33 protein-coding genes and 1 riboswitch (1 of these 34 running past the window's edge) are annotated in these 42,339 nt (G+C 47.4%); of the genes, 19 read left to right on the forward strand and 14 right to left on the reverse strand.

Annotated elements, in window-relative coordinates:
- The 3 genes in view from napA to napF are tightly spaced (each overlapping or abutting the next) and all read right to left on the reverse strand, a layout consistent with a single transcriptional unit that may run on beyond the window.
- Positions 1-1,872: the 5' portion of a nitrate reductase catalytic subunit NapA gene (gene napA / locus A1OO_RS18190; RefSeq protein ID WP_017003987.1), read on the reverse strand. 615 nt of this gene lie to the left of the window's left edge; only the first 1,872 of its 2,487 coding nucleotides appear in the window; the start codon lies at positions 1,870-1,872; the stop codon falls past the left edge of the window.
- Entirely contained in the window at positions 1,869-2,144 is a 276-nt protein-coding gene (locus A1OO_RS18195; protein ID WP_016958236.1) for a chaperone NapD, read from the reverse strand. The genes napA and A1OO_RS18195 overlap by 4 nt, the downstream gene beginning before the upstream one ends.
- Complete coding sequence (gene napF, locus A1OO_RS18200; RefSeq protein WP_016958237.1) at positions 2,141-2,620, reverse strand: ferredoxin-type protein NapF; 480 nt, start codon at positions 2,618-2,620, stop codon at positions 2,141-2,143. Before napF ends, A1OO_RS18195 begins: the two co-directional genes overlap by 4 nt.
- Positions 2,621-2,807: 187 nt before the next feature.
- Here napF and narQ point away from each other — a divergent pair, with 187 nt between their 5' ends.
- Together narQ and A1OO_RS18210 are read left to right on the forward strand one after the other, a co-directional pair.
- Positions 2,808-4,511, forward strand: coding sequence for a nitrate/nitrite two-component system sensor histidine kinase NarQ (gene narQ / locus A1OO_RS18205; protein WP_016958238.1), 1,704 nt, complete (start codon positions 2,808-2,810; stop codon positions 4,509-4,511).
- 12 nt (positions 4,512-4,523) lie between these two features.
- Positions 4,524-5,153 carry a response regulator gene (locus A1OO_RS18210; protein ID WP_016958239.1) on the forward strand — a complete coding sequence of 210 codons (630 nt, stop codon included), beginning with the start codon at positions 4,524-4,526 and terminating at the stop codon, positions 5,151-5,153.
- A gap of 128 nt (positions 5,154-5,281) precedes the next feature.
- Here the strand turns inward: A1OO_RS18210 and A1OO_RS18215 are convergent, their stop codons facing one another.
- The 7 genes from A1OO_RS18215 to A1OO_RS23355 form a co-directional block, all read right to left on the reverse strand.
- Positions 5,282-7,960, reverse strand: a complete 2,679-nt coding sequence (locus A1OO_RS18215) for a DUF4114 domain-containing protein (RefSeq protein WP_017003988.1) — start codon at positions 7,958-7,960, stop codon at positions 5,282-5,284.
- Between the two features lie 31 nt (positions 7,961-7,991).
- A riboswitch (cyclic di-GMP riboswitch) is annotated at positions 7,992-8,081 on the reverse strand.
- A gap of 368 nt (positions 8,082-8,449) precedes the next feature.
- Entirely contained in the window at positions 8,450-9,868 is a 1,419-nt protein-coding gene (locus A1OO_RS18220; RefSeq protein ID WP_016958241.1) for a peptide MFS transporter, read from the reverse strand.
- A 289-nt stretch (positions 9,869-10,157) separates the two neighbouring features.
- Entirely contained in the window at positions 10,158-11,360 is a 1,203-nt protein-coding gene (gene emrD / locus A1OO_RS18225; protein ID WP_026023942.1) for a multidrug efflux MFS transporter EmrD, read from the reverse strand.
- A gap of 372 nt (positions 11,361-11,732) precedes the next feature.
- A complete protein-coding gene (locus A1OO_RS18230; RefSeq protein ID WP_016958244.1) occupies positions 11,733-12,332 on the reverse strand; it encodes a GTP cyclohydrolase II in 600 nt (199 codons plus the stop codon).
- A gap of 145 nt (positions 12,333-12,477) precedes the next feature.
- Positions 12,478-13,035 carry a sugar O-acetyltransferase gene (locus tag A1OO_RS18235; protein ID WP_017003990.1) on the reverse strand — a complete coding sequence of 186 codons (558 nt, stop codon included), beginning with the start codon at positions 13,033-13,035 and terminating at the stop codon, positions 12,478-12,480.
- Positions 13,036-13,084: 49 nt separating this feature from the next.
- Positions 13,085-14,302, reverse strand: a complete 1,218-nt coding sequence (locus A1OO_RS18240) for a patatin-like phospholipase family protein (protein WP_016958246.1) — start codon at positions 14,300-14,302, stop codon at positions 13,085-13,087.
- 87 nt (positions 14,303-14,389) lie between these two features.
- Positions 14,390-14,482, reverse strand: a complete 93-nt coding sequence (locus A1OO_RS23355) for a YnhF family membrane protein (RefSeq protein WP_016958247.1) — start codon at positions 14,480-14,482, stop codon at positions 14,390-14,392.
- Between the two features lie 928 nt (positions 14,483-15,410).
- Between A1OO_RS23355 and A1OO_RS18245 the strand changes: the two genes are divergently transcribed.
- Positions 15,411-16,910 (forward strand): sodium-dependent transporter, encoded by a 1,500-nt coding sequence (locus A1OO_RS18245; RefSeq protein ID WP_016958248.1) that lies wholly within the window; start codon positions 15,411-15,413, stop codon positions 16,908-16,910.
- Entirely contained in the window at positions 16,907-17,005 is a 99-nt protein-coding gene (locus tag A1OO_RS23360) for a MetS family NSS transporter small subunit (RefSeq protein ID WP_016958249.1), read from the forward strand. Before A1OO_RS18245 ends, A1OO_RS23360 begins: the two co-directional genes overlap by 4 nt.
- Before the next feature lie 92 nt (positions 17,006-17,097).
- Here A1OO_RS23360 and A1OO_RS18250 read toward each other — a convergent pair whose 3' ends face one another.
- Positions 17,098-21,543: a calcium-binding protein gene (locus A1OO_RS18250; protein ID WP_017003991.1), complete on the reverse strand. Its 4,446-nt coding sequence runs from the start codon at positions 21,541-21,543 to the stop codon at positions 17,098-17,100.
- Positions 21,544-21,999: 456 nt separating this feature from the next.
- Between A1OO_RS18250 and A1OO_RS18255 the strand changes: the two genes are divergently transcribed.
- From A1OO_RS18255 to A1OO_RS18315, 13 genes are all read left to right on the forward strand, one after another.
- Positions 22,000-22,722, forward strand: coding sequence for a response regulator (locus tag A1OO_RS18255; RefSeq protein ID WP_016958251.1), 723 nt, complete (start codon positions 22,000-22,002; stop codon positions 22,720-22,722).
- Positions 22,712-24,154 (forward strand): ATP-binding protein, encoded by a 1,443-nt coding sequence (locus A1OO_RS18260; protein ID WP_016958252.1) that lies wholly within the window; start codon positions 22,712-22,714, stop codon positions 24,152-24,154. Before A1OO_RS18255 ends, A1OO_RS18260 begins: the two co-directional genes overlap by 11 nt.
- Complete coding sequence (locus tag A1OO_RS18265; RefSeq protein WP_017003992.1) at positions 24,151-25,452, forward strand: ABC transporter substrate-binding protein; 1,302 nt, start codon at positions 24,151-24,153, stop codon at positions 25,450-25,452. Before A1OO_RS18260 ends, A1OO_RS18265 begins: the two co-directional genes overlap by 4 nt.
- Before the next feature lie 263 nt (positions 25,453-25,715).
- On the forward strand, positions 25,716-26,252 hold the full coding sequence (locus tag A1OO_RS18270) for a hypothetical protein (RefSeq protein ID WP_016958254.1): 537 nt from the start codon (positions 25,716-25,718) through the stop codon (positions 26,250-26,252).
- A 158-nt stretch (positions 26,253-26,410) separates the two neighbouring features.
- A complete protein-coding gene (gene panP, locus A1OO_RS18275) occupies positions 26,411-28,054 on the forward strand; it encodes a pyridoxal-dependent aspartate 1-decarboxylase PanP (RefSeq protein ID WP_017003993.1) in 1,644 nt (547 codons plus the stop codon).
- 147 nt (positions 28,055-28,201) lie between these two features.
- On the forward strand, positions 28,202-29,209 hold the full coding sequence (locus tag A1OO_RS18280) for a LysR family transcriptional regulator (RefSeq protein WP_241819174.1): 1,008 nt from the start codon (positions 28,202-28,204) through the stop codon (positions 29,207-29,209).
- A 249-nt stretch (positions 29,210-29,458) separates the two neighbouring features.
- Entirely contained in the window at positions 29,459-30,829 is a 1,371-nt protein-coding gene (locus tag A1OO_RS18285) for a glutamine synthetase family protein (RefSeq protein WP_016958257.1), read from the forward strand.
- A 9-nt stretch (positions 30,830-30,838) separates the two neighbouring features.
- Positions 30,839-32,224, forward strand: coding sequence for an aldehyde dehydrogenase family protein (locus A1OO_RS18290; protein ID WP_017003995.1), 1,386 nt, complete (start codon positions 30,839-30,841; stop codon positions 32,222-32,224).
- A gap of 9 nt (positions 32,225-32,233) precedes the next feature.
- Positions 32,234-33,400 carry an iron-containing alcohol dehydrogenase gene (locus A1OO_RS18295; protein ID WP_017003996.1) on the forward strand — a complete coding sequence of 389 codons (1,167 nt, stop codon included), beginning with the start codon at positions 32,234-32,236 and terminating at the stop codon, positions 33,398-33,400.
- Positions 33,401-33,409: 9 nt separating this feature from the next.
- Positions 33,410-34,123 carry a GMP synthase gene (locus tag A1OO_RS18300; protein WP_017003997.1) on the forward strand — a complete coding sequence of 238 codons (714 nt, stop codon included), beginning with the start codon at positions 33,410-33,412 and terminating at the stop codon, positions 34,121-34,123.
- A gap of 35 nt (positions 34,124-34,158) precedes the next feature.
- Positions 34,159-34,746, forward strand: coding sequence for a TRAP transporter small permease subunit (locus tag A1OO_RS18305; RefSeq protein ID WP_017003998.1), 588 nt, complete (start codon positions 34,159-34,161; stop codon positions 34,744-34,746).
- Entirely contained in the window at positions 34,736-36,058 is a 1,323-nt protein-coding gene (locus tag A1OO_RS18310) for a TRAP transporter large permease (RefSeq protein ID WP_016958262.1), read from the forward strand. The genes A1OO_RS18305 and A1OO_RS18310 overlap by 11 nt, the downstream gene beginning before the upstream one ends.
- Positions 36,059-36,149: 91 nt before the next feature.
- Positions 36,150-37,202, forward strand: a complete 1,053-nt coding sequence (locus A1OO_RS18315; RefSeq protein WP_016958263.1) for a TRAP transporter substrate-binding protein — start codon at positions 36,150-36,152, stop codon at positions 37,200-37,202.
- A gap of 410 nt (positions 37,203-37,612) precedes the next feature.
- On the opposite strand, the gene A1OO_RS18320 is transcribed toward A1OO_RS18315, so the two are convergent.
- Positions 37,613-38,014, reverse strand: a complete 402-nt coding sequence (locus A1OO_RS18320; protein ID WP_016958265.1) for a hypothetical protein — start codon at positions 38,012-38,014, stop codon at positions 37,613-37,615.
- Between the two features lie 201 nt (positions 38,015-38,215).
- Between A1OO_RS18320 and A1OO_RS18325 the strand changes: the two genes are divergently transcribed.
- Positions 38,216-39,211, forward strand: a complete 996-nt coding sequence (locus tag A1OO_RS18325; RefSeq protein ID WP_016958266.1) for a 2-hydroxyacid dehydrogenase — start codon at positions 38,216-38,218, stop codon at positions 39,209-39,211.
- Positions 39,212-39,410: 199 nt separating this feature from the next.
- On the opposite strand, the gene A1OO_RS18330 is transcribed toward A1OO_RS18325, so the two are convergent.
- Positions 39,411-39,881 carry a DUF2947 domain-containing protein gene (locus A1OO_RS18330; protein WP_016958267.1) on the reverse strand — a complete coding sequence of 157 codons (471 nt, stop codon included), beginning with the start codon at positions 39,879-39,881 and terminating at the stop codon, positions 39,411-39,413.
- A gap of 24 nt (positions 39,882-39,905) precedes the next feature.
- Positions 39,906-40,619, reverse strand: a complete 714-nt coding sequence (gene torR / locus A1OO_RS18335; protein WP_026023943.1) for a two-component system response regulator TorR — start codon at positions 40,617-40,619, stop codon at positions 39,906-39,908.
- A 412-nt stretch (positions 40,620-41,031) separates the two neighbouring features.
- Between torR and torC the strand changes: the two genes are divergently transcribed.
- Positions 41,032-42,195 (forward strand): pentaheme c-type cytochrome TorC, encoded by a 1,164-nt coding sequence (gene torC, locus A1OO_RS18340; RefSeq protein ID WP_026023944.1) that lies wholly within the window; start codon positions 41,032-41,034, stop codon positions 42,193-42,195.
- The last annotated feature ends 144 nt before the right edge of the window (positions 42,196-42,339 follow it).

A 42,339-nucleotide genomic window follows, 5' to 3' on the forward strand; every position in this document is an offset into this window, starting at 1 on the left:
ATAGAATCCCGCATCGCGAGCGTCATCATTCAGGCGGTCTGCTGGAATTTCATCCAACCCATATTGGTTGACTTGCCCATTCGCAAACAAAATGTCGTACAAGGTTTTGTCTTGAAAATCAGGTTGTTTGGCAATCAAATCTGCAGGCCAAACATCAGCAACCTTGATGCGCTTAGAAAGCTCAACCAATTGCCACAAATCAGACTTTGCTTCGCCTGGCGCTTTCACTTGTTGATACCAAAACTGAGTACGGCGTTCGGCGTTACCGTAAGCGCCCTCTTTCTCTACCCACATCGCTGTTGGCAGAATCAAATCAGACGCCATGGCGGTGACGGTTGGATAAGGGTCAGACGTAATGATGAAATTGCGTGGGTCGCGATAACCCGGCAAACGCTCTTCATTGATATTTGGGCCTGCCTGCATGTTGTTGTTACACATCACCCAGTACACGTTGAGCTTGCCGTCTTTCAACATGCGATCTTGCAGCACGGCGTGATATCCGGGTTTTGGTGGGATCGTGCCTTCCGGCAGTTTCCATTTTGCTTCTGCAAATGCACGGTGCTTGGGATTATTCACTACCATGTCAGCAGGCAGACGGTGAGAGAACGTACCCACTTCACGCGCTGTTCCACACGCAGAAGGCTGGCCTGTCAGCGAGAATGGGCCACAACCTGGCTTAGAAATCTTACCCGTCAGAAGATGAATGTTGTAGCAAAGGTTGTTCGCCCACACGCCACGTGTGTGCTGGTTAAAGCCCATCGTCCAATAAGACACTACGTTTACTTTCGGGTCGGCATAAAGCTCTGCGAGTGCAATCAGTTGGTCTTCGGGCACACCTGACAGCTTGGACACAGATTCAACGTCGTAATCAGCGACAAATTTGGCAAACGCATCGAAGTCGATCGGATCTGACGCGCCACTGCCAGCATTTTTTGCGTTCTGTTCAAGCGGATTGGTCGGGCGAAGGCCATAACCAATATCTGTTGCACCTTGGCGGAAGTTAACGTGTTTCGCGACAAAGTCTTTATCGACTTTGTCGTTTTGAATGATGTAGTTGGCAATGTAGTTAAGAATGGCCAAGTCAGTTTGTGGTGTGAAAATCATGCCATTGTCAGCGAGCTCAAAGCTGCGGTGCTCATAGGTGGAGAGCACTGCAACTTTGACATGATTCGCGGATAAACGACGATCAGCTAAGCGAGACCAAAGGATTGGGTGCATCTCTGCCATGTTAGAGCCCCACAGCACAAACGCATCGGCTTGTTCTATGTCGTCATAACAACCCATTGGTTCATCCATACCGAAGGTACGCATGAAGCCAACAACCGCCGATGCCATACAGTGACGGGCATTCGGGTCAATGTTGTTTGTCAAGAAACCTGCTTTCATCAGTTTTGACGCTGCATAGCCTTCCCACACGGTCCACTGGCCAGAACCAAACATACCGACAGTTGTTGGGCCATTTGTCTGAATCGCTGTAGTGAATTTCTCAGCCATTAAATCCAGTGCTTCATCCCAACTGACTGGGGTGAACTCACCTTCTTTGTCATACACGCCGTTCTTTTTGCGTAATAAAGGTTGAGTGAGGCGATCTTTGCCGTACATTATTTTCGGCAAGAAGTACCCTTTCACGCAGCTTAGACCGCGGTTTACCGGCGCTTCTGGATCACCTTGTGAGGCGACGATGCGCCCGTTTTGGGTCCCCAAAAGAATGCCACAGCCTGTACCACAAAAGCGGCACGGTGCTTTATCCCATTTAACTTGCTCATCATTTCCCGCCGCATGGGCAACAGAAACGGGAATCGTGATGCCCGCGGCGGTAGCAGCAGCTGCGGCTGCGTTCGCTTTAAGAAATTTCCTGCGTGTCAGTGTCATTGCCCGACTCCTTCAATTTTGTTTTCAGTCGATTCATTCTCAACCTGATGAAAAACTAACGTTGCTGCAAGGACCCCCGGCAACGCTTTAATTTGTTCGAAAATGTCTAACAGTGCGCCGCGACTTTCCCCTTCCACCACCACGACCAATTTCCCAATCTCATTCATGGCAGGCACTTCAGTGCCCGGCAGTGCCTCAATGCGTACTTTTACTTGTTCTGTTTGATCTGCTGCTGCGTGCACAACAAGGCTAGTAACGTGATATTCATTCATGGGTGTTGCTCCATGGAGATGGCATTGACTGGACATGGCGCAATACATGCACCACACCCGCTACAGTCGCTAATTTGAATCTCGGGTTGTGCAACACTTCCCAATCGATGTTGAAAACGAATTGCTCGGGTATCACATGCATCGCTGCAACTGCGACATTCAATATTCTGTTTGGCTAAGCAGCTGTCTTTAATCGAGACGACTTGCTTCCAAGGGAGGTGTGTTTCAGGAAGAAATAACGGTTCGGGGCAATGCTGTGCACATTCATAACAAAACGTGCATTCTCCTTTATTGAAGTCTATCGAAGGGAAGCCACCATCACCGGCGACAATGATATTTTCTTCGCATGCGCGCTGGCATTCTCCACATCGCGTACAATGCTCGGTAAACAGCTCGCTGTCACTTATCCAAGGTAATGGCTGTTGCTGGGAACTCTGAGCGCTTCGTAAAAAGAAGCGACGACGTTGGTCTACCATTTTAACCTTCAACCTATAACACGTGTAATTTCAATATTTCACGTCTTTCTGATGTCACGTTAGAGATAATTAGGAATAGGTTATATACCCCTAAAGGGGTATATAGAGGGGTCTATTGCGCTAGATCAATTTTCGCTCATGGCACGCGTCACATTATTAAACCATCACGGTCAGACTCTGAAATTTTATGGCTAACGAAATAACGGAAATAACAGTTAAACAATCGGTTACTACCATCGTGGCACGATCTCTGATCGCCATGCTTTTGCTGGCGGTGATGATCACGGGTTTCTCCATTATCTCTCTTGCTTCGAGCCTCAATGACGCCGCGGCCATCAACACTTCTGGCTCACTGCGAATGCAAAGTTATCGCATTGCGTATGACATTGTCCGTGATTCCCCTCGCTTACCTGAACACATTGAATCCTTTGAACAATCAATACTTTCCCCTGAGCTTCAACTCATTGATAATATTGCGGTTCCTCAGGAAATACGAGATCGTTACAACGCATTAATTTCGCGCTGGCTACTTCTTCGACCTGAGCTTCAAGGCCCAGACCGAGCGTTTTACCTTGAGCAAGTAGGATTATTCGTCAACGACATTGATCAGTTCGTCTTTACGCTTCAGCAGCACTCTGAAAATAAGCTTCAAGTGTTGGCTCTGGTTGGCAGTATTGGGTTGGGCGTGATCTTAGCCTTGGTGCTGTTTTTAATTCAGTACACACAACGACGCATCGTCCAGCCATTGAACATGCTAGTAACGGCGAGCCAGCGAATTCAGAATGGAATTTTTGACGTCGCACTACCACCAACAAGAAACAATGAACTTGGTGTGCTATCAAAAAGTTTTGCCATCATGGCGAGTGAACTCAAAGAACTCTATGCCAATCTTGAATTCAGAATTGAGTCAAAAACTCACAAATTAACCAAAGCCAATCGTTCACTGAACGTACTTTATGATTGCTCAACCCAGCTTTCATCGAGTCTTTTGACACGACAAAGCTTCGAAAATATTCTCGATATCTCAATGCAAGCCGATGGCATCTCGGCATTGACACTTACCGTGACAAGCCCCAATCAATCAGAATGGCAAATACGTGCAGGAAAGGCAGACGACCAACATTGGCACTCCCTGCCTTTGCGTTTGGACGACGAAGCGCTTGGAACATTAATGTGGCAAGGTAAAGATGACGTTGTTGATTCGGTGCTTCTCGAGAATATTGCATCCATTCTCGCGCGCGGTGTGCATTACAATCATGCGCAAAAGCAAGCAATGCATTTGGCGGTGATGGAAGAGCGTGCGACATTGGCGCGCGAACTTCACGATTCCATTGCTCAATCGCTTTCTTACCTTAAAATTCAGACCAGTTTACTCAAGCGGCATTTACAACGATCCGATGCAAAAGAATGCGAATCCATTGCCGAAGAGATCGGCGAGCAACTGCGCATTGCTTATGATCAATTACGAGAACTACTCAATGCGTTTCGATTATCGTTGTCACACAGTGATTTTGGCTTAGCGCTAAACGAAATGGTGGTGGCGTTGAAAGGTCAAACAAGCGCGGAAATCACAATGTCATCGACATTGGACACACTTTCCATGGACGTGCAGCACCAAATGCACCTTCTGCAGATTATTCGCGAGGCTTGTATTAACGCAATTAAACATGCCGACGCCAGTACGATCTCGATTCGCTGTCATCAACACGACAACCATGCTTATGTCGAAATCAAGGATGATGGTATAGGCTTTTGCCCTACTGATGAAAAACCCAATCACTATGGTCTCAACATCATGCAAGAGCGCTCTAAAATGCTAGGGGGTAACATCCAAATCCTTTCGGCGACTTCACAAGGTTGCCGTGTTGTACTGACATTTGACTTCGCCTAGGAGATTGTTCTTATGAATACATGGAATGTACTGCTTGTTGATGACCACCCACTGATGCGAAAGGGTATATCACAACTGTTAAAGTTTGAGCCTGAGTTCAATACAGTGTCTGAAGCAAGCAATGGAACAGATGCCATCGCAGAAGTCTCTCGATCAAAGCCCGACTTAATTGTTCTCGACCTCAACATGAAAGGCCTGTCTGGATTGGATACTCTGAAAGCCCTCCGGTATGAAGGCTGCACAGCAACCATCGTAATACTGACAGTATCTGATAGCCCTAATGATATTCATGCCATTATCCAAGCTGGGGCTGATGGATATTTGCTGAAAGACAGCGAACCGGAAGAATTGATTGAAAAACTGAAAGTTGCCATGACGGGGAAAAAAGCGTTCAGCAAGGAGGTAGAAGCCAACCTCGCTAATAACGAAAAAAACGCTTCCCCGCTCACCCATCTGACTGAGCGAGAGTTACAAATACTGCAACAAGTCGCCAAAGGGCTTCGTAACAAACAGATCGCTGAGAGCCTATACATTTCAGAGGCAACAGTAAAAGTTCACCTCAAAAACCTACTAAAAAAACTCAACGTTGATTCTCGTGTTGCCGCCACCGTGCTGTATTTGGAAAACGAGACAATGGATTGAGTCGCTGCTCAGATATAAACAGCGTTGATACACAGCACCGTGTTGCGCGATCAAAAAAAGGGAGGAACACTTTGTTCCTCCCTTTTTATTATGTCGCTTGTTGACAAGCAGTCTTCTCAGTTAAACAGCTAGAAAATATCAACACCATTTAGCGTCACATCTTCTGCGTCAGTCCAAACTGTGATGGTGCGATCAAGATTATCGTGTGTGAAGACATACGCATTCAACTCTCCAACCTGTGCATTACTCAACCCTAGAATGCTGATCATCTCGGCTGAGATTGGCGCATTCACTGTACCACTCGCGTCATAGCTCCAAGGCGTACCATTGAGGTTAAAGCTGTCATCACCGGCACCAAGGTGCGCGATGAAACCATCCCAATCGTCTGGTGTACCCAAGTCTTCACCAAATGGTGCGTCAGATTGAGACCAGATTTCATTTGGGTTGATAGTGATAACTTGATCACCTTCGTCACCAATGACTGCTTCAATTTGTGCCATCACGTTACCCGTGATCGACGAGTCAGACTGGTAGGAAACACCGGTAAAATCGACATTTGCATCGCCATTAACCAGCATTTGGTCAAAACCATTGTCCGCGTTGTACATGGATTTGTTAACGACTCTGCCTGCAGAATTCGTGACACTCAGGCCAACAAAGTCATCTTCACCGAAGATAAAGACATCGTCACCCGCACTACCACGGTATTCATCAACACCTGTACCACCATCAATTTTCACATCGCTGCCAGGGCCGCCATCCAAGTAATCGTCGCCTGCACCGCCATAAAGTTCATCTTTACCAACACCACCAAAGATTCGGTCGTTACCTTCACCACCTTCGATGATATCGTCGCCTTTTTGGCCAAACAGAACATCGTCACCCACACCCCCCATGATGTGGTCATTGTCATCGCCACCATAAATGGTGTCGTTGCCTTCTTCACCATAAATCGTATCAGCATCACTTTCTTCAACGACCTGCGTTGCGTTCACTTTCATCACAACGTCGTTAAAGTCTTTGTCGCCAAGGCACCACAGATCTTCCCAGCAAGAGTTTTCACCAGAATTGATTTCATGATCTAGGCGGTCACCGTTTTTACCGGTTTCAGACACATAACCACCTGCGGTCAGGCCACCTTGACCAAACACAGGGCTACCGCTGGCAAAGCTCAGCGTAATTTCACCCTCGTTGAAGCCTTTTGTGTCGCCATCTGGAATGATGAATAGGCCGATTTTCGCCGCGCCTTCAACATCGATAACTGCTTGCGCCGCACTATCCAACTTGGCGTTGTCAGCCATGACGTATGCCGCCAGCACATTGCCATTTTCGTCCAATACGTAGTAACCAACACTGTTACTGTAAGACGCGCTTGAAGTGATATTAGACAGATCTAACGTAACAGCATCGCCATTACTTACATCCCAATAGCCATCAGCGCCACGGTCGAGATCAAGTGTTTGACGACCAATTTGACCGCCATAGATGACATCATCGCCGGTGCCGCCATGGATCTCATCATCGCCCCACTGACCATAGATGGTGTCATTGCCTGCACCGCCATCTATGAAATCTTCATCGTTAGATATTTGGGTCGTTTCTTCAGAAATGGATGAATAATCAATCTCATTGATATTGCAGTATGAGTTGGGTACCAAAGACAACTGGGTCGACGCTGTGATTTCAGGGCCTTCAAGTTGAAGAAGAAGGTTACCGTTTTCATTAAGGTTGCTGTAGTGATGACCATTGCCATCTAGATCAACGTCGATGATTGCAAACTTGTAGACATTACCTTCGGTATCGCAGTATTTCAGCGTGTAATCGAGGTTAACGGAATACGTATTGCCGTCGATGGTCACTGTTTGCGTCTTGTCGTCGGAATATTCGTTACAGTAGTTGTCGCCATTTAGCTTTCCATCATCATCTTGGAAAGTCACTTTGGTTGAACTACCATCAAACGCGAGTTTGTCTGGGAAACAGAAGGTATGGAACTCACCACCTGAAGGCTTGGTGAAGTCATTACCCATCTGGAATACATTTACACACGGGTCGGCGTTAAAGTTTGGAGACGCAGTATTGCCGTAGATAACATCGTCGCCTTCCCCGCCATACAGCGAATCTTGACCGTTGTCGCCTTCAATGTAGTCATCTCCGCCCTGACCATAGACAGTGTCATCTCCATCACCAGCAGTGATCACATCATCACCACCAACTGTTGGGTCAACTGGCTCAGGTTCAGTGATTGACGAGTAATCTAAGCTACTAATGTTGTGGTAAGAGTTTGGAACAAGAGATAACTGCGTGCTGCCCGTAATTTCTGGGCCATCGACTTGGATCAGCATCTTACCGCTTTCACCAGTTTCTCCCCAATGGTTGCCAGAACCATTGGTATCAACATCAACCACTGCAAAGGTGTAAATGTTGCCAGATGCATCGCAGTATTTCAGGCCGAAATCAACGTTGACGCCATACTCTTGACCGCCAATTTCAACAGTCTGAGATTTGTCATCTGAGTACTCATTGCACGCATCATCGCCATTCAGCTGGGCATCGTCATCGTTGAACGTAGCAGTGGTCGTCGAACCGGTGAAATTAAGCGTTGGGGGGAAGTTTGAGAAATAGTAGAAATCACCACTTGCAGCACTAAAATCGTCACCCAAGATGAACACTGCGCCCGTTGAACCGTTTCCTGAAGAAGATCCTACATCACCATAAATGACATCATCCCCTGCACGGCCTTCAATATAATCATCATCGAGGGTGCCATTAAGTTGATCAACACCGCCTGTACCTATGATATTCGCCATTATTTGTTCCTCTTATTTGCTAACCAAAGCAAGAGGCAGCACAGCCATCTCTTTATCATCAACATCAAAGAGATCCGCAACTTTCCGTCCCTGCTTCACAACAGGTTTGGCCTTTTTCTCCGAATAGTTGTCCTATTGATAGTTTCACGTATGTGAGTATTTAGGTGGGCGCCTACAACATCTCTAACACAAATTCTTAATGCACTTTCTCGATTGCGCCTCAGATACTTCCATGACAGATTGGTTGATCGATTAGATCGGAGCAAGGCTGGAGGCCGCATTTAATGGGAATATAAGGCCTAGATGTGGCGAAAAATTAACCTGCAAGCAGGAAAGGCTGAGGCAGTATGAGAAACGCATGGCAGTCCAATCAGTACTGATGACTGATTTCTGTATGGATAACTCGCCATTTGTGACCTTGCCCATTTAATGTATGGGGAGGTCGACATATAGGCCATCTGGCGATGGCCTATATAATTAATAATAAGGTTACGCTACAACCGCAGGTTTTTCTGTTAACGTTTTGTCTGCTTCTGTCATGGTTTCGTCAATTAGTGCTGACGCACCTTCCGCACCGTGCATCCAACTAACAAGCTTGTTCGAGCACAGAATCAGTAAAACACCGGCCACGGCTGACGTGATCGCAATACCACTGAAAATGGCCAAAGGACCCGCATCTCCAACATGGCTTCCAACAAACCCCGCCACATAGTTCGCCACAGCATTCGCGCAGAACCATGTGCCCATCATAACTGACATCAGTCTCAATGGTGCCAGCTTAGTGATCAAAGACAGCCCTATCGGCGACAAACACAGCTCGCCAAGTGTATGGAAGAAGTAGGCTCCGACTAACCACCACATTGACGCTTTAATGGACATGTCAGCACCTTGTTGAAGGGCAGCACCGATCATGCACACAAATCCCAACGACAAGAAGCCCATCGCCATGGCGAATTTAATCGGTGAACTCGGTTCACTCGCACCCAGTCGACGCCAAAATAACGCCAGAAGTGGTGCAAAAACAATGATGAACATAGGGTTCAGAGATTGGAACCAAGCCGCAGGCACTTCAAAACTACCCAGCATTCGGTTGGTGTAGTCTTGAGAATAAATATTCATCAAACCACCCGCTTGTTCAAATCCCGCCCAGAAAATGATCACAAACAAGCTCATTACTAGGATGACTTTAAGGCGATCACGTTCCACTTTTGTCAGCGGTTGCTTTTGTGTTGAACCAGACTGGCGGCGCTGTTCCACTGCCGCAGGTTCAACGCCAATCTTGCCCAATAAACGATTGGCAAACAGCAATTGAACAACTAGAGAGAGCAGCATACCTACGCCTGCGCATAGAAAACCTGCTTTCCATCCGTAATGGATTGATGCTGTTCCCGCAATGATCCCGGCCAGCAACGAACCCAAGTTGATACCCATGTAGAAGATAGTGAACGCGCCGTCTCGACGGTTATCTCCTTCCCCATACAGTTGACCAACCATGGTTGAAATATTGGGTTTAAATAAACCGTTCCCGACAATCAAGAAGCCCAAACCCACATAAAAGGCTTGCAGTTCAAATGGGTCAATAACGCTATTTGGCAAGGCCAGTGTGAACTGCCCGATGGCCATCAGTGCACCACCAATGATGATCGAGCGGCGCTGACCGAGGAAGTTATCCGCCAGCCATCCACCCAACACAGGGGTCAGGTAAACTAAACCGGTATAGATACCATAGAGATTCAGCGCGTCTTGTGTCGTCCATCCGAGACCGCCGTTGATTGTTTTATCAGTGAGGTAAAGCACCAAAATGGCGCGCATGGCGTAGAAAGAGAAACGTTCCCACAATTCTGTGCCGCACAGAAGGAACAAGCCGCGAGGGTGACCCAGCCAATCTGACTGTCTGTTTGAATTCATTGCGTGTTTACCGCCTATCTGATTAACTCAGCGGGAGTGAATATGGACCTCCTTTTCCTCTCAGACTCCGCTACAGGGCGTACAGACTGCCCGAATTTGATTTCCGTCGCAATTATTTCATGCAAAAAAATCATCTTCGTTTGTGTGGTTACTTTTACGCAACGCTCGCGAAAAACAAAAAAATCTGGAATCCCATAGGGATACCCTGCTTTTTAGTGTTTTAGCCTGAGCCGTTTGTACTCACGAGCACGAACTGAATTGCACGTAAATTTGACGAGGCAGCAGGCCGTTAAGCAGTGACAGGCAAATCTGGCACCATTTTTTGACGGCGGCACAGTAGCAGCCCAAGGCCAGATAGCACTGCCATGGTCAGCAAAATTGCGCCCAGTGAAAACTGGTCGTTGACGTTCATTTTTGCCGCCAACAGTGTGAAGAAGCCTGCCGCCATATTTTGCACGCCACCTAACACCGCTCCAGCTGTGCCGGCATGTCTAGGGAACGGCGACACAGCACCCGTGGTCGCTGCGGGAAACAAGATACCTGCGCCCATGAAGTACACAAACGCACCACCGATCAAGGTTTCAATCGTAATAACACCGTTAACACCGGGTACAAATACAATCAACGCACCAAGTAGCAGTATGACTGAACCCAGTAAAAGAGATTTCGATGCCGACCAGCGGCTTTCAATCACGGTCGAAAACCAAGAACCCAACATAAAGCCAGGCAAAGGAAGGACAAACAACAGACTCACTGTGGTTGCACTCAGCGCTAGCGTACTGCCAAGTATCACACCGGCTGCCGCTTCAAATACCGAGATACCCGAAAACACTGCGATCAGACAAATTAGATACCCCTGAAACTGACGATTACTCATGACATGGTGATAGCTTTTGATCACTGAATCACGACGACGAGCTTCAGGCGGCAAAGTCTCTTGAAAGTAAACGGACATGATCAGATACACCACTGCCGCCAAGACAAACAGGAACACATAACTTGCTTGCCACTGGAAGTGTTCACTCAAGAAGCCACCCAACACAGGAGCAATCAGTGGGGAGAAAATCAACCCGACACTGACCAAGCTATTTGCGCGATGTAAACGGCTGCCTTCGAAGCAATCTCGGGTTAACGTGCGCGCCATGGCTCCGCCGCTGCCAATACCCGCTCCTTGGATCACACTGCCCAAAAGGAACATGTCAAACGACGACGCTGCCAATGTAATAACGGTACCAACCAGATAAATGACAAGACCTGTCAAGATAATAGGTTTTCGACCAAAACGATCAGACAACGGCCCATAAACAAACTGAGATAGGCCATAGGGAATCAAGTAACACGCCATTACCGCTTGAAGCATGGCAGGCGAAACTTGAAAGTCGTCTGCCATCAAGGCCATTGATGGAATGTACATGGTTTGTGTCATCTGTCCGACCGCAGCCAAAATGATGATCATGAGTAGAATTCTAGATATAGGCGTTGTCGCAGACATCACCAGCGCTCCCCGTGACAAGCAAAAATTAACAAGTTTCTTTAATGCGATTCGGCGATTCGAGAAGTGATATTGCGATACCCAAGTGACTTTTGGATTCAGAAAATACAGTTGCCGACGCTTATTTTTGGCAGATAGTAGTGGTGAGAGCGGAATCAAACAACATAAAATACGTGTTTCATACACGATAAGAAATCATAGAAAGGATTAGTTTTTCTAATGCGTTTGTTTTATCAGCGATGGGCAATATAGCGTTGGGTAGAATCCAATCAAACTCTGTACATAAAAAAAGCAGCGCCATGCGCTGCTCATTCAAACGAATTCATATACCCGCTCTATCAATACACTATTCGGTCATTGTCATTGAGTTGCTTAATCAATGGACAACTTGTGGTGACCGTGTGAAATTTTCGCTTTGAGGTATTTTTTATTGCCATCTTTTATATGGGCTTGCGTGCCAACAACCGCTTCGAGATTGATACCGTATTCTTGTATCTCTTTTATCTTTTTCGGGTTGTTAGTGATCAGACGCACTGTGGTGGTATCCAATGCTTTAAGCATGTCAGCGGCATCTTCAAAGCTTCTAAGATCATCCGGAAAACCAAGATGATTATTGGCTTCGTAAGTATTCATTCCTTGGCTTTGTAGCTCATACGCATCCAGTTTATTGTAAAGCCCAATGCCACGACCTTCTTGGCGGAGATACAGCAAAATACCGCCCTGCTCGCCCATTTTCTGGATGGTTTCTTCAAGTTGTTCGCCACAATCGCAGCGTGAAGAATGAAAGACATCGCCGGTGAGACACTCGGAATGCATTCTGACCAGAGGTGCGATCTGCTGCTGATCAGCACTACTGAAGATTATCGCGACGTGCTCTTGATCCGAGTTCAGACCGTCAAATGACAGGATTTCTGCTGGAATATTGCTCCCAATACCAACATTCAACGGGACTCGTGCTCTAATTTTTGCCATCGACTGTAATTCTCTGTTTTTTTCGGTGTTAGCCGAATATGTACTGCCCTATACTGCAACACCATCATCCTAGAATTGTTATAATGTAACACTTCAAATGGTGTGGCGAGCAATCGTAACAGAAGTGTCAAGCACTGCCAACATCTCAGCGTAAGCGCCGAATAACGGCGGCTGGATTGCCAGCGACTACGGCAAAAGGCTCAATATCGCCATCAACCACGGAACCCGCCTCAACCACGACCCCTTCACCGATCGAGACACCCGCTTTGATAACACTGTTACCACCAATCACTACGTTGTTACCAATAATTATAGGCAATGAAATTTCATGCTCTCCATTTTGAACATCAAGCGGGAGTAAACTTTGTGTAATGGAGTAAATCCCGACTCCGGGACCAATCAATACGTTATTGCCTATTTCAATATGACCACTATCAATCAGGGTACAGTTTGGCCCAATGGCGACGTTGTTTCCGATGTGGATATTCATGCCGTAGGTACATGTAAAAGGCGCTTCAACAGCAAGTCCTTTACCGCGGATGGCAAACAATTTAGTGACGACCATGTCTTGCGCATCGGCATCGGCGGGATCAATGTTATTCAGTTGCTGGCAAAGCCTGCGTGAGGCATATCGAAATTGGGTGAGCTCTGTATCAGCAGGGCTATAAGGTTTGCCCTGCTGCATTTTTTCAAATTCGGTCAACGTATCTTCCTTGATATCCGCACAACAATTTTTTGTTTATCTTTCTACTTTAGCGTGTGACCGTGGAAACATCATTAAGGGTTAACGCATATTCATCAATAAAACGACGCCCCGCAACTAACCCATCTTGATAGTCATGCTCTAGTTGAAAAGGCTTGCTTAACAAGGCACTACTCGCAAGCGGTGTGCTCGGACAGATCTGAATCAATTCGGCACGATGTGGAGGATTAGACATAAAATGAATGGCATCTTGATAGCTATGAAAGTGCTTGGTCATCATTTCCAACATATCGCTATTCACTTTCTGCCCGGACATGGCGTGTAACCGATAGATGGCATCACCGCCGTAAAGCCACCTTCCTCCGTTTTTGTGCGCACTCTTCGGCATCATTTCTTTTAGTTTCGCCCAAAGTGGCTCATGTGAATGTTCTTTGTAGCGCAGCTTGACCTCTTCCAAACGCAAAGACAGTTGCTGATGAAATTCAGATAACCGCTCAAACCGATCATCCATGCTGAGACGAGTCAGATACTCAGGCAATCGAGTCTCCACTCGGCTTCGAATGTTTTCAATGAAAGTAGAACTGATGTGGGTTCTATCTTGAGCAACGGGTTCCGTTCTGATCACCACGATGACATCTGCACCGCGGTTAAACGCTTCTCTCGCCGGAATGGCCCCGCTGACCCCGCCATCAACATAATATTGATCACTGATTTGAACACTAGACGGGTAAAGCATCGGGATAGCACAAGTGGCTTTTAATACGCTTATCCAATCATCTTCAAAAAGATGAAAGTAATCAGGCTCCAACGTTTTGGTGTTCGTGACACAAGCATAGGCATAGCGATTTGCTAACACGGCCTTCGCTTTCTCGAACGCTAAACCACTGGGGTGTGTTGGCCCCATGATTTCGAGCGCCCAATCTAAATCCATGAACTGTTGTCTTCGCACATATTTAAGTAGATTGAAGAAACGATCTTGCGTGGTGTACTCGGTGATGAAACGATGGCCAAAGCCACGCTGTCGTGTGAGATAAGAAGAGATGTTCAAAGCACCGGCGGACGTACCGATATAGATTTCAAAAGGGTCAAAGCCAGCATCGAGAAAGCTATCGAGAACACCCGCCGTATAGACGCCACGCTGACCCCCACCTTGAGCAACAAGGGCTATGCGTTTTTTTCGGCCAGTTGTCGACGTTGAGGGCGTACGAATGTAGTCCAATGAAGACGGGAAAGACGTTTGTGGATCACTGTCTTGGGAGCTCTGCACAATCACCTCTAACAAGAAGGTTTAATCAGGTACTCACATTGTACCTAGGGCTACTCGCACAGAGCCATCAATTTATGGAACGAAACGCTATGAAAACACGATTGCTACCGAAGCAAAAGTGAGAATACCGCCAAGTGCAACGAAGACGGTGGCGAGTGCGATTTTCAAGTTAATATCCATTCTGCTTCTCCTTGCCAAAAATAACTGATAACACACAATTTACACCTTCATAATGTAAGCAGTTTAACAGCGCAAGCCAGAATATTCACAACCCCATCTCAGATCGTCCTTCTCTTGCATCATTTGTTTCAATTTGTGACGCAAAGCAAACCCCTTAATATCCTAGCCTAATCAGTATAATTCGCTTTATGCCAGCCATCTTAATGAAACGTTTTGAAATACTCGCCGGGATGCATAATTACGTTGTATTTATGACTAAATTCAACAAAAAAGCGCACTATGAGCACATATAGAATGAGTATAAACACCTCCATTAATGCAACATTTCATTAACCACGCATAGTGTTAACAATTTTGAATAATTACAATTTTTCACGCTATTATTTAGACGGTTATGATGATTAAATTTTAACCATAAATTTTTATCCTCTGGATAAAACCAGAGAAATAACGATGATAAGCTTACTATTTAAGCGCTAAGCAACAATTTCGACCCAAACCTCAAATTTTGGTTAAAATAAGACCAATCAAATCGCTTTACCAAATAACAACTTTCCACTAACACCCATCACAACTTCAGTGTAATAAACTACTAATGGTTTATTTACATCGGCAATCAACCTACCCTACCCCGACAAATCGGAATTATTAGGACGATAACAGCACAAACATAAAAGATATGCGCTATTGATTTACCTATTACCAATGCTTAGTCTGCTAATAACCTCACCAATAGATGATTATTTTGTCTTGAGTGATGGGAATAGATGACAAACACAAGATCGTTGATACACACCTGCTTTTGGTGCCTCTGGAAAATAATCACCAAAAACCACAATGGCATCATGAAGCAAAACACCTCCCACTTGCGTTAACAAACAACTGCATGGGGAAAAAGGACTGGTGTTCTCAACAACAAGGAGACGTTATGAAAAGAGAACAATGGGGTTCACGCGCAGGCTTTATTCTTGCGGCAGTGGGCTCTGCAATTGGATTGGGAAATATTTGGCGTTTCCCGTATATGGCTTATGAAAACGGCGGTGGCGCATTCTTTGTTCCTTACCTTTTTGCGATGCTGACTGCTGGTATTCCCTTTATGATCATGGAGTTTGGTCTTGGCCATAAACTTCGCGGTTCTGCACCTGTCGTATTTTCAAAGCTAAACACCAAGTTTGAATGGTTAGGTTGGTTCCAAGTCGGTATTGCCGCCACCATCGCGGTGTATTATGTAGCGGTTATCGGTTGGGCAATGTCTTACGTTGGCTTTGCATTCGATCAGAGCTGGGGCACTGATACCAATGCCTTCTTCTTCAGTGAGTATCTGAAGCTAGGTGATAACTCACCAAGTAACTTAGGTAACTGGCAGTTGCACATTGCCTTGCCAATGGCACTGGCTTGGGCGATCACCTTTGCGGCTGTATTCACAGGCGTGAAAGGCGGTATCGAACGTGCTAGCAAGATCATGATGCCTTTACTGTTTGTTATGGTTCTGCTGCTTGTACTGCGCGTTGCTTTCCTACCGGGTGCTGTTGATGGCTTAAATTACTTGTTTACGCCTGATTTCAGCAAACTGACTGACACTAAGGTATGGTCAGCAGCATACGGCCAGATCTTCTTCACACTGTCTGTTGGTTTCGCCATCATGTTGGCGTACTCAAGCTACCTGCCGAAGAAGTCTGACGTCACAAACAATGCGTTCATGACTGTTCTGATCAACTGTGGTTTCTCCATCCTTGCGGGTGTACTTATCTTCTCTATTCTTGGCTACATGGCCTTGGAACAAGGGAAAGCAGTAACCGAAGTCGTCAGCGGTGGTGTTGGTTTGGCGTTCGTGACATTGCCACAAGCGATTAACCTGTTACCGGCTCCTTACATCCTTGGCCCTGTGTTCTTCCTGGCGCTGGTTGTAGCGGGTCTTAGCTCGCACATCTCTATCATTGAGGCGGTGACCTCTGCCATCATCGATAAGCTAAATGTTAGTCGTAAAGTCGCAGCCTCTTCGGTATGTGGTATCGGTGCGGTTATTTCCATGGCGTTTGCAACCAACGGCGGTCTATTGCTGCTGGATCTGGTCGATTACTTCATGAATAACGTGGCGTTGTTGGCGAGCTGCTTGATTGAGCTGGTGATTATCGGCTGGTTGGTGAAAGTCTCCGACATCCGCGCTTACGTTAATAAGGTATCTGAGTTCTCTGTTGGCGCATGGCTAGAAGTGTGTGTTCGCTTTGTTAGCCCACTGATGCTGGCTTGGATCGTTGGTACAAACCTTGTGAACACGTTCAACGAAGGTTACGGCGGTTACGCACAAAGCGACCTACTGATGTTGGGTTGGGGATTAACGGCGGCACTGATTGCTGTTGGTGTCATCATCAATATCGTTTCTTCGCCTGCTAAAAATTCAGCAGAAGCACAGGAGGCTAACGCATGACAACAGGTGCAATCATTATGATGCTAATAGGTTTTGGCATCACTTGGGGTGGCGCTGCATGGTGCATTCGTATCGCCATGAAAGCGGACAAATAATCCCCACTTAGAAAAACAAACCCCGGCGACATCGCCGGGGTTTTTATTTGTGTCACTATCTCGCTGAACACTTTATTGTTCAGCAGACACATCTAGAAGCTGTTAATGAGGATCTTATTCTCTTCCAGCATATTACTGATCACATCTTGTCCTGTTGAATTCACTGGCATGTCGAACGCATCAGCCAAATCAGCTACCGACAAATTGCTGAAGGTGATTTGTTGGTCAACATCTTCACCGTTCGATGCGAGAGACAATGTTGCTTCGTTTTCCTCGTTGTTTTCCAAAGCAACAAGGTAACTGCTGAGGTCTTCGCTTTCGATGGTATCGAGTAAGTCACTGAAATCGAGCAGGTCGAGAGACGGCGAATAATCCTGGATGACATCAACAGTCCCCTCACCTCCATCTTGTTTGAGGAAGACGAAGGTATCTGATCCTTCACCACCATACATGCTGTCAGATCCCGCTCCGCCCGAAATCAGGTCGTTGCCCAGGCCACCATCAATTATATCGTTACCTGCAAAACCATTAATCTCATTGTCATCGCTGTTACCCACCAGTAAGTTGTTGCCAGCCGTACCGTCGATGACAGCGTCAAATGCGAGGTCATTGAGGACATCGTCTGCGTCTTCTCCCGCCACGATATCGAAGGTCGCGTCTGTCATATCACCAATATCGTTTTCCAGTTTCAGATCGAAGTGCTCCAGCGCTTCTTCTGCTACGGCACTAGAATTGAGATGGTAGGCGTATTCACCTTCAATGTGACGAGGGTCGTCTTTACCAAACACAGTCAACTCACCATGCTCAGTTTGAATCACGACCGTTGAATCTGACACTTCATAAACGGTGCTATCAAGTTGTATGGATTTAATATGCCAGTGGCCAATCGTATTGTCTTCACTCAGCAGACTACCTGTTGCAAGGAAACTGCCGTCAAGCTGAGCGACAACAGCTTGCTCTTCAACTGCAAGCACACTGTCGACACTGAGCATCTCAGCAAAGTCTTCATCGCTGACAAACTCGATATTACTTTCAGTGATGTCTTCCACATCGACGTTTTCCAGTCGAAGCGAATAATCACCAATGGTAAGCACGGTATCCGCCCCATCTTGAGCCAAGCCAAGCGCTGCAAGTGACAGCATGCCAATTGAACGAGGTATAACGATTTTGTCATCTCTCGCACTGAAATCGACAACCGTATCATTACCCTTGCCGTCATAGGCGACGACGTTATTGCCGCTGCCTAACTGAATGGCGTTGTTTCCTTCACCACCATAAGCAATATCACTGCCGCTGCTGCCAGACAGAACGTCATTGCCGTCACCACCTAGCATCAAGTCGTCACCGCTACCGCCATTAATATCGTCATTACCGCGACCACCGACCAGTGTGTCATTGTCATTAGCGCCAGACAATTTATCGTTGCCATCACCACCAAAGACAACATCGTCACCTTCACTGCCTGACAAGGTATCATCGCCTTTGCCACCTTTGACGATGTCGTTGCCAACACCACCGTAAGCAATGTCGTTACCCTCTCCACCGGAGATATTGTCGTTTCCTTCAGCGCCGTAGAGCTTGTCAGCACCAAGGCCGCCTTTCAGTGTATCGTTTCCTTCACCGCCTTGGAGTTCATCGTTACCACGACCACCCAACAAGACATCGTTGCCTTCATCACCGTGAATAACGTCATTGCCTCGACCGCCGTTTAACGTGTCATTGCCTTCGCCGCCGTCCAATTCATCTGCGCCTTTGCCGCCAACAAGCATATCGTCGCCGGATTCGCCAATCAGTAGATCATTACCTAAACCGCCATAGAGTGCATCGTCGCCTGTACCACCTTTCAATTCATCGTTGCCACGACCACCGTTTAACACATCATCGCCAGCATCGCCTTTCAGGTAATCACTGCCTTTACCGCCATTAATGGCATCATCGTCAGCCCCACCAAAGATCCGGTCAGCGCCGAGGCCACCGTATAGCTGGTCATTGCCGCTACCGCCGTAAACCTCATCGTTGCCCTGTCCTCCACGGGCAATGTCATCGCCATTACCGCTTTGGAGCACATCTTTACCTTTGCCACCATTCAAGGTGTCTTCACCATCGCCGCCATAAAGGGCATCAGCGCCTAAGCCGCCGTTCAGCACATCACTACCGATCCCGCCCTGCAATTCATCATTGCCAAGACCACCATTTAGCGTGTCGTTACCGTCTTCACCGCGAAGCACATCTTTACCAGCACCGCCGTAAAGCGCATCGTTACCCGTGCCGCCTTTAAGTTCATCGTTGCCTCGGCCGCCGTTTAAGGTATCGTCACCCGCATCGCCTTTTAGGTAATCGCTGCCTTTACCGCCATAAATAGCATCATCGTCAGCACCACCAAAGAGCCGGTCAGCGCCGAGGCCGCCATAGAGTTGGTCATTACCGCTGCCACCATAAACCTCATCGTTGCCCTGTCCTCCACGGGCAATGTCACCGCCATTTCCGCCTTGGAGCACATCCTGGCCTTTGCCACCGTTTAACGTATCGTCACCGTCGCCGCCATAAAGCGCGTCAGCACCTAGACCGCCCTTCAGAACATCATTACCGAGGCCACCTTGCAATTCATCGTTACCACGACCACCGGCAAGCACATCATCCCCAATGCCACCATTCAGGTAATCCGCACCGCGACCGCCATTTAAAGTGTCATTACCCGTTTCGCCGAAAATACGGTCATTGCCATTACCACCATTGATAACATCCGCATTGCCAGTGAACTCATAAACAATGCCATCGACCTGGACGGTTTCGTATATTTCAGTAATCGAAATACCGTCGATAAGAGCGCCATAGCCGTCCGATTTTCCTTCACCTTGCAGCGTAACGGTAATGTTCTCTGTGCCAACTGGCACGACAAATAAGGCGTCGTAAGACACAAAGCTCGCATTTGACTGCGTATTATCAAAATATTGGTTATAGATGACATTGCCACCTTGATCGGTGATCGTCACAGAAAAAGGACTCGTTTCGGTATCACTGCCTTTGTGGCGATTAGCGTAATCGAAACTCAGCTCAAGAGGGATTTCATCATTTTGAGCAAAGGATTCAACATTGATCGTCTGCTGCACCGTCGCGTTCTTATTGGTATCTAACTCCATCACCGTGTTGGTGTTGTCATTAGATGGCCCACCGCCGAAACCGCCTTGTTGCAGTTCCATTTTAACGTTATCTGGCGTACTCCAACCTGCAACGTCTTCATCATTGAACAAGCCCCATTTCGCACCGGCATCGTCACCCCACGCTTCAAAGTCACCGTTGAAGAGCAAGTTATCGCCTCGGGTAGCATTGTCAGCATTGTCGCCATAAAGAACGTCACTGCCTCTGCCACCGTTCAGCGTGTCGTTGCCGTCGCCACCTTTCATTTCATCTGTGCCATTACCACCGAACAACGCATCATCGCCAGCATCACCTTTGATGTAGTCATTGCCGTTTCCGCCTCTTACGGTGTCATTGTCGTCACCGCCAAACAGGCGATCTGCGCCATTGCCACCATTCAGAATATCGTCGCCTTGAGCGCCATAAATCTCATCTTGCCCTTTACCACCTGACAAGGTGTCATCACCATTGCCGCCTTGAAGTAAATCGTTACCTCGACCGCCATTTAAGGTGTCATTACCGTCACCACCAAAAAGGCTATCCGCGCCACGTCCACCGAAGAGTTGATCGTCACCCGTGCCGCCTTGTAATTCGTCACTTCCCCGTCCGCCCTTGAGAACGTCATCACCTGAACCGCCGTTCAGGAGATCATCACCACGTTGTCCAAGCAGCGTATCATCGCCTTCTTCGCCATAAACAACGTCATCACCCTCGCCAGCGTTTATGGTGTCGTTGTCCGTGCTAACAACCGTTTGGATAGCGGAAACATCAAACAGAACATCATCATAATCGCGGTCGCCTAAGCCCCATAAGTCTTCCCAGCCCGATGTTTCACCATCAAATCGCTCGTGGTCTCCACCGTCGCCATTAAGTTCTGAATTGGATACAAAGACATTGGCGCTAACGCCATCTTGAATAACTTGAGGGGGGCTAGAAACAAGATCGAGTTCGACCGATCCGTTGTCAAAACCAACGTTGTAACCATTGGGAACGAGAAACATACCAACAGCATCAGCGTTTAAAGCAGGTGTGATTGTCACCGAAGCGCCAGATACTTCTTTGACATTATCTGCCAAGATATGTGCTTCAAGTACGAGCCCATTTTCGTCGATCACGTAGTACCCTAAGCTACTTTTGAAACCCGCCGAGCTAGCAATACTGCTTAACTCAAGCTTGATGGGCCCATCGCCTTGGATGTTGAATAAGCTGCTGTCATCCGCATGTGATAGCTGAACGTCAGATGAGGAAGGCGCAGTGTCACTGCCGTTACCCATCAGGACATCGTCACCACCACCAGCAATGATCACGTCATCACCCAAGCCACCATAGATCTTATCGTTGAGCGCAGAGCCTGCAATCGCGTCGTCAGCTTGCGTTCCGTAAACAATCTCATCTGCCATTCAAACCACCCAGAGTCATTAATCTTTTTTTCCTTGGTTAGAACTTAGACGTGATAGACCGATGTGCCAAATATGCAATATGAGTCTCATTTGTGGAATGACTTGGCAATATGAGACCCATTAAAATAGGCGTTCTAATTGATTGAAATATCACCAGTAATTTTGAGCAATCTGATGCATATTGCGAGTAGGCCGAATATGACCAGAAATAAAAAATGTTAAAAATATTTTCACGTCGGTTAAAAAATGGGCAAAAGCTGATTTTTGCTAGACATCAAGCCATTAAATCTGCCCGTAAAGTCTGCGTTTTTTTCACAGCCCATCACCGTTCAGTCCTTCATCAAGCCTAATTTGTTTCGTCACTAACTCCTTAATTTGCGTGTTTCGCGCTAGCACTCCCCCTTATTCTCTAAGATAATACGTGGCTTACGAAGAAGAATAAGAGGTACACCTTCAATGGTTAATCAGAAGCGGATCCTAGTGGTGGATGACGATTTAGAAATCCGCGAACTGCTTCAGGAATACTTGTCAAAATCCGGCTATAGCGTCACAACGGCGCAAAACGGACAAGAAATGAAAGCCAAGCTTGCTGTGCAGTACCCCGACCTTATTCTTCTCGATGTCATGCTACCGGGTGATGACGGCTTTACGCTGTGTAAATACGTTCGTCAAGATTCCAGTGTCCCGATCATTATGCTCACCGCGGTATCCGATGAAATGGATCAGATCATTGGGCTAGAACTCGGGGCGGACGATTACATTGCCAAGCCGTTTAGTCCTAGACAACTTATCGCGCGAATTCGCGCCTTGCTTCGCCGCACACAGCAGCTACAAGAAACAACAATGTCGAAGCCAAAAGCAATTCGCTTTGCGCAATGGCGACTTGACCCTGTTACTCAACGTCTCAACCATCAGGTCACAGGCCAAGATGTTGAAATGACATCTGCCGATTTTGCACTGCTGATGCTGTTTATCGAAAACCCGCACACTATGTTGGATCGCAATGCGATTTCTAACGCAACGCGAGGCCGAGAAGCGCAACCACAAGAGCGAGGAATTGATGTGCAAGTCAGTCGTCTTCGCCAGCGTCTGAAAGACAACGGCCGTCAATCCACGATCATAAAAACGGTGCGCGGCAACGGATACATTTTCGTTGCAGATATCACGTATGAATCTTAAACAATACTTCTGGCCGCGTTCGCTGCTCTCACGAACGCTGATCTTAACGGTGCTGTCCGTCATCCTCGCGCAGAGTATTGCCAGTTTTTACTGGTATACCCAATCGAAGCAACGCGAAGTCGACGGCTTAAAATCCGCGTCAGAAAGCATGGCGCAGATGTTTGCCTCCACGACAACATTCTTTCAATCTCTGCCGGTTGAATACCGCCATATTGCTCTCGACCAGCTGCGAAATATGGGGGGGGCGCGTTTCTTCGTCTCATTTAACACGGAAGAAATCCACATCGTGCCTGTCGAAGAAAGTTTTGCTAAACGCGAAGCGGTGAAAACAATTGAAGAGGTGCTGCGAAAAGAGCTACCAAAGGTCGATGCCATTCATGTTGAATTCTCTCGTCCTGAAACGCTCCGCGTACTAAATAACAGCTTACTGCTTTCCGATCTTCCTAAATCATGGGCCCACCATACCCTAAGCTTGGAGCCACTGAATCCGCCAATTTTGGTGGTACAAATCGAGCTAACCAAAGACCAGTGGGTCTACATTGCCGCAGTGTTGCCAGCGCCATATATCACGTTAGGAAATGACTTAGTCAACGCCGACCAAATTGTATTCTTGTTTGCAATTACCACCCTACTATTGGTGTTTACTTTTACTTTAATCCGCAACCAGACCCGTCCTCTTAAACGTTTGGCGCAAGCCGCCAACCGCTTAAGCACAGACATAGAACAACCTGAGCTGGTAGAAGAAGGCGCCAGTGAGATCACCACAGTGACTCGCGCCTTTAACCTGATGCAAAAGCGCATGCAACGCTACATGCATGACAGGGAGAAATTATTTGGCGCGATTTCACACGATTTAAAAACGCCAATTACCCGACTTCGCCTGCGCGCTGAACTGATAGATGACGAAGTGCAAGCCGCCAAAATCAATAAAGATTTGGATGAACTCGAAATCATGGTGAAAGGTGCGTTGCAAACGGTAAAAGACACCGACATCCATGAAAATGTCTCCCAAATCGATGTGTTGAAAATCATCACCAGTATCGCTGAAATCCATAATCAACAACGCCAACGCGTCATTATTCGTGGCGAACAGAAGCTGCCTTTCAGTTGCAAACCGCTCGCATTTAAGCGCTGTTTAACTAACCTTATCGACAACGGGGTGAAATATGGCGACGAAGTCATCGTCTACGTGCATGACAATGACAAGTCACTTGATATCACCTTGCTCGACAATGGCCCTGGTATTCCCGAGGAGTTTCTCAAAAAGGTGTTTGACCCGTATTTCCGGCTGCATACAGACCTTCATGGAACAGGCCTTGGCTTGGGCATTGCTAAAAATATCATTCGTGCGCATGGCGGAGAGCTTATCTTATCCAACCGCGCCACTGGCGGCCTTCAAATTGATATCGCGTTCCCGAAGGTAGACCAATGAGATTCTTGCCTTTAATTCTCGCACTGAGCCTCGCTTTCCCTGTCGCCTCAGACACTCATGAAGATATCAATAAAACCCCAGATATAAGCGGTCTACCCTCCAAGACGAATAACGAAGTGGAAGTGCTGCACTGGTGGACAAGTGGTGGCGAAGCGCTGGCGGTCAACGCGCTAAAAGATATGATGAAAGAAAAAGGCCATAAGTGGAAAGATTTCGCCGTCGCAGGTCGTGCGGGAGAAAGCGCCATCAATACACTTCGCACTCGGGCGTTATCAGGCAACCCACCGGATGTGGCACAAATTAAAGGCCCCGAAATTCAAGAATGGGGAGAGCTAGGCTTTCTCGTTAACATTGATGATGTGGCCGAAGAACAGCGTTGGAATGAACTGGTGCCCGCTCGCGTCTCTGACTACCTGAAAGTCGATGGTCATTATGTTGCTGCCCCTTTCAATATTCATCGCGTCAATTGGCTTTGGGCGAATCCTGACGTGTTTGCACAAGCAGGCGCTGAATTACCACAATCAATGGATGAATTTTTTATTGCCGCTGAAAAAATCAAAGCAGCAGGCTTCATTCCACTCGCGCTAGGAAGCGAAGCCTGGCAAGAAACCACCTTATTTGAATCCATTGCCTTGGCCATAATGGGTACTGATGATTTCCGCAAAGCATTTAGTGAACACAATTCGGACTTGCTCACGGGTGAAAAAATGCGCGAGACATTGCTGACGCTGCGTCGAATGAAGCAATATACCGACGCTGATAGCCCCGGAAGAAATTGGAGTGATACCACGTCACTGGTCATCGAAGGGAAAGCTGCCATGCAGATGATGGGCGACTGGGCCAAAGGAGAGTTCCTCGCCGCCAACAAAGTCTCAGGTAAAGACTTTGTGTGTATACCCGCGCCCGGAACTGCCAATCAGTTTTCTTTTAACATCGACAGCTTTGTGTTTTTCAAAAGCAGTGACCCACAACAAACAGCGTCTCAGAAAGAGTTGGCAAAGCTTATCCTAGAACCCGACTTTCAAGAGGAATTTAACCTAAGTAAAGGTTCAATCCCTGTGCGTGTTGATATCAACATGACCCGTTTCGACCCCTGTGCACAAGATGCCATGCAAGCATTTTTGCGTGCAGCAGCGACCGATAATTTGGTCGCCAGTTTGTCACACAACATGGCAATAGGCCGAGCCTCTCAAGTCGCCCTTTTTGATGTTATTTCACGCTATTACAATGACGATGAAGTTAATATCGACGAAACTATGCGTCATATTCGCGCGGCAGTGTTAGCAGACAAACTTTAAGCATCCTACCTGGTGTTACAAACGCGAACACAGTGCCATTGCTACTCCCACTACTACCCACTCAGCGGGTAAGAAAACGCATGGCGACAGTGTACGGGGATAATATTATTTAAAATGTCACCCAAGTCGCTCAATGAGTGTGCCCTGAAATTTTCTCGATGAAACATGCACCTTGAGGAAGTTTGGGTATACCATTACCATGACAATTATAAAAATAAGCCGTTCTTCACGGCTATTACCTTCGACTAAAAAGGATTTGCGATATGAGTCGTTCAGCCCTGCTTCTTTTAGCTACTCTTCTTCCAGGAATTGCTGTCGCCAAGGACATCAATCAGATTGATCCTCTATGCGCTACTCAGAAATATCATAACTATGTAAACGCTTCGATTTCATGGTACGAGAGTCTGGTTGATCTGACGATCAAGAAAGATCCCAAGCTAGACGATGTTGCAAACTGGTTCCTCGAAGGCCGCCGAAACCACTTCATGTTAAATGATGAAGCCTTTGATTATTATGTAGAGAATGATCCAAGCAAGCTTAACTTTGATGCACCTGTGGAATCTTGGTTGAACTTGACCCAAGAAGACATCAAAACATTGAGCAATTCATCCGGTGTGCTGGCAGACGCTGCGAAAAAAGTGTTCGAATTCCGTCAAGGACAAGCTCACCAAGGTAACTATGACCTTCGTTCTGCATTGGCGGACTTGCTCAGCCAACCGAAAGAAATCAAAGTACCGCTTGAACGCTACAACAATGAGATGAAGAATCTGGCGGAAACCCAATGTGATAAGCAGTCTTAATCACGTACCACAGAAAAGGCAGTTCAATGTGAACTCCCTTTTCTGTGTAATGACACCAGAATATACAACGCCATACTCATAATATGTTTCGCCGTGTTTTCGCAGTCATGTAGTATCGCGCAACCCAAGTAGATCAATTTTTAAGTAAGCATCCCAAAATGGTAAATGAGAAAAAGAAGGCAGAAGCGTCACTCAAGAGCCTTCACCGCATTTTCACTGTGCCGGAAGCCCCCCATTCAACCTTGGGCACTATCGAGCAAGCAATCTCGCAAAATCTTAACCGTTTCTTGCAAGATCATATTATTGCTACCGATTACTCACTGACTGAAATAGAAAAAGACTTCAGTGATGCCAATGTGCCTGAACAACCTTCATTCGTGTCAGACCACACCGAGTTTTTGCTGGAAAAACTGGTTGCGCAATCAGTCCATACGTCTTCTCCTCGCTTTATTGGACATATGACATCAGCACTCCCTTACTTCCTGATGCCGCTCTCCAAGATCATGATTGCGCTCAATCAGAACACGGTGAAAATTGAAACGTCAAAGGCATTTACCCCGTTAGAGCGCCAAGTTCTAGGCATGCTGCATAATCTTATTTATCAGCTTGACAAGCCTTTCTATGACAATTGGATGCACAGCGCCGAACACTCGTTAGGCGCATTTTGTTCAGGCGGTACAATCGCCAACATCACGGCACTTTGGGTAGCCCGAAACGAAGCCCTAAAAGCAAACGCTGATTTCAAAGGTGTCGCGGAAGAAGGTCTTTTCCGTGCAATGAAGCACTATGGTTATGACGATCTGGCCATTATCGTGTCAGAACGCGGCCATTACTCCCTGAAAAAATCTGCAGATGTGTTGGGTATCGGTCGCGAATCACTGATCGCAGTGCCAACAGACGAGCACAACCGCATTCGTATCGACAAATTGGAAGAAACCGTTGAAACGCTGAAAGCGAAGAATATTAAACCTTTCGCGCTGGTTGGCGTGGCAGGCACAACCGAAACAGGCAACATCGACCCATTAAATGCCATGGCAGATATTGCCGAGCGTGAAGGTATGCACTTTCATGTTGATGCGGCTTGGGGTGGTGCGAGCTTGCTGTCCAACAATCAACGCCCTAAGTTAAACGGCATTGAACGCGCAGACTCCGTCACCATTGATGCACACAAACAAATGTACGTGCCCATGGGCGCGGGCATGGTGATATTCAAAGACCCTTCACTGGTGTCAGCCATTGAACACCATGCTGATTACATTTTGCGCAAAGGCTCAAAAGATTTAGGCAGCCATACGCTAGAAGGGTCGCGTGGCGGAATGGCCATGCTACTATTTGCCAGCCTCAATATTATTGGCCGACAAGGTTATGAATTGTTGATCGACCAAAGTGTTGAGAAAGCGAACTACTTTGCCAACCTGATTGCGGAGCAGCCTGACTTTGAGCTGATCAGTGAACCCGAACTGTGTTTGCTGACTTATCGCTATGTACCAGAAGATGTTCGCCGCGCTTTCGCTATTGCGACACCCGATCAAAAAGATGCCATTCATAAACGACTTAACGATCTGACGGTTTTCATTCAAAAACGACAACGCGAAGCGGGACAGAATTTTGTGTCGCGCACCACCTTGACACCAAACTACCTTGATAGACGTTCTACGCATGTATTTCGCGTGGTACTGGCTAACCCGCTCACAACAAAAGCGATCTTACAAGATGTACTCGATGAGCAGCGCGATATCGCCAAACAAAGCACGCTTGCCCACCCAGAACTGATGGCGATGACGCGACGTATTCTTGGCTAATATTGTCGTCGTTTTCAAACACTGATAAATGACCAATCGACATTGCCGCCTTGCGCGGCTTTTTCATTTTTGCGATAGCTAACTCACTGAAAAAACACCTCGCTTTCGCCTTGATTGCTACGCTTATATCCAGCAGCACGACAAGGAATGAGTCACGCAGGAGAAGTGAAGATGCAGCCACTGGGATTTGAACTAAAAGCACTGGATGTGTTTGTCACTACGGCAAAAAGCGGCAACATGACGGCAACGGCGTCTCAACTCAACATGTCACAATCGGCGGTATCACAGATATTGGCCAACCTAGAAACCAACCTTGGGGTAAAATTACTTGATCGCAGTGTGCGCCCTATAGAGCTTACTGTCGCGGGTCGTTACTTTTATGATCAGTCCGTGCATCTTTTAGAGCAAGCTTACAAAACGCAGCATGAAGTCACCAAAGGCAGTTTCGACAGCTTACATTTGGTCAGAATCGCCATGGTTGATTCACTCGCGGCGACCGTCGGACAACCGCTGATTGAGGTCATTAAAAAGCACACTGAAAACTGGACCATGATGACGGGTTACTCCCATCTCCACCAGCAAGGGCTACTGAGTCGCAGTATTGATATTATCATTTCTGATGATGTGCTCGAAAAACAAGATAACCTCAGACGTTGCCAAATTCTCAAAGAACCCTTCGTTTTAGTCATACCTCGACAGTTTCACGAAAGATTCCCCGATTTATGTACTTCATTACCCGCCATGAGCAAACATTTAGACATGGTTCGCTATAGCGAACAAAGCCTTATTGGTCAATCGATTGAAACCTACCTACATCAACAGGGGTTAGACGCTCCCGACCGTATGCAACTAGACAATACTTATGCGGTTTTATCCGCCGTAGCGCAAGGTCTTGGTTGGGCGCTCACTACCCCATTGTGTTTGATGCAAGGCGAGCTATTCCGACAGCAAATCACGTGCTTACCATTACCTGAAAAAGACACATTTTTTAGATACCTGACTTTAATCGCGCGTAGAAACGAATTGGGTAATCTTCCAGAAACATTGGCGAATGACAGCTGCAAAATACTTCGCCAGCACTACTTAACCAAAATTCGACAAGATCACCCATGGCTGGATGGGAAAATCCGCATTGGTCGATACTCAACCGTCTAACGCCACGACCTACTATTAGTATTGCTTATAGTGCTGCCTTACTTAACGTGATTGTTGTGGCAGTTTCTTTGCATCCTCTCCTACCTTAATTTCATTAGTCCGTTACCGAACGCCAGACTCTGAAGGTAAAGCCCGTGGTTCTGGCCGCGTCTACTATCGTTGATCAGTAAGCCATAAGTTGGATTCAGTAACGAAACAGCGTTTATCGAGCCGTTCGGCAGCATGATATTGGCAAAAATAGGAGCGGGAATGGAAGCGCGCGAAGTAAAAACAATCGCTGACGCAAAGCACATCGTCGAAGAGAGAAAACTCACTCATGTCAAAGTGGGACTTTTCGATAACGATGGCGTCATGCGCGGTAAGTACATGTCGAAAGAGAAATTCTTCTCATCTTTAGACGGCGGCTTTGCTTTTTGTGATGTGGTTTTAGGCTGGGATGTTAAAGACCAGCTTTATGACAACGTGAAATTCACAGGCTGGCACACAGGCTATCCTGATGCCCCTGCACGGATCTTGCCTGAAACCTGCCGTGAAGTGCTCGATGAAGACGGCATGGTGTTGTTTATCGCAGAATTTTCAGGCGCGGCTGAAGCCGTGTGCCCACGAGCAACCCTCAGACGCGTACTCGATAAAGCCGAAGCAATGGGCTTTGACGCCTACGCTGCGCTCGAATACGAATTCTTTATCTTCGATGAAACGCCTCAGTCAGTGCGTGAGAAAGGTTTCCGAAACCTCAAAACCATCACGCCCGATTGGTTCGGCTATTCAATGATTCGTAATTCAACCTATTCCGGTTTGTATAAAGCCATTCTCGCCATGAGTGAATCCATGGATTTCCCCATTGAAGGCATTCACTCAGAAACAGGCCCTGGCGTGATCGAAGCGGCGCTCGCCTATGACTCCGCACTCAATGCAGCCGACAAAGCGGCGTTGTTCAAAACCTACATGAAGGTGCTCGCGCAGAAAAACGACATGATGGCGACCTTTATGGCGAAGTGGAGTAACGATTACCCCGGTCAAAGCGGTCACATTCACATTTCGCTGCGAGACAAAACCAGTGGGAAAAACGCGTTCTATGCGCCAGATGCTGAACTGAACATGAGTGATATCCAGCGCCACTTTTTGGCAGGACAGCAGCGCCTCATGCCACAGTTTTTGTGCATGATTGCACCTTCGATTAACAGCTATTCACGCATGATCCCCGGCTTTTGGGCACCGACCGATGCAACCTGGGGCGTTGAAAACCGCACCACGTCACTACGTGTTATTCCTGGTTCTGAAAAATCTCAGCGCATTGAATATCGTCTAGGCGCAGCAGACGCGAACCCTTACCTCGCACTCGCTGCAGCGCTGGCCTCCGGTCTGTATGGCATTGAACACAAACTCGAACCTTATGACCGCATCATCGGTAATGCGTATGAAATGACGCATCCACAGGAACTTCAGCTCCCTCGTACGCTTTGGGAAGCAGCGCAGTCATTCAAACACTCAGATGCCGCCAAATCCATGCTAGGAGAAGCCTTTGTTGAACACTTTGCTGCCTCACGAGAATGGGAAGAAAGAGAGTTCCGCAAACACGTGACAGATTGGGAATTAGACCGTTATTTCGAAATTATCTAGGTGCTAAACATGGAACGTTTTCAAACAATCACACCGGTTGATGGCAGTGTATATGTCGAACGCCCTTACGCGAATTCGGCGCAGATCAACGATACTTTAGACAAAGCGCAAACGGCGCAAACGCACTGGCAATCATTACCACTAGAAGCAAGACAAGCCATTTGTCAAAAAGCCGTGGCGTGCTTTGTGGCTAACCAAGATGCGATTGCAGAAGAAGTGAGCTGGATGATGGGACGTCCCATTGCCTACACCAAGGGCGAAGTGGCCGGCTTTGAAGAACGCGCCACACACATGATCAAGATTGCGCCAGAAGCGCTTGCACCGATCATGCTCCCAGAAAAACAAGGGTTTCGTCGCTACATCAAGCGCGTTCCACTTGGCACCGTCTTCGTGATTGCGCCTTGGAATTATCCCTATCTCACCGCGGTGAATGCAATTGTACCTGCGTTGCTAGCGGGCAATACCGTTGTTCTCAAGCATTCTGCACAAACACCACTGTGCGCAGAACGTATGGTCGCCGCGTTTATAGAAGCAGGCATTCCCGAAGGTGTCTTCCAATATTTGCATCTCTCCCACGCAGATACCGAAACCGTTATGCAACAAGAAAGCATTCGACACATTGCATTTACTGGCTCAGTGCCGGGCGGCAAGGTAGTTGAGCGTGCGGTTGCCGGTCGATTTATCAGTACTGGCCTAGAGTTGGGTGGCAAAGACCCTGCATATATTCGTCACGACGCCGATATCAAAAATGCGGTAGACACCGTGATTGATGGCGCTTTCTTTAATTCAGGCCAATCATGCTGTGGCATGGAGCGCTTGTACGTTCATGAAAGTGTTTATGACGATGTCGTCAGCCAATCCATTGATCTGGTCAAACAATACCAACTTGGTCGTCCCGATGACCCGAAAACCAACTTAGGTCCACTCGTCAGAACAGCATCCGCAGATTTTGTGCGCGGACAAACAGCCGAAGCCATTGCCCAAGGCGCGAAAGGACTGATTGATGCAGCCGACTTCCCTGCTGACCAATTGGGTACGCCCTATCTTGCGCCTCAGTTGTTAATCAACGTTGATCATTCCATGCGTGTCATGACTGAAGAAACCTTCGGCCCCGTGCTTGGTATACAGAAAGTTAAAACCGACGACGAAGCAATTCGCTTAATGAATGACAGTGAATTTGGCTTAACGGCGGCAATTTTTACCCAAGACGAAGCGCAAGGCGAGCAATGGGCAGATCGCGTTGATGCTGGCACCGTATTTTTAAATCGCTGTGATTACCTTGACCCCGCATTGGCTTGGGTTGGCGTAAAAAACAGCGGACGTGGCTGCACACTCTCGCAAATAGGCTTCGAGCAACTGACTCGGCCAAAATCTTTTCACTTCAAGCGCGTTTAGGAGCAAACCATGAGCATTTCATCTTGGAATTACCCAACCGCCATGGTGGTTGGTGAAGGCGCGTTAGAAAATCTGCCGGACGCCTGTCAGAAGGCGGGAATGCGCAGACCACTGCTGGTCACCGATCCCGGTATTGCCGCTCTACCCATGACAAAACAAGTGATGACGCTTTGTCAGCAATCAGGCTTTGAGGCCACATTGTTTAGCGACATTCAAGGCAACCCAACCGGCCAAAATGTTGAAGATGGAAATCGCGCATTCATTGCAGGAAATCATGACGGCGTGATCGCCTTTGGTGGTGGTTCCGCACTCGATTGCGCTAAAGCTATTGCGCTGTCTGCGCAGCAATCACGCTCATTGTGGGATTTTGAAGACGTGGGCGATAACTGGATGCTCGCTAACGAAGAAAGAATTGCGCCAGTGGTCGCAATTCCTACCACTGCAGGCACTGGCTCAGAAGTCGGCCGCGCGTCCGTAATCACCAATGAGCAGGAGAAGAGAAAAATCATCATTTTCCATCCCGCCATGGTGCCACAACAGGTGATTCTGGATCCAACACTGACGGTTGGTTTGCCTGCACATATTACTGCAGCTACTGGAATGGACGCCCTCTCTCACAATCTTGAAGGCTTGTGCTCGCCGTTCTATCACCCAATGGCAGAAGGGATTGCGATTGAAGGCATTCGCTTGGTCAAAAACTTTTTGCCGATAGCCGTCGAAAATGGCGCAGATATAGAAGCCCGTACCCAAATGTTAGTGGCATCAAGCATGGGAGCGACGGCCTTTCAAAAAGGTCTGGGTGCGATGCACGCCATCGCCCACAGCCTTGGCGCGCTATATAACAGTCACCATGGTTTGCTGAACGCCATTTTGATGCCATATGTACTCAATGCCAACCGCGAACAAATCGAAGAAAAAATGACACGACTGGCTCGCTACCTTGATCTCGACATACAAGAATCCGGCACAGACACTGTGCTGAATTGGGTACTGGCATTGAGAAAATCTGTGGGTATTCCTCACACATTGGCAGAGATTGGCCTCTCAGATGAAGACGCCGAGTTGGTCGGAAGCATGGCATTGCATGATCCTTCAGCGGGCGGCAACCCCATTTCATTTACCGCCACGCAATACAGCCAGTTGTTCTCAGATGCTGTGAACGGAAATGGCGTATAGCGAGGATTTATGCAGGTTGGCATTTTACTCTGTGACGATGTAAAGGCTGAACTTCAGCCAGTACATAACAATTATCCCGATATGTTTGCCGCCATTTTGCTGCGTGCGGACCCGAGTTTATCGCTGCAATTTTATCGCGTCATCGATGGAAATTATCCGAAAAACATTGATGACTGCGATGGCTACATTATTTCCGGCAGTCGCTATAGCGTTTATGACGACTTACCGTGGATCAAAACCTTTGAGGCCTTTGTTCGCACCCTTTTTACGCAAGGAAAGCCAACGGTGGGCATTTGTTTTGGTCATCAAATGATGGCCAGAGCATTGGGCGGCGAAGTCGCACGTTCTGAACGGGGTTGGGGCGTCGGTATTGCCACCAGTCAACTCAATACAAAACAAGATTGGATTGATTCAGACGGCAACGATTTTTCCTTGGTGGTCAGCCATCAAGACCAGGTCGTCACTCTGCCAGACAAAGGTAAAAACCTAGCAGGAAGTGAATTTTGTCCCATCGGTATGTTCACCGTGGACAACCACTTTCTTGCCATTCAAGGACACCCTGAATTCAGCCGTGCCTACTCCTTCGATTTAATGGAAGCAAGGCGCGATCGCATTCCCGAAGCTGTCATCGATAACGGTCAAGCATCACTGACCCAAACGTCGGACAGCGAAAACGTCACCCGATGGCTATTGAATTTTTTGCATCAAGCAGCAAAAAACTAACCCAGTAGCGAGTGATAATCATAAGGACATGATTCATGGACTCTACCCGCGAAGAAGCCGATGACACACTGGCGTACCTTCCCTCACCATTGGCGGCTTATGTGAGATTTGTAGAATCGATTAACTACTATGTCGGTCGATTCGCCATGTATCTCATTTTTCTGATGCTCGGCATTCTCGTGTATTCGTCTGTCACCAAAACCTTCTTTTTCCCATCTCTGTGGACACTCGAAATGGCACAGTTTGTCATGGTGGCTTACTACATGCTGGGTGGCCCTTACTCCATGCAGCTCAATAGCCATGTTCGTATGGATTTACTCTATGGAAGCTGGTCGCCTCGCACTAAAACCTTGGTGGATTGTGTCACCGTGTTTTTCCTTCTCTTCTATCTTGGCGTATTACTCTACGGGGGCATTTCCAGCACCTCGTATGCGTTGGAATATAGCGAACGCAGCTACTCTGCATGGCGTCCTTATATGTCCCCCATCAAAATCACTATGTGCGTGAGTATCTTCCTTATGATCTTGCAGGCCACCGCCGTCATGCTCAAAGACATCGCCAAACTGCGCGCCCCTCTCGATCCGCCCGTAGATCCGCAGAAGGAGACGCGCAATGAGCTATGAATTAATCGCACTGCTGATGTTTTCTTCCATGATGCTGATGCTGCTAACAGGTCAACGCGTGTTTGCCGCCATCGGCTCTGTCGCGGTAATCGCCGCATTATTTCTGTGGGGAGATGGCGGGTCTGAAATCGCTTTTGGCGCCGCAATGAAACTGATGAAGTGGTATCCGCTGCTCACATTGCCGCTATTTATCTATATGGGCTACATGCTGTCCGAGTCTGGTATCGCAGAAGATTTGTACAAAATGTTCCATGTTTGGATGGGCCCCATCCATGGTGGGCTAGCTATCGGCACCATTTTGTTGATGGTCGCCATTTCCGCCATGAATGGCCTAAGTGTGGCGGGCATGGCCATCGGTGCCAGTATCGCCCTTCCCGAGCTGCTTCGGCGAGGCTATGACAAGATCATGGTCACAGGGGTTATTCAAGCTGGTAGCTCTCTTGGGATACTCGTTCCCCCAAGCGTGGTACTCGTGCTATATGGCATGATCGCGCGACAACCTGTTGGGCAGCTTTGGCTGGCAGGCGTGTTCCCAGGTTTACTCATGGCCGCCATGTTCGTGTTGTACATCGTTATCCGCTGCAAGCTTCAACCCCAACTTGGTCCTGCGCTTTCAGAAGAAGAACGCAATGTACCCATGGCAGAGAAACTTAAATTACTGCGCGCAGGTGTGTTGCCGCTGGCTATTTTCTTCTCCATGACTGGCCTCTTTCTCATGGGCGTCACCAGCTTGGTGGAAAGCTCTGCGGTTGGTGCGTTATCGGCGACGGTCGCGGCCATTATCAAGCGTCGCATGACGAAAGAAGTGATAGAAAATACCCTGCGCAAAACCCTCGCCATTAGCTGCATGTTCATGTGGATTATTCTCGCCGCGCTGTGTTTTGGTGCCGTGTTTGATGGCCTTGGTGCAGTCAAAGCAATAGAAGGTTTGTTCGTTGAGAGACTGGGTTTAACGCCTTGGGAAATTCTTATCTTGATGCAACTTTCTTATCTCATCATGGGTACATTCCTTGATGACACCGCCATGCTGGTGATTGTCGCGCCGCTATACGTGCCTCTGGTGAAACTACTCGGCTTCGATTTGATTTGGTATGGCGTGCTTTACACCATCACTTGTCAGATTGCCTACATGACGCCGCCATTTGGCTACAACCTCTTCCTGATGCGAGCAATGGCGCCTCCAGAGGTGTCGCTCACTGATATTTATCGCTCCATCATTCCCTTTGTCATCATCATGATGTGCGCGTTAGCCATTGTGATGATTTTCCCTCAGGTCGCATTGTGGCTTCCTGAATGGCATTACAGCCGATAATTGAAACCAGTTCTAAACTCAAAAGTGAGACAAGCAAGAATGTAAGACCTAAAAACGCAACATCTAACTTAGACGTGAAAAGGACACCGCTATGAGCAATAGACGCGATTTTTTGAAGAAAGCAGGGATAGTTAGTGCGGGCAGTGCAACGGCAATATTGGGCGCACCTGCCGTAGTTTCCGCCAAAGAACCTATTCGTTGGCGTTTGCAAACCTATGCTGGGCCAGCACTAGCAGAACACGTAATCAAACCCGCTGTTGATGCCTTTAACCTTGCAGCCAATGGCGAGATGGTGATCGAGTTGTATTTCGCCGACCAGCTTGTCCCAACGGGTGAGTTGTTCCGCGCAATGCAAAGAGGAACCATCGACGCTGTACAAAGTGACGATGACTCAATCGCTGCACCCGTGGACATTGCCGTGTTTGGTGGGTATTTCCCCTTCGCAACAAGATACAGCCTCGATGTGCCTGTGCTTTTTGAAGAGTACGGTTTAAAGGAGATCTGGAAAGAAGCTTATGACGAAGTGAAAGGTGTCACGTGGCTAAGTGCCGGCTCTTGGGACCCCTGCCACTTTGCCACTGTTGAACCCATTAACAGTCTGGCGGATTTGAAAGGTAAACGTATTTTCACCTTCCCAACCGCAGGCCGATTCCTGTCACGCTTCGGTGTTATTCCCGTCACTCTGCCATGGGAAGACGTAGAAGTTGCCGTACAAACAGGCGAACTGGACGGCATTGCATGGTCAGGCATTACAGAAGATTACACCGTCGGCTGGGCAGATGTGACTAACTACTTCTTAACCAACAATATTTCTGGGGCATGGTGCGGCTCGTTCTTTGCCAACTCGGAGCGTTGGGACGCCCTGCCAGAACACCTGAAAGTATTATTCAATATGATGATGGATACATCCCACTACTATCGTCAGCATTGGTACTGGGGCGGCGAAGCCAAGCTTAGAACCCAAGGCACTAAAATGCAGCTAACCACCATTCCAGATGAAGAGTGGCGCCAAGTGGAAGTTGAAGCTTACAAGTTCTGGGACGAAGTTGCAGAAACCAGCCCACGTAACAAACGCGTGGTCGAGATCTTCAAAGAGTATGCGGGTGTGATGGAAAAAGCAGGTAAGCCCTATCGCAATTCGTAATCGGATAATCTGAGCAAAAAAGCGGCTGATCATTGCCGCTTTTTCTTTGGCTTCAGCTTCGGAAAATCACAAACGGCAGAAATGAAAAAAACCAGCGTCAATAGGCCAATACCGACACTGGTTTTCCTCGTGTTTTTACTGGCGGATTTAGAGTTCCGCCCTCTCATTTATTTCCTTCAGTTTATACAACCAAACCAGAAAGAAATGAAAGTCGTTGTGGTTGAAAATCAGTCTATAAGTGGCGGCCAGCATTACTGACTGATTTTGAACGCAGGACTAATTTAGTACTTGATGAATAAGAAAACTGTGAGGTAATTAATAAAGTTCCTTTATCTATTAGTGAGATGCATTAAAAATGCGATCCACATTAAAGGGTGGAAACAAGATCACAGATAAATGAGATCTTGGTATCAGCCCGATGTCACAAAATTGGTCGCGCATTCGGCTTGCCCAAGTACATAAACGCGCTTTTCACGAATATATCGTCGCGTTTCATTCCAGTTTTGAATAACAACAGCACGATCCTCGCCACGCCCTACCGAGTTAAACAAATAACGGTCGACAGTATGGTTGAAAGCTTCTAAATCCATTTTTTCTTGATACACCACACCCATGAACTCAAATGCCCGCGCTTTTTCTTTCGAACTGCCCACCACGGTAAATCGCTGCAACGTATCGAGTGCCGTTTCGTATTGGCAGTCAACAATTTGTTGCTCTGTCGATAACAACTTTCCGTGCACGCCATATGTTGGCACGTAAGAGCAACCACTCAACACCAACAATATCGTTACGACCCCAAGTACCCTCTTCATGCTAAGTCCCTTTTCTTATTCGTTTTTAGCCTGTGGCAATGTCAAAAACAATTGCAAGTTTCACGCCAAAAGGCAATTTAAATGTGAAAGACAAACTGGGCACTAATTGAGTGAAATCCCATTATCGGGCATTGAACGAATGTCGCGAGTCAGCCATGGTTTTTAAATAGCACATCACAATAGCAAAGAGAGAGTCCAACCATGAGGGTGGCCGTTTTTAGCACCAAATCTTACGACAAGCAGTCTTTCGACACATGGAACGAAAACTTCCATCACGAGATCAGTTATTTTGATTTCAGGTTGACCACTCAAACAGCACAACTTCTCGCGGGGTTTGAGGCCATTTGCGCATTCGTCAACGACGACTTAAACGCGGAGATATTGGAGGAACTGGTTAAACATGGCGTGAAAGTGATTGCGATGCGGTGTGCAGGTTTTGATAAAGTCGACCTTACAGCAGCTAAAGCGCTCGGCTTACAAGTTGTCCGTGTACCCGCGTATTCCCCAGAATCTATCGCCGAGCATACGGTGGGGCTGATGTTAAGCCTTAATCGGCATATTCATCGCGCCTATCAACGCACACGTGATGCTAACTTTAACCTTGAAGGGCTCACTGGCTTCAACTTTCACAACCGTACCGTTGGCGTAATAGGCACAGGAAAAATCGGCATAGCGACATTGCGCATTCTCAGAGGACTGGGCATGAAACTCTTGGTTCATGATCCCTTTGAAAACCCAAAAGCTATCGCTCTGGGTGCAGAATACGTGTCATTGGATGAACTCTATAACGCAGCAGATGTGATTACCTTGCACTGCCCGTTAACCGATGAAAACTATCACATGCTTGACCAGGCCGCGTTTGAAAGAATGCGCGATGGTGTGATGATCATTAACACAAGCCGCGGGGGGTTATTGAACTCTAAAGACGCCATTGACGCATTGAAAAGCCGAAGAATTGGTTTTCTAGGCATAGATGTGTACGAAAATGAACAGGATCTGTTTTTTGAAGACAAGTCGAATGACGTGATTCAGGATGATATCTTTCGGCGTCTCTCTGCCTGCCACAATGTGCTTTTTACGGGACATCAAGCTTTTTTAACGGAAGAGGCCTTGGGTAATATTGCAGAAACCACGTTGTCGAACTTGGCGTATTTCGAGCGCGGCGAACTATCTGGGAATGAAATTATTACGCTTTAAACCGCTTCCCTGACCACTCTATTTGTCGCTCACCAAGATGCTAAGCACAAAAAAAGCAGAAGCCTCGTTGCTTCTGCTTTTTTCTGTTTAGCGCTATGCACTTCTAAGCACCGCTATTCATCTACATTCACCTGTGTTTTCTGTCACAGTAACAACAGTCGACATAGACAATGTGTAAATGGGAAAAGCTGACTAGCAACTAAGGTCTGTTACCAAGTTTCACAATGCCATTTTGTTCAAACATCGCCACTTGTTTATTCTTACGTCCAATCAACAAGGGTTTGTCATCGTAGAACAGGAAGTTCTTCCAATATTTCTTAAACACACTCCAGCGCGTTTCGATGACGTTATTTTTTTCATAGCAAAAATAAACCACCACATTGTCTTCCCAAGGGAAATGCGCAAGAAACTCTTCAGGGAGTTCCGCTTCATCTTCCCATGGTGCCTGCCAGTTCACGCTGCTTTCCCACACACTTTGTGTCGCCGCCCAATCGCCTTTGCCAAAATGATCGGGGGTTGGGCTCTCGGTGCTCACGAAATCTCGCCACAGTTGCGCGCCACGCGCTTCCGTCATCGGTTTAATTTCCGCGTAGTCTTCTTCCGCAACAGGCATCGACTGATGAGTGAAAATCCACTTACGTTTGTATTCTTCAAAGGGAATGTAATTCATAGCTCTCTCGGATCGCAGAGACGTTTATCGCCCTGCGAACATGTAACCTTCACCATGCACAGTAATAAACAACTGTGGTTTCTTGGGTTCTGCTTCTATTTTGTTTCTTAGACGCCGAACCAGCACATCAACGGTTCTGTCGTTCGGCGCATCAACGCGATGGCTAATAAGGTTCAAAATACGCTCGCGGCTCAATACCCGATTTGGGTTAGCAGTAAACGCCACCAGCATTTCATATTCGGCCTTGGTTAACTTGACCGTATCGTCTTCTCTGCTGAGAGCACGGCGTTCAATGTCGAAGGTCCAACCGCTGAAGTTAACGATTTTATCATTTTCTGGCGGCAAACTCTCGACAAGCATTGCAGTATTGCTGCGAGATATACGCCAAAGCAAATTCCTCACCCGTACCAATAGCTCTCTGAGCTCTAACGGTTTGGTGCAGTAGTCATCCGCGCCCATTTCTAGGCCGACGATACGATCGATGCTATCGGTGCGCGCAGTGATCAAAATAATGCCCACATCGGATTTACTACGAAGATCTCGCGTTAACATCAATCCGTCTTCACCCGGCAAGTTGATGTCCAAAAGGACAAGGTCAACGTGCCGTTCATTCATAATCTTATGCATTTCCTTGCCGTCAGCGGCCTGACTGACACTATATCCTTGTTTTTCGAAGTATCCCCCCACCATAGTGCGGGTAACCACTTCGTCATCTACGACCAGTATGTGATAACTCAATGCAGCCCTGTTCACAAATCGTCATGAAGGCGGGCACTGTACCAGCAAAGGTAACCCTAAAATTGATTTATCTCATGGTTGTTGCATATTTTTCAGATCGCAATCAGCACAGGATTAATAGTCGGTGATTAATTTTTTGCGAGTTACCCACCATATTCTGCATATTTAGCGGATTTAGAAGCACATAACACTCGCATCACTACACTTTTCAGCCACCTGTACACATCCTTTCATAATACGAACAAACCCGTTCATTTTGGTGCGTAACCATATTCACATCCAATCGTTACTATGCGCCACTCGAAATAACGCATCAAAACACGTAGATAAAGTGCGCAGGCTGGGTTTCCGAACACGTTTCAGGGAATGGCCCATCACTAACTACAAGAACATTATGGGTGTATCCATTTTTATGAAAAAGCTATTGCAAAAGCTGATGAAGCCGAGTCGCAAGTATCCAATCATTGCGCTGGTTCTGGTCGGTGCCGTCATTGCGGTCGCAGGTGTGGTCACGATGAACAAAACCTTTGAGGTGTTCTCTACCACGGAGTTTTGTACGTCATGTCACACCATGCAGCAGAACTACGAAGAATATAAACAATCTGTCCATTTCAGCAATGCGAAAGGTATTCGCGCTGAGTGTGTTGACTGCCACCAGCCAAAAGATTTCGCCGGCAAAGTCATGCGTAAAATGGGCGCAGTGACAGACCTATATCACCACTTTATCACTGGCAAAATCGATACCCCTGAACAGTTTGAGGAACATCGCCTTGAACTCGCCCAGAAAGTCTGGGATCGCATGGCTGACGAGAACTACAAAACCTGTACGACTTGTCACTCTTACGACGCAATGGATCACAGCAAGCAATCGGTTAAAGCGATGCAAGAGATGATCCCTGCTGCAAAAGAAAACATGGCGTGTGTTGAGTGTCACAAGGGTATTGCCCATGAACTGCCAAACATGGCAGGCGGTTTCCGTAAGACATTCGAAACACTTGCAGCCTCTGCTATTGCCCCTGCTGGTGCGACGAAGCTTTACTCGCTGGAAGAGAAGAGCCTGTTCGCCACCGCCGATGCCAATGGCAAAGTGGAAGGTCAACTGCTGCCGGCTTCTGAAGTTGATGTCGTTGGCGAAGAAGGCGACATGCTGAAAGTGCGCATTCAAGGTTGGATCGAAACCAACGGTAAAGGCCGCGTCATGACCGAGTACATGGGTAAACGTGTATTCAAAGCGACCATTCGTGGTGACGTGAAAACGACTGAAACCGTGATTTCAGAAGAAGTTGATGCAGCAACCAATATTGCTTGGAAGCAAGTTGCGGTGAATGCCTACATCACCAAAGACGGCATGTTAGAGAGCATTGATCCGGTTTGGGACTATGCATCTGAAATGTACTCCTCTTCTTGTAACTCTTGCCACGCAGCACCAGCACCAGGCCACTTCACAGCGAATGGCTGGATTTCGAGCCTGAAAGCGATGAGCGCGTATTACCGCTTGAGCAAAACCGAAGAGCGTACTCTGCTGAAATATCTGCAGAACCACGGTAGCGACACCGGCGGTGCTGGCGCGCACTAATCGGTAAGGACTGTCCGCGAACAAGTCCGTAATCAAGAACAAATAATGGACAGGTGTTTTGACACCTGTCCAACCAACTTTTAAAGAATAAGGATTCCTATTGGCAGTCAACAATTTGTTGCTCTGTCGATAACAACTTTCCGT

The sequence above is a fragment of the Enterovibrio norvegicus FF-33 genome (assembly GCF_000286835.2).
Taxonomy (GTDB): Bacteria; Pseudomonadota; Gammaproteobacteria; order Enterobacterales; family Vibrionaceae; genus Enterovibrio; species Enterovibrio norvegicus_A.

Coding starts and splice junctions, on each gene's coding strand:
- A1OO_RS18295 (WP_017003996.1), top strand. CDS start 32,234: ATGAGCATTTCATCTTGGAATTACCCAACCGCCATGGTGGTTGGTGAA.
- A1OO_RS18245 (WP_016958248.1), top strand. CDS start 15,411: ATGAAAAGAGAACAATGGGGTTCACGCGCAGGCTTTATTCTTGCGGCA.
- A1OO_RS18210 (WP_016958239.1), top strand. CDS start 4,524: ATGAATACATGGAATGTACTGCTTGTTGATGACCACCCACTGATGCGA.
- A1OO_RS18310 (WP_016958262.1), top strand. CDS start 34,736: ATGAGCTATGAATTAATCGCACTGCTGATGTTTTCTTCCATGATGCTG.
- A1OO_RS18290 (WP_017003995.1), top strand. CDS start 30,839: ATGGAACGTTTTCAAACAATCACACCGGTTGATGGCAGTGTATATGTC.
- A1OO_RS18300 (WP_017003997.1), top strand. CDS start 33,410: ATGCAGGTTGGCATTTTACTCTGTGACGATGTAAAGGCTGAACTTCAG.
- A1OO_RS18250 (WP_017003991.1), bottom strand. CDS start 21,543: ATGGCAGATGAGATTGTTTACGGAACGCAAGCTGACGACGCGATTGCA.
- napF (WP_016958237.1), bottom strand. CDS start 2,620: ATGGTAGACCAACGTCGTCGCTTCTTTTTACGAAGCGCTCAGAGTTCC.
- emrD (WP_026023942.1), bottom strand. CDS start 11,360: ATGTCTGCGACAACGCCTATATCTAGAATTCTACTCATGATCATCATT.
- A1OO_RS18265 (WP_017003992.1), top strand. CDS start 24,151: ATGAGATTCTTGCCTTTAATTCTCGCACTGAGCCTCGCTTTCCCTGTC.
- A1OO_RS18325 (WP_016958266.1), top strand. CDS start 38,216: ATGAGGGTGGCCGTTTTTAGCACCAAATCTTACGACAAGCAGTCTTTC.
- A1OO_RS18320 (WP_016958265.1), bottom strand. CDS start 38,014: ATGAAGAGGGTACTTGGGGTCGTAACGATATTGTTGGTGTTGAGTGGT.
- A1OO_RS18285 (WP_016958257.1), top strand. CDS start 29,459: ATGGAAGCGCGCGAAGTAAAAACAATCGCTGACGCAAAGCACATCGTC.
- narQ (WP_016958238.1), top strand. CDS start 2,808: ATGGCTAACGAAATAACGGAAATAACAGTTAAACAATCGGTTACTACC.
- A1OO_RS23355 (WP_016958247.1), bottom strand. CDS start 14,482: ATGGATATTAACTTGAAAATCGCACTCGCCACCGTCTTCGTTGCACTT.
- A1OO_RS18220 (WP_016958241.1), bottom strand. CDS start 9,868: ATGAATTCAAACAGACAGTCAGATTGGCTGGGTCACCCTCGCGGCTTG.
- A1OO_RS18215 (WP_017003988.1), bottom strand. CDS start 7,960: ATGGCGAATATCATAGGTACAGGCGGTGTTGATCAACTTAATGGCACC.
- A1OO_RS18260 (WP_016958252.1), top strand. CDS start 22,712: ATGAATCTTAAACAATACTTCTGGCCGCGTTCGCTGCTCTCACGAACG.
- A1OO_RS18330 (WP_016958267.1), bottom strand. CDS start 39,881: ATGAATTACATTCCCTTTGAAGAATACAAACGTAAGTGGATTTTCACT.
- A1OO_RS18305 (WP_017003998.1), top strand. CDS start 34,159: ATGGACTCTACCCGCGAAGAAGCCGATGACACACTGGCGTACCTTCCC.
- panP (WP_017003993.1), top strand. CDS start 26,411: ATGGTAAATGAGAAAAAGAAGGCAGAAGCGTCACTCAAGAGCCTTCAC.
- A1OO_RS18280 (WP_241819174.1), top strand. CDS start 28,202: ATGAGTCACGCAGGAGAAGTGAAGATGCAGCCACTGGGATTTGAACTA.
- A1OO_RS18195 (WP_016958236.1), bottom strand. CDS start 2,144: ATGAATGAATATCACGTTACTAGCCTTGTTGTGCACGCAGCAGCAGAT.
- A1OO_RS18255 (WP_016958251.1), top strand. CDS start 22,000: ATGGTTAATCAGAAGCGGATCCTAGTGGTGGATGACGATTTAGAAATC.
- torC (WP_026023944.1), top strand. CDS start 41,032: ATGAAAAAGCTATTGCAAAAGCTGATGAAGCCGAGTCGCAAGTATCCA.
- A1OO_RS18270 (WP_016958254.1), top strand. CDS start 25,716: ATGAGTCGTTCAGCCCTGCTTCTTTTAGCTACTCTTCTTCCAGGAATT.
- A1OO_RS18230 (WP_016958244.1), bottom strand. CDS start 12,332: ATGGCAAAAATTAGAGCACGAGTCCCGTTGAATGTTGGTATTGGGAGC.
- A1OO_RS23360 (WP_016958249.1), top strand. CDS start 16,907: ATGACAACAGGTGCAATCATTATGATGCTAATAGGTTTTGGCATCACT.
- A1OO_RS18315 (WP_016958263.1), top strand. CDS start 36,150: ATGAGCAATAGACGCGATTTTTTGAAGAAAGCAGGGATAGTTAGTGCG.